Raw genomic sequence first — 54,724 nt, 5'->3', positions numbered from 1 at the left:
CGCATGACGCGCAGGTTGATGTCCTTGAGGACATTGAACTCGCCATACCATTTGTGCATGCCGACAATGTCGATCGCCACATCGGTATCGGAGATGTGCATCTTGGCCCGATCAACCTCGAGATCGTCAGCCCTCACCGTATTTTCCGCAGCCATTTAACCTCCTCGATATTCTCCAGGCTCACTCCGGCGCGGCATGGGCGCGCCGGAGTGAGCAGTCTTTCGCGAACGACGGTCCGCTGTCAGTAGGCTGGCTGTCCGGCAGCGATCCAATCGGCAGCGTCGTTCAAGGTGCGTTCGAACGCCTGCACCATGTCGTCGATCTGGCTTTCCGTGATGATCAGCGGCGGGCAGAAGGCGAGCGTGTCCACGATGTTGCGAACGATCAGGCCGTGGTGATGAGCCCTGGCGAAGACATAGGCGCCGACCTTGCCCGGCTCGGCAAAGCGAGCCTTGGTCGCCTTGTCCGCCACCAGTTCGACGCCGGCAATGAGACCGACGCCACGGACTTCACCCACCAGCGGGTGCGAGGCGAGTGCGCCAAGCCGCTTCTGCAGGATGCGGCCCATCTCGGCGGCATTCTGAACCAGCCCGCGTTCCTCAATGATCGCGAGGTTTTCCAACGCAACGGCGGTGGCGACAGGATGACCGGTGGCGGTATAGCCGTGGCCGAAGGTGCCGATCTTGCCGCTGTTGTCGGCCACCGCCTTGTAGATGGTGTCCGAGATCATGACGGCCGCCAGCGGCTGGTAGGACGAGGTGATCTGCTTGGATAGGGTCATCAGGTCCGGCTTGATGCCGTAATAGTCCGAGCCGAAGGTCGTGCCCAACCTGCCGAAGCCGGTGATCACTTCATCGGCCACCACCAAAATGTCGTTGCGGCGGCAGATTTCCTGGACCTTCTGCCAGTAACCCTCAGGAGCGGGAATGACACCGCCGGCGGCCATCAGCGGCTCACCGATGAAGGCGGCGATGGTGTCCGCACCTTCTTCCGCGATCACTGCTTCGAGCTCGGCGGCCAAGCGGTCGACGAACTGTGCCTCGCTCTCGCCCGGCTGGCCAAAGCGATAGAAATGCGGGCAGGTCAGATGACGGACCGGGATCGCCGGCAGGTCGAAATCTCGGTGATTGTTCGGCAGGCCGGTCAGGCTTGCGGCAGCGACGGTGACGCCATGGTAGCCCTGGGTGCGTGCCAGGAACTTCTTCTTGGCCGGACGGCCGAGCGCATTGTTGTAGTACCAGACCAGCTTGACGATGGTGTCGTTGGCTTCCGATCCGGAATTGGTGAAGAAGACGTGCGACAGCCCTTCAGGTGCCATCTCGGCAAGCTTCTCGGCCAGCTCGATCGAGGGCATGTGCGATTTGTGGGCGAAGGTGTGGTAGTAGGGCAGCTTGTTGAGCTGCTTGGTCGCGGCCTCGACCAGACGCTTTTCGCCGAAACCGACAGCGACGCTCCAAAGCCCGGCGAGACCTTCGAGATAGCGATTTCCCTGATCGTCGAAGACATAGACGCCCTCGCCGCGATCGATGACGATCGGGCCCGTTTCAGCGTGGCGAACCGCATTCGTATAGGGGTGCAGCTGGTGGGCAATGTCGCGGGCGGCAGTGGAATTCGGTCTCGACATGAAAAATTACCTCTGTTGTTTCGGTCGCGGCGGCTCCTTGCCGCAGGACACACGTCGGGGTCGTCGCCCGGCGTGCTGTCGGGCGATCGGGTGGTAAAGCTTTTGCGGGATCGCCCTGTGGGCGTTCAGCTGGGCGGGTGGCTCATGCGCGTTCGTCTTCGGTATGTGCCAGTATTCCAAAGCAGCCGATGATGTCCTGCAACAACGCTGCCCTTGCGGTAGCGCCATCATGCGCAGCTATCGCATGCAGTGCTGCTTCATGTGGCGGGATCGCCTCCTTGAGACGCCCCGGCTCGGCCTTTGCCATCCTGACGGACGGCCCCATGCGCAGCCACAGCGGCTCGATCATGTCGAAGAGGATAGGCGAGTTGCTCATCCGGGCGATTTCGAGATGGAACCGGGCATTGGCGCGGAGAAAATGGCTCGCGTCATTGTTGTTCGCAGCCTTGGCGAGCGCGTTGAAATGGGCCGTCAGTGGTACCATCGATTCAGGCGTCGAATGCTCGGCGGCGCGCTCTGCGGAAAGCCCCTCCAGTGCGACGCGAATATCGCGAATTTCGGCCAGTTCCGACGGCGTCAGGTTGGGAACATAAAATGTCCGCTCCAGCCGGAGCGCACCGATGCTCTCAAGCTTCTGCAAGGCGTCTCGTACCGGCACCGGGCTTGTTCCCAGCGTTGCCGACAGCTTGCGCAAGACAAGACGATCACCGGGGCGGAATTCGCCCGTGATGAGCTTTTCCTTGAGCTGTCGGTAAATCTGCTCGTTGAGCGTATCCTGAACGAGCGATTTATAGACTTGCTTGCGTTCATCAAGCATTTGGCGTTCCTGCCGAAGACATAAGCCTATTACCTGCGTTCATTGGAGAATTCCTGCTCAAGCCGGCGCGAATGCAAGGACAGAATATAGCAGAACACGAAGAAGGCGAAACCGACAGCCAGATAAGCTTCACGATAAAAGCCCATCCATGTGCCATCGGCTATGGCACCACGTGCTCCGCCCAGAACGTCGATAAGGCCGATGATGCTGATCAGCGTTGTGTCCTTGATCGATTCGATGAAGGTATTGATGATTGCCGGCAAAGCAATGCGGAACGCCTGCGGCAGGACGATGAGGCGCGAAACCAATCCATCGTGCAGGCCGAGGCTTTGGGCCGCTTCGGTCTGTCCCCTTGGGACTGCCTCGAGGCCTGAGCGGATTGCCTCGGCAAGATAGGCAGCCTGAAACATGATGAGGGCGATCTGGGCGCGCAGGATAGTGTCGATCATGTTGCCGCCGGGAAGCAGCAGCGGCAGCATTGTCGAGGCGACAAACAGCACGGCAAGCAGCGGCAGTCCGCGCACCACCTCGACATAAGCATCGCAGAAATGCTTCACCGGGGCACTTCTGGAGCGTCGACCCAGTGCAAGCAGCACCGAAAGGGGAAGTGCAAGCACAATGCCGAAGGCCGACAGGCCGACGGTCAACGGCAGGCCGCCCCAGCGACTGGTCGATACAGGTTGCAGGCCGAAGATGCCGCCGGCCATCAAGATGAGGCTGGTGACCAGGACGGCAATCCAGGCGTAGACCAGCGCCGTTCTCCACAATTGCCTGAAGCCGCTGGCAATGAGCACGGCAAGGACCAGAGCAACCGCAAGAGCGGGGCGCCAGTACTCGCCGGCCGGATAGCTGCCGAACAGGATGATGTGGTAGCGCTCGGTCAGCATCGCCCAGCAGGCACCACCTGCCGCGCGGCATTCGTCCGGTGTCGCCGTACCGAAGGTCGCGTCCAGCACCGCCCAGCGCAAGAAGCCCAAGAGCCCATAGCCAAGCAGAAGCACGCCAAGCACGGTGATGACCGCATGTGGCCAGGGCCTGAAGTACGGGCTCAGGCGCGCCTTCAAGGTGGGGCGGCGTCGGCGCGCGACGGTGGCGATGGCAATTTCACTCATAGCTTCACCAGTTGCGCGCGCTTTTCCAGCCGGCGGATCAGGACCGAGGTCACCAGGGAAAGCGACAGGTAGATCAAGAGATAGATGGTCACGGTTTCGATGGCGCGACCGGTCTGGTTGAGCGCGGTGTTGCCGACCGAAACCAGGTCCGGATAGCCGATGAGCACGGCCAGAGTCGTGTTCTTGATCAGGTTGAGATACTGGTTGGCGAGCGGCGGCAGCATCAGCCGCAGCGCCTGCGGCGCCAGCACCAGCCACAATGTCAGGAAGGCGCCGAGGCCGAGCGACGCGGCGGCTTCGGACTGGCCCTTGGGCAAGGCGGCCAAGCTGCCACGCACGATCTCGGCGATGAAGCCGGATGTGTAGAAGGCAAGGCCAAACAGCATCGCCAGATATTCCGGCGTCACGCTCCAGCCGCCACGGAAATTGAAACCGACAAGCGCTGGCCTGTCGAGCGTGACGATGCTGGTGGCCCAAAAGCACAGGCCGACAAATGCCGCCGCGCAACCAGCCAGGGCCAGCTTTCCGATACGTGGGAACAGGCCGGTCTCGCTCTTGGAGCGCAGCGAAAGCCGCCAGGCGAAATAGGTTGCTACGACAAACAGCACCGCCGCAACCAACAGCAGCAGCCCATCGGCGAAGACCGGCAGCGGCACGTAGAGACCACGGCTGGAAAGGAACAGCCCATCCAGCGGGTTCCAGGCCTGTCGCGGCCCAGGCAGGGCACGCACGACGGTAGCGCAAACCACAAGCACCAGCAGCAGCGGAACGTTGCGGGTGAATTCCACGTAGACCTTGGCAAAGCGGGTCAGCAGCGGGTGACCGATCCGCGCGACCAGGCCGATGATCAGGCCAAATATGGTTGCCAGCACGATACTTGCGAGCGCGAGCCTGATGGTGTTGAGCAGTCCGGCGACAAGTGCCCTGAGGTAGGTATCGCCGGAACTGTAGGAAATTATCGACTCACCGATGGGGAACGACGTCGCCTCGCGCAGGAAGCCGAAGTCGATGGTAATGCCTTTGGCTGCGAGATTGGCGGAGAAGTTGTATGACAGCCACGCCACGACGGCGGTGGCTGCCACAACAAACGTCACACCATGGAGACGTTCCCTTTTGATCATCTCAACGGCGCCGCAAACATAAGGCCGCCCTTGGTCCACAGGTCGTTGAGACCGCGATCGAGCTTCATCGGCGAACCCTTGCCAAGATTGCGCTCAAAGCTCTCGCCGTAATTTCCGACCGCTGAAACGATCTGTACAACCCAGTCCTCCGAGAGGCCGAGATCCTTGCCGTTACCGGGCTTGACGCCGAGCAATTGCTGGACTTCCGGATCCTTCGAGGACGAAACCAGGTCCTTCACATTGGCCTGGGTGACTTCCAGGCGCTCGCTCTCGATCAGGGCCGACATCACCCAACGGGCGGTGAGGAAGAGTTCCTGGTCGTCGCCATAGACCGAAGGGGCATAAGGCTCAAGCGTCAGGAAATTCGGGAAGATGATATAATCGTCGACACTGCCATGGGCGACGCGGGAGCCGGCGAGGTTGCCATAATTGCCGCCAAAGGCATCGCAGCGTCCACCGAAGAACGCGGCGTCAAGCTGCTCCCAGGTGCCAAGCACAAGCGGGGTGTATTTGAGGCCGCGCGACTTGAAGAAATTCTCGGTGTTCACCTCGAAGGTCGAGCCCTGAAGAATGCAGACGGTGGCATCGGCCAGTTTTTCGGGGCTGTCGACGCCCAGCGACTTGGGCACCATGAAGGTGTAGCCGTCGAAATAATTGGGGAAGGTGAAGCGAGCGTTCTGACCGCCTTCGCGGTTGAGCGTGGTCGTCGTGTCGTGGGCGAGAACGTCGATTTCGCCGGAAGCAAGCAGGACAAAACGCTCGGAGTAAGACGTCTGCCGGTAGGTAACCTTGCTGGCGTCGCCAAGAATTGCCGCAGCCATCGCCTTGCAAAAATCGATGTCGATGCCGGCGAGCTCGCCGTTGGCGCCTGGTGCCGAGAAGCCTGGAACGGCCTGGCCGACGCCGCAGGTCAGATTGCCCTTCTGCTTGATGGCGTCGAGCACCTTGCCCGCTTGCGCTTCTACTGGAGCGAGCAGCACCCCGGCCATGGCAATTGCGGCAAGACCGCCCAAGGCACCGCCTTGCATCCTCCATGTAAACGTCATCTCATTCCCTCTCTTATTGTTTGATGATGGTGATTTCTTGCGGCTGGGCGCCCATCGCCCGGCCAGAAGCCTAGGTGGCCTGACGGGGATTCTGTGTCAGGCAGATATATTTGAGGTTCAGGAACTCCTCGATTCCGTACTTTGAACCTTCGCGCCCGACGCCTGACTCCTTGATGCCGCCGAACGGGGCGACCTCATTCGAGATGAGCCCTTCATTGACGCCGACCATGCCTGTCTCAAGCGCTTCGGCCACGCGCCACATGCGATCGAGATCACGGGTGAACACATAGGCAGCGAGCCCCGCTGAAGTGGCGTTTGCCGCCGCAATGACCGCATCCTCATCGGTGAAGCGGAACACCGGAGCCACCGGACCGAAGGTCTCTTCCTGCGTGAACAGCATGGTATCGTCGACATTGGTCAGGATCGTCGGCTCGAAGAAAGTGCCGCCGAGCTTGTGCGGCTTGCCGCCGGTGACGAGCTTTCCGCCCTTGGCGAGCGCATCGGCGATATGGCTTTCGACCTTGACCAGCGCTGCGGGATTGATCAACGGGCCCTGCTCGACGTCGTCGGCAAAGCCATTGCCGACCTTCAGCGCCTCGACCGCCTTTTTGAAGCGCTCGACAAAGGCGTCATGGACGGCGTCCTCGACATAGATGCGGTTGGCGCAGATGCAGGTCTGGCCGGTGTTGCGGAACTTTGACGCCATGACATTGTGAACGGCAACATCAAGATCGGCATCGGCGAAGACAATGAAGGGCGCGTTGCCGCCGAGTTCCATCGACACCTTCTTCACTGTCGCTCCCGCCTGCCCCATCAGCAGCTTGCCGACGCGTGTCGAGCCGGTGAAGCTCAGCTTGCGGACGATCGGATTTGTCGTCATCTCGCCGCCGATCGCCTGGGCGTTGCCGGTGACGATGTTGAGGACGCCTGCCGGAATTCCCGCACGCGATGCGAGTTCGGCAAGCGCCAATGCGGAAAACGGCGTGAATTCCGAAGGCTTGACCACCACCGTGCAACCTGCTGCCAAGGCCGGCGCACATTTGCGGGTGATCATCGCACTGGGGAAATTCCATGGCGTGACCGCCGCAACAACGCCGACCGGCTGCTTCAGCACCATGATGCGCGACTGCGCCTTGGGGGCTGGAATGATATCGCCATAGACGCGCTTGGCCTCTTCTGCGAACCACTCGACGAAGGACGCGGCATAGCGGATTTCGCCACGGCTTTCGCCGAGCGGCTTGCCCTGCTCCGCAGTCATGATCCGTGCCAGGTCCTCGACATTTTCGATGATCAGTTCGAACCAGCGGCGCATGATCGCCGAACGTTCGCGTGCGGCAAGCGCCGCCCAGTCCTTGCGCACCCGGTCGGCACTCTTGATCGCTCGCGTGGTCTCTGCCGCACCCATGTCTGGGATGGTGCCCAAAGCCGCGCCGGTAGCCGGATCGGTCACAGTGATCGTGGCCTTGCTGTCGGCGTCGATCCATTGGCCGTCGACATAAGCCTGCTGCCTCAACAGCGACGGATCTGCCAGCCGTCCGATCAGGGAGTGGTTTGAACTCTGATGCAAGGTCATGCGCGAAATGGTCCCGATACTGCTAACATATGAAATCTGACGTTTGATATATCAAACTTCAAACGTCACAATGTCAAGCCGGGTTCTCGCTGGGCTAATGGTTGGTTTGAGTCTGGCTGGGAACTGTAGCTCTGCGACCGAGCCGCTACGCGGCAAGCCTGGCCGGTGCGTCGGGGCTAGCGGCGACCTGTCGACCCGCAGGCGCGCGTTCAACGCTCCAACGGTAGGTCTCGCATGAGCATGCGTGACCTCAGGTGCTGGAGGGCGCTGTTCGGACGTGCGAGCTGGCGGGTTTTGAAACGACCGCGAAACGATGCAGGAGCCGGCGAGCCATCGCTGGCTCTATCCCGCCATATCAGGCGCACGCATGGGCAGTGCGCGTGTTCACCTTTGGGGTCGTGTGCCAGGAAAGGTCACAACCTTGCACTCCTTCTCCACCATGTGTTCGGCGGTCAAGGTGGCATCAATGAGCAAGTTCAAGGCCGCAAGCAGTTTGCGCGTCAAGTCGTCGTCACCGGACAGGTATTTGCATGCCTGCTCGAGATGACGCCGCGCTGTGGCGAAGTCCGATCGCATTCGATCCTCCTAACGCCTCCTCAGCCACAGCATGCTTCACGATGATTGTGAAACCGCCAATAAAATCGCTCGGATTTTAGCAAGATGTGGGGTGGCAAGCCCGCCGAAGGCATGGCCGCCACCCCCGAGCCTGCTTATCGGTGCAAGCGGACAGCAATCACCAAGGCCACACGACGAGACACGCACCGACGCTGGACGCGGGCCTCGGAGCGCCCGAGTTACGGTCGGGCGCCATTGCAGGAGCGTCTAATCGGGCCGATCAGACGTGGCCGGCGACGTTCTTTGCGCTGTAAGGCGCCTCCATCTCGGCAACATCGGCGTCTGTCAGCTTGATATCCAGCGCGGCGAGCGCATCGTTGAACTGATGCAGCTTGGAGATGCCAACGATGGGGGCCGAGATGCCCGGCCTGGAAGCGACCCAGGCATAGGCGACCTGCGCCATCGGCTTGCCATGACGCTCGGCGACCTTGCGAACGGCATCGATCACCGCGTCGTCTTGAACGCGCGACCGATCATAGAGCGCATTGGCCGTACCGTCGGTCTTGGCACGCAGGGTTGCCGCTTCGTCTTCCTTGCGGCGGCCGGCCAAAATGCCGCGCGCCAGCGGGCTCCACGGAATGACGCCGACACCTTCGGAACGGCAGAGCGGCAGCATCTCGCGCTCTTCTTCGCGGTAGATCAGATTGTAGTGGGGCTGCATCGAGACGAACTGCGCCCAGCCATGCTGGCGCTGCAGGCCAATCGCCTTCATGAATTGCCAGGCATGCATTGACGACGCCCCTAGATAACGAACCTTGCCGGCCCGCACCACGTCGTTGAGCGCGTCGAGCGTTTCCTCGAGCGGAGTTTCATAATCGAACCTGTGCAGCTGGTAGAGGTCGATATAGTCGGTGCCCAGGCGCTTGAGGCTGCCGTCGACAGCCTCGAACACATGCTTGCGCGACAGGCCCCGGTCGTTGGGATCGGAGCTCATCGGATTGTAGAGCTTGGTTGCCAGCACCTGCTTGTGGCGTGGAACCAACGGCTTCAGCACCTTGGCCACCACCTCTTCGCTGGCGCCATTCGAATACATGTCCGCCATGTCGAAGAAGTTGATGCCGTGCTCGACGGCCTTGGTGATAACAGGGGCCGACGCTTCCTCATCGAGCACCCAAGGTGCCCATTTTGATGAGCCGAACGACATGCAGCCCAGAGCGATCCGCGAAATCTTGAGACCCGAACGGCCCAGATTGACATATTCCATTAGTACACCTCTTGCGTCTTCGATCTGGCTAATCTTCGCATTTGTTGCCACCGCGAGCCGGAAATGTCCATGAAATTTCGATACGGCGCGCTTTTCCCCCAAAGTCAAAAAATCGTACACAGCCGCAAATTGCTGTCTTGCGCAAAACGACTCTCATGTTATCGTTGAGTGTATCAATTGAGTAGCACACGTGTTTGCAATCGACGCGTCCAGTATCGACAAGTCCCTGCCCGTCCCCGTCGGGACGCAGCTGCACGGCTTGCTCAACTACTCGCTGTCGTTTGGCGACATTCCGCACGGCACGAAGCTGCAGTCCGTTCGCCAGCTCGCAGCCGAGCTCGGCATAGCGCCGATGACGGTTGCGCATGTGTATCAACAACTGCGCGACGCCGGTCTGATCGAGATGCGTCAGGGCCTCGGCGCCTTCGTCGCCCACAAGACCTACAACATCGTTGCCGACAACGCTCCGGCGGCCGCATTGCGCATCGACATTGAGGTCTTGCTGGGCAAGGCCGAGCGTCTCGGCGTACCGACCACGACGCTTGTTTCGATGATCAACGCGCAGTCGCAACTGCGCAAGCCCAAGGCAGGTCTCAATGTGGTCTTCGTGGCCATCTTCGAGGGCCCCGGATACGACTATATCGAGCAGATCCGCCCGGTCTTTGCTTCTGGCGACACCATCTCGCTGCTGACGCTTGACGGATTGCGTGCCGACGAGGCGACGCGGCAGGCCTGCCTGAGCGCCGACCTCGTCTTGACCTTCCTGAACCGCGAAGCCGAAGTGCGAGAGATCGTGCCCGACGCCAATATTCTGGCGTTGCGCTTTCTTCCCTCCGGACAAACCCGGCAGGCGCTGGCGGTGCTCGACCCGCGTTCGCGCGTGGCCGCAATCGCCCAGCTTCAGGACTACATCGCGGTCATGCGGCCAAGCGTGCGCGAATATGCGCCGCATGTCTCCGAGATCAAGGTCACATGGTCGGCGGCACCCGATATTCGCGAAATCATCGCTGGCTCAGATGCGGTCGTCTACGCCACCGGCGCCGACCACATCGCCGAAATGGTGCGGCCCGGCATCCCATGTTTCGAATACCGGCATGCGCCCGATCCGGCGTCGGTCGAAAACCTGCTCGTTCCTTATCTGAGCGAGCTCAGGCAGGCGAAAATTGCCGGAAACGAGCATGGCTCCAGCGAGCCGGCCGCAGGCAAATGAGCTGAACACAGACACTCAAAACAAGAAGGTTGGGGAATGAAAACGTTTTTATCGACTGTAAGCGCCGTCGGCCTGGCACTGGCCGTATTTTCAGCTGGCTCCATGGCGGCGCAAGCTGCGGGAACTCTTGTCGTTGGGACCGACGTCGACGCCGGCACGCTTGACCCGCGCCTCGCCCGCGATTCCACCGCCTACCGGGTCGCAGATCTGGTCTATGCAGGCCTGGTGCACATCACGCCCAAGCTGGAACCGGTGCCCGACCTGGCCGAAAGCTGGGAGACCCCGGACCCGCTGACGTTCATCTTCAAGCTGCGCCCCGGCCTGAAGTTTTCCGACGGTTCGCCGCTGACGGCCGATGACGTGGTCTTCACCTACTCGACCGTGCTCAACCCCGAATTCAGCTCGCCCATCCGCGCCCTGTTCACGCCGGTCAAGGCAGTCACGGCCGTCGACGCACAGACCGTGAAGTTCGAGCTCGCCGCCCCTTACGCGCCGCTTCTCACCTATCTCGATGTCGGTATCATCTCAAAGAAGGCCGCCGAAAGCGGTCAGGACATCTCGACCAAGCCGGTCGGTGCTGGCCCGATGAAGCTCGCCTCCTGGAACCGTGGCAGCGACATTACGCTGGAAGCCAATCCCGACTATTGGCGCGGTGCGCCAACCATCGACAAGGTCACCCTCAAGGTGATCGGCGACAATTCGGCTCGCGCCCAGGCTTTTGAAGCCGGCGACCTCGATGTCATCCAGTCGCCGCTTTCGCCGCAGGACATCACGCGCCTTGCCGGCGACGAGCGCTTTGCCAACGTCAAGATGGCCGGGCTCGGGGTCACCTATCTCAACTTCAATGCGAAGGACCCGCTGCTTGCCGATCCCAAGATGCGGCAGGCCCTGTCGATGCTTGTCGACCAGCAGACCATCGTCAACGACATCTACCAAGGCGTAGACCAGGTCGCTTCATCGCTGATCCTGCCCTCGTCCTGGGCCTATTCGGCCGATATCAAGCAGCCGACCTTCGACGTCGAAGGTGCTGTGAAGCTTCTCAACGAGCTCGGCTGGAAGGACACCAATGGCGACGGCATCCTTGACAAGGACGGCAAGCCGCTGACGATCACCCTTGCCACCCACAGCGAGGACCCCAACCGGGTACAGGCGCTCGAATTCATGCAGGCCRTGTTCCAGCAGGCAGGCGTGGAAGCAAAGGCGCAGATCTCCGACTGGCCGAGCTTTTCCACCAACTATGTGCAGCAGGGCAAGCATCAGATCGCCCTGCTCGGCTGGCTGAACATCGTCGATCCGGATCGCCTGATGTACGCCCAGTTCACCACTGGCGGCCCAACCAATTGGGGCGGCTACTCCAACGCGGAAGTCGACACCCTGCTCAACGAGGGGCGCTCGACGCTTGATCAGGCCAAGCGCACCGAAGTCTACCAGAAGGCCGCGACCATCCTGGCCAAGGACCTGCCCTACTTCGTCGTCTCCGACCAGGGCTACCAGATGTTCTACCAGAAGAACCTGCCGACCGAGGTCCAGGCGACACCGCGTGGCTATCTGCGCGGCCTGATCGGCCTCAACGACTAAGCCGATAGCGTCGGCCAACATCGCGCAAGTGCGTTGGCCGACCGCTTCTTTGGTGACTGGCAAATTCTGCGAAATCCGTGCGGCGCGCAGGCGCTGCACGGGCCGGGAAATGGCTGCCTCGCGCCTCACGCGAACACACAGCAATGGTCGTCGCCTGATGGGCGGACAAACCGCCTTCAAATGGCTTCGGACAAAGGGACCGACCACATGATCGCTTACATCATACGCCGGCTGCTACTGCTGATCCCGCTGGCCATCGGCATGGTGGTGGTCACCTTTGCGCTGCTGCTGATCATTCCTGGCGATCCAGCCTCCGTGCTGCTCGGACAGGAAGCGACGCCGGAAGCCATCGCCACGCTTCGCGCCAATCTGGGGCTGGATGATCCTTGGTACATCAGGCTGTGGGACTATTTCGCAGCCCTCTTGCATGGCGACATGGGACAATCGATTTTCCAAAACCAGCCGGTCTCCACAATCATCGCCGGACGCCTCGCCGCAACGATCGAACTGGCCGTGGTCTCGCTGGTGCTGGCGACCATCCTGGGCCTGGTGCTCGGTGTCATCTCCGCCATCTGGCAAGGATCAATCGTCGACACCGCAACAATGCTGCTCGCCCAGCTCGGCGTTTCGATGCCGGTCTACTGGCTCGGTCTGCTGCTGATGCTGCTGTTTGCCGTCAATCTCGGCTGGCTGCCCGCCATCGGCCGTGGCGAGCCGCTGCTCGATGCGCTGGGCGCGGCCCTGTCGGGACGACCGGAGGTGCTGCTTAAATCGCTCTCGCATATTGCGCTGCCGGCATTCGCGCTGGCGGTCAATTCCGCCGCTATCATCTCCAGGCTTGTCAGGGCATCGATGCTCGAAATCCTGCGCGAGGACTTCATCCGCACCGCCTATGCCAAGGGCCTTCGCCGGCCGCGCGTCATTGTCCGCCATGCGCTGCGCAATGCGCTGCTGCCGGTGCTCAGCGTCATCGGCCTGCGCTTCGGCGCGCTTTTAGGCGGTGCGGTGCTGACCGAAACGATTTTCGCCTGGCCAGGACTGGGACAGCTGACGATCGCGGCGATCTCGCAGCGCGACCTGCCGCTCATCCAGGGCATCGTGCTGACCTTCGCGATCATCTTCGCGCTGGTCAACCTGATCGTCGACCTCCTTTACGCGGCGGTCGATCCGCGCATTCGACTGGGATAATCCGATGCAGCTACCCAAAGCCCTACGCAACACATCCCTGGTCGTTGGCGCGGCAATCACACTGACGATCGTCCTACTGGCGATCTTTGCGCCGGCCATTGCAACGCATGGCGTGGAACAGATGGACATGCGCAACCGCTTCGCGGGGCCGTCGTTCCAGCATTGGCTCGGCACCGACAATTTCGGGCGCGACCTGTGGTCCCGTCTGATCTGGGGGGCGCGCGTCTCGCTCACCATCGCCATCATCGCCGTCGTATGCTCGGTCATCATCGGCACGATCGTTGGGCTGGTCGCCGGCTATTTCGGCGGCTGGGTCGATCTCGTACTGATGCGGATCACCGACATCTTCCTGGGCGTGCCGGCCATCGTTTTGGCCTTGGCCATCGTTGCCATCCTCGGGCCGGGCGTCATGAATGTTGCGCTCGCGCTGATCGTGGTTGCCTGGACCGAATATGCGCGGGTCGTTCGCGCCACGACATTGGTGCTGCGCGAACAGAACTACGTGCAGGCAGCCCGCGCGCTCGGTGCGCGGCCCTCCCGCATCCTGTTCAAGGAAATCCTGCCGAACACGCTTGGCCCGATCATCGTGCTGGCGTCGCTCGGCCTGGGCACCGCCATCATCGCGGAATCCGCTCTGAGCTTCCTCGGCTTCGGCCTGCCGCCCCCCACGCCGACCTGGGGATGGACACTCGCCTACGGCACGAAATTCATTCGTGACGAACCGTGGCTTTCCATCATTTCGGGCGCGACCATCATGATCACCGTGCTGGGGTTCAACCTTCTCGGCGACGGCCTCAGGGACGTCCTCGACCCCCGCCAGCTCTCCCGTGGCGGCGGCAAATCCTGACCCACTTACTCAAAGCCTACATGCAAGGAAAATAACAATGGTCAAACAAATCAATGTGCTGACGCCCAAGTTCACCACCCATGCGGACGGCAGCAACGCCGTGCTGTTCATGAACGAGCTGGTCGGTGAACAGGATGGCCCCACCATTGGTCTGTCCGCCTCTATCCACGGCAACGAGAATGCTGGTTCGCAGGCCATGCTCGAGCTGTTCCGGGTGCTGATGGACACGCCGCTCAAGGGCCGCATCCTGATGCTTCCGGTGGCCAACCCGCGTGCCATGGCGCTCAATCGCCGCTTCACGCCGCTTGATGAACTCAACCTCAATCGCGAATTCCCGGGCAACGCCAGCGGCACCTACTCCCAGCAGCTGGCCAAGGCGATCAGCGATCACTTCCTGGAAAAAATCGACCTTCATATCGATCTGCATTCCGGCACCGACCGCCCGACCGTCGACTATGTCTACATCCTGAATGACGAGCCGCTGTCGCGCGCCTTCGGGTCGAAGGTTCTCTATCGCCCGACGGCTTCGAAGGAAGGGACTTCCTTTGACGGCACCACCAAGGCGGTGACCGTGGACAAGCGCGGTATTTCATCGGTGGTTGTGGAGCTGGGCGGCGGCATCGTCGACCAGACGCCTTATGTCCAGCGCACCGTCGACGGCGTGCTAAACATGCTGCGTCACCGCGGCGTCATTCCAGGCGATGTCAAGCCGCAGCCCAAGCAGATCGTCGTCAATGAAATCGCTGGCATCCGACCGACCCAGGGTGGCTGGCTCGAGCCTTTGTGCCCGGCACTTGGCGAAACGATCAAGAAGGGCGATCTGCTCGGCCGCGTCGTCAGCCCCTATTCGTTCCAGACGCTGGAAGAGATCCCGACCCCTTACGACAACGGGATCATGATCCTCTCGCATCTGTCGCGCAATCTGGTCGAGTCCGGCGACTACGGCTTCATGGTCGGCAATCTGGAAAGCRCCACCGACTGACGGGTGAAAGTCCGGCAAGCGGGGAGCGCACCTCGCGCGCTTCCCGCTCACCAACAAGGAACGAAGCAAGATGAGCCACACGTCAGCCGCCAGTTCTCAGCCAGTGCCCGGCAGGTCGGATCAGCCTATCCTGACAGTCAGCGATCTGGAGATTCGCATTCGAACCGGACAGGGTTCGTTCGCGGTCGTGTCCGACATGGCCTTGTCGGTTGCGCCGGGCGAAACGGTCTGCATCGTGGGCGAGTCCGGTTGCGGCAAGTCGATGACGGCCCTGTCGCTGCTGCGCCTGCTTCCCGAAGCCGCAAGCGTCACTGGCGGCAGGATCGAGATCGACGGTGTCGACCTGCTCAAGCTTGATCAGCGAACCGTCGAGGACTATCGCGGCGAAAAGATCGCCATGATCTTCCAGGAACCGCTGACAGCACTCAACCCTGTCTTGACCATCGGCGAGCAGATCGCCGAAGCCGTGCGCCAGCATCGTAAGCTTGGCCGTCGCCCAGCGTTCGAGCGCGCGGTCGAGGCGCTGCGTCTGGTGCAGATGCCCGATCCGCAACGTCGGGCCCGGCAATATCCGCATGAGCTCTCGGGCGGCATGCGCCAGCGCGCGATGATCGCCCTTGCGCTGGTATGCGAACCGCGCATCCTCGTCGCCGACGAGCCCACCACCGCCCTCGACGTGACCATCCAGGCGCAGATACTAGGGCTCATTTCCGACCTGCAGAAACGTCTTGGCACCGCACTGGTGATGATCACCCATGACCTCGGTGTCGTCGCCGAGATCGCCGATCGCGTCGTGGTGATGTATGCCGGCCGCCGGATCGAGGAGGCGTCGGCCAACGACCTCTTCGACAATCCGATGCACCCATATACGCTGGGCCTGCTCGGCGCCATTCCGCGCTCGCACGCCGGTGCCAAGGTCGGCGAGCGGCTGGTCGATATCTCAGGCACCGTCCCCCCGCTCTGGGACCTGCCCAAGGGCTGTGCCTTTGCACCGCGTTGCCCGAAGGCTGCTCCGCGCTGTCATCAAGAACGACCGGAATTCGAAGAAAAGCAGCCTGGCCATTTTGCCGCCTGCTGGGAGGTCACTCATGCAAATGGCTGAAGCATCCGGACCGCTGTTGGCGGTCAAGGACCTGCAGGTTCACTTCGCAATTCGCAAGGGCGTGTTCAATCGTGTGGTCGGCGCCGTGCGCGCCGTCGATGGCGTAAGCTTTTCGTTGCGGCGCGGCGAAACTCTGAGCCTGGTGGGCGAATCCGGCTGCGGCAAGTCCACCACCGGGCTCGCCCTGCTCGGCTTGCTCAAGCCCAGTGGCGGCCAGGTCGAGTTCGACGGCCAGATCGTTCGTGATTTCCGTGGTTCAGCGCTCAAATCCTACCGCAAGCGCGTGCAGATCATCTTCCAGGATCCGTTCTCGTCGCTCAATCCGCGTCACCGGGTTCGCGACATCATCCGCGCACCGCTCGACATCCACCAGGTAGGCACGCGGGCCGAACGCGACACACGCGTCGCCGAGCTTATGGAGCGCGTCGGGTTGCGTCCCGATCAGGCCGGCAATTTCGCGCACCAGTTCTCCGGGGGCCAGCGCCAGCGCATCGGCATCGCGCGCGCCCTTGCGCTGAACCCGGACATCATCGTCTGCGACGAGCCGGTTTCAGCGCTCGACGTGTCGGTGCAAGCTCAGATCCTCAATTTGCTATCGGACCTGCAACGCGATCTCGGCGTCGCCTTCCTCTTCATCTCCCATGACCTTGGCGTCGTCGAATATCTCTCTCATCGCGTCGCCGTCATGTATCTCGGCAAGATCGTTGAGATCGCCGACAAGGCGGCGATCTTCGCCAACCCTTCGCACCCCTACACCGAACTTCTCATCGGCTCGGCACCGTCGCTCGATCCGCGCAACCGTCATCAGTTCAAAGCGTCCAACGACGACATTCCAAGCGCCACAAACAAGCCGTCCGGCTGCTCGTTTCACACGCGCTGCCCGCTTGCGACCGATGCCTGCCGCAAGGCCGAACCGGAACTGAGACTGCGCGACGACGGCCGCATGCTGGCCTGCCACCACCGATAGAACGCCTCAACTGCTGACCAATAACCTGCTGAAATGATCCCATGACCCAGAGCTACATATTCACCGGCGGCAAGGTTCTCGATGCCGCCAAGGGCGTCCTGCTCGACGGACTGTCCGTGCTTGTGCGCGACGGCAGAATTGTCGAGGTCGCCTCGTCCATCGCCGCCCCCGCCGACGCGGTCGAGGTAACACTTGGCGGCAAGACGCTGATGCCAGGCCTGATCGACTGTCATGTGCATGTGGTAGCGGAATCCCTCGACCTCTGGTCAAACGCCATCGCACCGTCATCTCTTGCAGCACTGCGCTCGGCGCGGGTGATGAACGAGGCGCTGATGCGCGGCTTCACCACCATGCGCGATCTTGGCGGCGCCGACCACGGACTGGTGCGCGCCGTGGAAGACGGGCTGATCGATGGCCCAAGGCTTGTGATTTGCGGCAAGGGCTTGTCGACAACCGGCGGTCACTGCGACTTGCGCCCGCGCACTGACGATCGCCCTGGCATCATGTCGGATCGCCTGGGGTCGATGGGTATTCTCGTTGACGGCGTCGACGACGTTCGCCGGGTGTCGCGCGAAATGATCAAGGGCGGCGCGCGCTTCATCAAGGTCATGGCCAATGGCGGCGTGTCCTCGCCGAACGATCCGATCCACTCGCTGCAGTTTTCAAGAGATGAACTGGCTGCGATCGTCGAGGAGGCGGAGAATGCCGGCCTCTATGTCTCGGCCCATGTCTACACCGACGCGGCGATCCGCCGTGTCGTCGAGCTCGGTGTCCATTCGCTCGAGCATTGCAACTTGATCACCGCCGAGACCGCCAGGCTTGCGGCTGACAAAGGCTGCATCGCCGTGCCAACGCTGGTTGCCTATGACGCGCTGGCGCTCGACGGCGAGGAACTCGGCCTGGGCGAGGCTGAATTCGCCAAGATCGAGGTGGTGCGCCAAGGCGGCTTGCGCTCGCTTGAGATCATGCGTGACGCCGGCCTGCCCATGGCTTTCGGCTCCGACCTGCTCGGGCAGCTGCGCAAATATCATTGCATGGAATTCGAGCTGCTCGCCAAGGTGCTGACGCCTGCCGAGATCATCCGCTCGGCGACGATCGTTGGCGCCGAGCTTTGCCAGCTGGAAGTGGGCGTGATCGCAGCGGGTGCCTTTGCCGATCTGCTCGTGGTCGACGGCGATCCGCTGACCGACATCGCGCTGCTTCAGGATGACGGCGCGCATCTGAGCGCCATCATGGCCAATGGCCGGTTCGTCAAGAACCGCCTTCTCTAGTTTCAACCCGGCCGCTGTGCCCGCCACCAGATTGTGAGACATGTCATGCAGTTGGGAAAAGAACTGGCCGCGATCACGGCGGGAATAGACCAGCTCTACCGCAACACGCCGCGAAGCGACGGCTTCCTCGATCGCGAGGGTCTTGTTCCGGTTGCTGTAGCCGATATCGAGCCGGTGACCCTTCGGAGCTATGACGAGGCGGTTCAGGCGCTTCACGACCTGAACGCCCGCTTGCCGCAGGAGGCTGAAAGTGCGCTGCGGCTGAGCTACCTCGGCGAAATGATCGACTCGCTTCAAGCGCTGCTGATCACGTTTCAGGAAAAGCAGATTTCCTTCGCCGATCGTGTCCGCCGACAGCTCGGGGTCGACACGCAGATGGTCAACCAGTCGATCCTGCATGGCTATGCGGTCACGATCCGGGAAAGGCTGGATGAGCTCGGTTATCGCGGTTCCTCGCTGACGGAAGACGTTCGACGCTGGGAACAAGACAATCGTGTCGCCCCAAGTGCTGTTCTCGACGTGCTGCGCGGTTATGGCGAGGAGGCACGCCGGCGCACCAGTGCCTTGATGTACGACATGGGCCAGGAATGGCTCGAACCGGTGGCGGTCGAGAACGTGCCGTTTTCGGCCTATTGCGATTACCCGGGACGGCAGCTTTTGCTCAATCTGGACTTTCCCTACACGCCTTACGCGCTGAAGCATCTGGCGTGCCACGAGGCGTTCCCCGGGCATCTTGTGCATCTTGCTTTGCGGCAACGCTACGTCACTGAGGGCAGCATGCCGCTCGACGGCGCGCAGGTGGTGACGAGTTCGGCAAGCAGCGCCCTGTTTGAGGGCATCGCCGACAATGGCCTGTTCTTCCTCGATTGGGTCGACACGCCAGCCGATGAGCTCGCCGTCGCCTTGCAGCGGTTGCGCAGCGCACTGCGCTGCAACGCGGCCTGGATGATGCACGACCAGAACATGAGGCTTGAGGACATCGCGCCGATCATCGCCGAAGCTGGGTTTCAGAGCCTGGAGACGGTGAAGGGCCGCCTGTCGTTCCCGAACCACAATTTGCGGGCACCTTTTGTCTATGCCTACTGGTGTGGCGAAGTGGCGGTTCACGATGTGTGGAAGACCATCGAGCACGAGCGCCGCGCCGAGTTTTGGCACTATCTCTATGCCAACATGCACACGCCGACCACGCTTCGAACCTTCTGGAATCAATAGCCGCCAACCTTGTCGTAACCTGGCTAGCGCGCTTGCTGTTTTCGCGGCCGAATCGAGCATCACCTGATACGTCAGGTGTGCCGGCGGCGCGACACCGCCAATGAGGACGTCACCTCGCGAAATTGTGCGCTGGAACTTCGACAAGCGAACTGACCCGGGCCCTTCCGATGCTCTCCACACGGGCACTGGACTGCCCGTTTCGCAAGGGCTGAGACATGTCGGTCATGTCCGCCGCCTTCGCGGCCGGCTTTTCTTGATTATAATAGTCAACAATGTTAGACGCCAGCTCACTAGGGGCAGCTGGCGCGATCTACTACGTCCATTCGTACGCGCGGCGATCCAAGGGTGCCTGCGCAGGTCAACGACGGAGAAAACAACATGGTTGAAACGACAGGACGGTTCGAGACCGAGCACGGTGCCAAATACCTTACCCAGCTGTGCAAGCATTTCGCCCATAAGATCGAGGTCACCTACGCCGAACGCCATGGCGAGTGCCACTTTCCGTTCGGCAACGCCGTACTTGACGCCGACGACACCGCCTTGACGATCCAAGTGGTCGCGCCAGACGCCGAGCAATTGGCGCGCGCGAAGTCAGTGATCGACGATCACCTCGCGCGCTTCGCTTTCCGCGAGCCCGGCCGCAGCATCGCCTGGAGCGCTTGAGGCTGCTTGTCGCAGGGTGTGGCACAGCGGCGATAAAGTCTCCGTGAATGCCTGCCCAAGTCTTGTTTTACACAGCCAGCTTCTGGTATGCGCAAAACCGGAGTATTTTACGAAGGTTTTATGAAGCCGACGCCATCAGGCAAAGACGGAGACAAAGCATGAAGTATGTTCGGGTCCTGGCCAATCTTGTGGCAGCCCTCGCGATAGCGACGGCACCAGCGGTTGCGGCTGAAATCAACACCGCGACGGGTCCGAAAACCATCGACAAGGTTCCCGCCAGGATCGCCGTCTACGACATCGCCGCCATCGACACGCTCAACCGCCTCGGCATCCAGCCTGTCGGCGTCCCCAACAAGCTGTTCGTGCCTGAACTTGCCGATGTCGCCAAGGGCGCTACGGTCGTCGGCACGCTTTTCGAGCCTGACCTCGAGGCGCTGAACGCACTTGCGCCTGACCTTGTGATCGTCGGCGGACGTTCGTCGGCAAAGGCCGAAGCGACCGCTCGCGTTGCCCCCACCATCGACATGACGATGAATGGCGACGACCTTGTTGCCCAGGCCAAAGAGCGGCTTGTGGCCTATGGGGCACTCTTCGCCAAGGCCGATGAAGCCGCCGCTGCTGGCAAGGAACTTGACGCTGCCGTTGAAGCCGCCCGGCAGGCCGTGAAAGGCAAGGGCAAGGCCCTGATCCTGATGACCAACGGCCCCAAGATCACCGCCTATGGCCCCGGCTCGCGTTTCGGCTGGCTGCATAAGACGCTCGAACTCGAGCCCGCGGTAGCCAATGTCGAGGCGGCCAACCATGGCGAGGCCATCGCGTTTGAATTCATCAGCAAGGCCAATCCTGATTGGCTTCTTGTGCTCGACCGCGCAGCGGCAATCGGTTCCGGCGAGCAAGGCGCGAAGGCGACGCTCGACAACGAGCTGGTTGCCCAGACCACCGCCTGGAAAAAGGGCCAGGTGATCTACCTGCCTTCATCCGACTTCTACATCGCTGCAGGCGGTGTTCAGTCCACCCATAGAGTCCTCAAGACAATCGAAGAAGCCTTCGCCAAGGCGCAGTGATGACACTGGCAATGCCCTATGCCAGGCTGGTGGTCGCCACCAGCCTGGTCGGGCTTTTCGCGCTGAGCCTCGGTGTCGGTGTCGATGATTTTTCACTCGGCAAGGACTTTTCCGATGCAGGGGCGCTTGAACTGCTTCTGGTCAGCCGCCTGCCCCGGACGCTGGCGGCGGTTCTCGTCGGCGCGGGGCTGGCGATTGCCGGCCTCGTCTTGCAGATCCTCGCGCGCAACCGGTTTGTCGAACCGACGATGACGGGAACTGGCCAAAGTGCAGCACTTGGCATCCTGGCGGTGACGATGCTGTTTCCGTCGGCGTCGATCGGCGTCAAGACACTTGCCGCAAGTGCCACAGCGCTCGCCGGAACCTCCGTTTTCCTGTCCATCGCCCACCGGCTGCCGCCGACGCAGCCCTTCCTCATTCCGCTATTTGGCCTTGTCTATGGCGGCGTCATAGGTGCTGCCGTGACCTTCATCGCCTGGCAGGCGGACCTGCTGCAATATGTCGATATCTGGACCAACGGCGAATTCTCCGGCGTGCTGCGCGGGCGCTACGAGCTTTTGTGGATTCTGGCGGCGATGGTCGCGCTTGCCTGGTGGATCGCCGACCGGCTGACCATCGTGTCGATGGGGCGCGAGGTCAGCGTCGGGCTTGGGCTCAACTATCAGCGCATCGTCCAGCTCGGGCTGGTCATGGTCGCAGTGATCTCGTCCTTGGCCGTGGTCGTGGTCGGCATGATTCCGTTTGTCGGCCTTGTGGTGCCTAATCTCATCTCCCGGCTGATGGGCGACAATCTGAGGAGCGCCCTGCCCTGGGTCGCGATTTCAGGCGCGGCACTGGTGCTCGCTTGCGACATCGTTGGCCGCGTCATCCGCTACCCCTACGAAATCCCTGTCGGCACGGTTCTCGGCGTGGTCGGTTCGGGGCTGTTCCTGTGGATCCTGTTTGGGCGGACTGCGCGTGCCTGACAAGCGATTGTGGATACTTGGCGCGCTGGCCCTTACTGCGGCCGTCGCCTTCATGACCGTCGGGCTGCGCGGCAACATCGCCTTCGCGCTCGAGCTACGCACATTGCGGCTGCTCACGCTGGTGCAGGTCGGCGTGGCGATCGCCGTCTCGACCGTGGTGTTCCAGACAGTGACGGCAAACCGGGTGCTGACGCCGCAGATCATGGGGCTCGATGCGCTTTACCTGTTCGGCCAGATGGTTCTGGTCGTGGCGCTTGGCAGAGTCGGATTTGTCGCGCTCGACCCACGCATGAAATTCGCCGGAGAAGCCTGCCTGATGATGGCCATGGCGTTGCTGCTGTTCATGCCCATGCTCAGGCGGCGCTTCGACGTCGGGCTGCTGCTTTTGACCGGGGTCGTGCTCGGGGTGCTGTTTCGCAGCCTCGCTTCGCTGATTGCGCGCCTCATCGACCCCAATGAATTCGCCGTGGTTCAGGGCGCGAGCTTCGCCAATTTCAACACCGTGCGCCCCGACCTGATGGTCATCAGCCTTGTCGTCACGGTGATCGCCACAGTGATCACCTGGCGAAAGCGTCATCTGCTCGATGTGCTGGCGCTTGGTTCCGACAGTGCAATCGGGCTCGGCGTCAACTGGACCCGGGCGCTGACCGGCCTCTTGATGCTTGTCGCGGCACTCGTAGCTGTATCGACGGCCCTGGTCGGCCCCGTCACCTTCTTTGGATTGCTGGTGGTTGCGCTCGCCGAGCGCATCATCAACAGCCGGCGTCATCACCTTTTGCTGCCCGCAGCGATGCTTACGGCGATCATCGTGCTGCTTGGCGGCCAGATGCTGCTTCAGCATGTGCTGGGGGGCGCCTCGACACTGGGTGTCGTCATCGAATTCGTAGGGGGACTGGTGTTCCTGGCCATGCTGATCACAACGAGCAAGCGATGATCGAGATCAAGAATGTTTCGCTTAGATATGGCGACACGCAAATCCTGAGCGATGTTTCGCTGACCATGCCCAAGGGCGGAGTGACGGCACTTGTCGGACCCAATGGTGCCGGCAAATCGAGCCTTTTGTCGCTGATCGCGCGGCTGCAGCCTCTGCAGAGCGGCGCGATATCCGTCGACGGCCTGCCGGTGGACACCACGCCAAGTCGCCGCCTCGCCCAGACGCTCGCGATCCTGCGCCAGGACCCTGCCGTGGCGAGTAGGCTCAGGGTGCGCGAACTCGTCGGCTTCGGCCGTTTCCCGCATCAAAATGGCAGCATCGACGCGCACGACAAAAGCTTGATCGACGCAGCGTTGCGGCAGTTCAACCTGGAAGAGCTGGCGGACCGCTTCCTCGACAAGCTTTCCGGTGGCCAGCGCCAGCGCGCCATGGTCGCCATGGCATTCTGCCAGGGCACCGACTACATGCTGCTCGACGAGCCGCTGAACAATCTCGACATGCTGTTTGCCCGCCAGCTGATGCGCGACCTGCGTGCGGCGGCCGACAACGACAAACGCACGGTGATCGTTGTCTTGCACGACATCAACCAGGCCGCCGTCTATGCCGACCGGATCGTCGCTATGAAGGCGGGACGGATCGTCGCTGACGGTTCACCGGCCGAGGTGCTGCAGCCCAGCGTTTTGGCCGAAGTCTTCGGCTACCACATGAATGTCATCGACGTCGAAGGCGCCCCGTTGGTTCTGCATCACCGCTAGCGATTGCCTGCGCGAAACAACTCGTCCCGTGGGCTCACCCCTTGAAGCGCGCCGCTTCTTCCGAACCGCGTGTGGCGTCGCCCGCGCTATAGGAATGGGCTCCGGCACCGGCGAGCTTGCCGCCGTCGACGATCAGATATTCCTCGCGGATCGGCCGGCCTTCGAACCAGCATTCCAGGATTTCGCGGGTGCCGGCGGCATAACGCGCCTGGGCGGAAAGCGACGATCCGGAGATGTGCGGTGTCATGCCGTGATGGGGCATCGATCGCCATGGATGGTCCTTGGGCGCTGGCTGCGGGAACCAGACGTCGCCGGCATAACCGGCGAGTTGGCCGCTCTCCAGTGCGCGGGCGACCGCGTCGCGATTGCAGATCTTGCCGCGCGCCGTGTTCACCAGATAGGCACCGCGCTTCATCCTGGCGATCATCGCCGCGTCGAAGAGATTTTCAGTCTCGGGATGCAGTGGGGCGTTGATCGTCACCACATCGCAGACAGGCACCATTTCAACCGCTGATCTGTGGAAGGTCACGCCCAGTTCCTTCTCGACCGCTTCGGGCAAGCGRTGGCGGTCGGTGTAGTGCAGCTTGACGTCGAACGGCTTCAGCCGGCGCAGCACGGCACTGCCGATCCGGCCAGCACCCACGGTTCCGATCTGCATGCCTTCGACATCGTAGGAACGCGCGACACAGTCGGCGATGTTCCAGCCGCCCTTCACGACCCATCCGTAGGAGGGGATGTAGTTGCGCACGAGCCCGAGGATCATCATCACCACATGCTCGGCGACGCTGATCGAGTTGCAATAGGTCACCTCGGCGACCGTGATTCCGCGATCCATCGCCGCCTGCAGGTCGACATGGTCGGAGCCGATGCCKGCGGTAATCGCAAGCTTCAGCCGTTTGGCCTTGGCGATCCGTTCCGCAGTCAGGTAGGCCGGCCAGAACGGCTGCGAGATGACGATCTCGGCATCGGCGAGTTCACGTTCAAAAACGCTGGCCGGGCCGTCCTTGTCCGACGTCACAATCAGACCGTGTCCAGCACCTTCGAGAAATTTCCGCAAGCCCAGTTCGCCCGACACGCTGCCGAGCAGCACGCCTGGTTCAAAGTCGATCGCCTTGGGCGTGGGCAGCGTCTGGCCGCCGGGATAGCGGTCAAGCCTGGGGAGGCCGTCCCGCGCATATCGCTTGGGATAACCGTCGACCGGATCGTCATAAAGGACGCAAACGACCTTTGCCATTTCCTATCTCCCTTCGTCTGACAGGACGAGGAAGACGCTCGATGCTCGCAAGTAGCGACGCCCGGCAGCACGAACTGGTGAAGCAAGCTATGACCCGCAGGTTGCCAGGCGCTTCCTCGTTTGGAAAGTTGCGCGGTATGGCGAATTAGATGGCGGAGCCAGACGCGGTTTCAAGGCCCGCTGGCGCGACCTCTTAGGCTACCACAAGTGCGGGATAGTTTATCAATATACCTGTTCATACGTCCCTTGCAGAACGCGCGCCATTTCCGCCTGATTGAGGCTTGCCCCGAAGATCGGCGTACCGGTGACAAAGCTACGGCTTGCGGCAAGATCGCCAGCATCGACAGGATCGAAGCCGAGACGGTCGATGAACGCCGCCACCACGTGACGGGCCTGCGCGTCGTCACCCGCAACTGCAAGCGCGCGCCGATCGGGATCTCCGAAGGCCCGCGCCTCTTCTTCGATCTCATGGTAGCCCATGTGATTGAAGCTGCGCACGATCAGCGCCTCGTCCAGGTAGTCCTGGATCACCTCGCTGCTTGAGCGATCACCTTCGAATTCGGCCATGGTTCCGTCAGTCGGCGCCCAGTAGTTCATGGCATCGACCACGATCTTGCCGGCAAACAATTGGGGGCGAAGGTTGCGGTACTTCGACAAAGGCAACGCCAGAACCACGATATCGCTGCCGGCGATCACTGCTTCCGCCGTCTCCGCCTTGGCACCGGGCACCATGATTTCGACCAGCAGTCCGATCTCGGCCGGCGGCCTGGATGTCGCGATCTTGACCTCGTAACCCGCCGCGATGGCGCGGCGGGCGAGCGCGGTGCCGACACGGCCGGCGCCGAGGATGCCGATGGTCTTCACGTCAGCGGCTTTCATGCTGTTTCTCCTAGATCTTGGCGGTGCCGAGTTCAGCATCGACAAGCGGCTTGACGCGCGTGCCCAGCAGCTCGATCGAACGCAGGAACTCTTTCTGCGGCAACTGCCCAACGTCCATCTGGAAGAACTGGCGCATGTGACCGATGCTCTTGTGCAAAGCGACGATGCGTTCGGCAATCTCTTCGGGGGCGCCGACAAACAGCGCACCACCACCACTGGCTTCCTTGTCGTAGTGATGACGCGGCGGCGGGGCAAACCCACGAATCTTGCCAAGCGACTCCATTACCGCATGCCAGTGGATCCAGAAGCGCTCCTTCGCTCCAGTGGCGTCATCGCCGACGTAGCCTGGGCTTGCGACCGAAACCTTGATCTGCGCTTCCGGAATGTTCGCCTGTGCTGCGGCACGCCGGTAGAGATCGGCGAGCGGGGCAAAACGCGATGCCTGGCCACCGATGATGGCGTAGGAAATCGGCAGGCCGAGCAGCCCCGCGCGCACCGATGAATGCGGGTTACCGCCGGTCGCCAGCCAGATTGGCAGCGAACCGCTCTCAGGGCGCGGCACGACCAGCGCATCGTTCAGCGCCGGGCGGAACTTGCCGCTCCAGGTGATGGCTTCGCTCTCGTTGATCTTCAGCAGAAGGTCGAGTTTCTCGGCATAAAGCTCGTCATAGTCATTGAGGCTGTGGCCGAAGAGCGGAAAGGATTCCGTCGACGAACCGCGCCCGGCGGTGATCTCGGCACGACCGTTCGACAGGGCGTCCAGCGTCGCGAACTGCTGATAGACGCGCACCGGATCATCTGTGCTGAGAACGGTGACCGCGCTTCCGAGCTTGATATTTTTCGTGGTCGAAGCAGCTGCGCCGAGCACCACTGTCGCAGCGGACGCCGGCATCTCATAGGTGTGGTGTTCGCCGATGCCGAAATAGTCCAGCCCGACTTCATCGGCCAGCTGAATGGCCTCCAAGAGGTTGCGCGTGGCTTGGGCCGTCGAGCCGAGCTTGCCGGTGACAGGATCCTTCTGGACATCGCCAAAGCTGTAGACGCCAAGTTCCATGTTCGTTTCTCCTTCGCTGGCGTCGCTCCTTGCGGAGCCATGTCGCCGTCAGTATATATTCGTAACCTGGCCTAATATTGTTACTGTCCGAATGGACGCAAGGAGGCACATCCATGTTACCTGAACCGAGCGGCTTGCTTGATATGTGCAGGCCCGTCCGCCAGATCCTGGCGCGGGTCGGCGACAAGTGGAGCGTGCTGATCGTCATGGCGTTGCGCGACGGCCCGCGCCGCTTCAATGAGATCAAGCGCGCCATCGGAACGATTTCGCAGCGCATGCTGACGCTGACGCTGAAAGGCATGGAACGTGACGGCCTGATCAAACGGACCGTCTTCCCGACCAAGCCGCCACGCGTCGACTATGAGCTGACCGAATTGGGGCATTCGCTGCGCCGGCCGGTGGAAGAGCTGGGCCATTGGGCGATCGCGCACGAGATGCTTATCGCCAAGGCACAACAAACGTTCGACCGCGACGCCGCCTGATCGGTCCTCAGATCAGGCCGAGATGCCCTGTCAGTTCCCGCGCAGCGGCGGCGCCGGCCCGGTTGGCGCCGATGGTCGAGGCGGAAGGACCGTAGCCGACAAGGTGGATGCGCGGGTCCTTGGCAATTTGGGTCGCCAGACGACCGGACATGAAGATGCCGCCATTGTCCTCGCGGATTTGCAGCGGCGCCAGGTGATCGAGCGAGCTGCGAAAGCCCGTGCACCACAAGATGACATCGGCCTTCTGCTCGGTACCGTCAGCCCAGCGGACGCCGTCTTCGGTGATCTCGCTGAACATCGGCAGCCTGTTGAGGATACCGCGTTCGCGCGCAGCCTTGAGCGCGGGCGTCCATGGAATGCCGGTGACCGAGACGACCGAACCAGGCACAAGCCCGCGCCGGACCCTGTCTTCGACGATGGCAACGGCGGCGCGTCCATCCTMGGGGGTGAACGGTGTCTCGCGGAATTGCGGTTCGCGGCGCGTGACCCAGGTAGTGGACGCAACGCGCGAGATTTCGTCGAGCAATTGCAGTGCCGAAATGCCGCTGCCGACAACGATGACGTGCTGGCCGGCGAATTCATCCGCGGTGCGGTAGTCGCGGGTGTGCAACTGGCGACCCTTGAACTGGTCGGCACCGGGATAGGTCGGGATATATGGTGTTTCCCAGGTGCCGGTGGCATTGATGATGCCGCGCGCCGAAAATGTTTCCCGGTCGGTCTCGATCCGGAAGCGTTCATGGCGTTCGCAAACGACCCTGACCGTCACCGGCCGGTAGACAGGCAAGTCGAATTTCTGTTCGTAGGCGGCAAAATAGCGGGGGACCGCGACGGAGGCTTTTACTTCGGTGAGGCCAGTTTCGATGACATCGGCAAACTGCATGCCCGGCAGGTCATGGACGCGGTTGACCGTGCTCAGCGTCAGCGACGGCCAGCGATATTGCCAAGCCCCGCCTGCTTCGGGCGACTTGTCGAGCACCACATAGCCCTTGCCCGGCATAATGCCGAGCCCCCTGAGATGATAGGCCGAGGAAAGCCCGGCCTGACCGGCGCCGATGACGACGATGTCGGTCTTGAGGATGGCGCGAACATCGCGCCTTTCCGAGCTTTCATCCGTCTTCATTGCAGCAGTTGCAGAATCTTCAATGGCCATTCCCGAGCCTGAGATAAGGGGCTTTGGATTTCAAGTCGGGCCGTATCTTCAAAACGTGACCCAACGGAATTGACATAGCATAGGTTACATGCAGAAATTGGTCTGACCATTGTACCAATTGGATGCCGAGTTGACCGACGCCAGCCTTCCCCCGATCCAGGCGACCGCCCGCGACGACGCGGTGCTCAATGCGCTCGCCGACTTCGTCATGCAGGAAGGCCTGCTGCCGGGCGACCGGTTGCCGACTGAGCGCGTACTGTCGGAACGGTTGAAGGTCAGCCGCACCACGGTGCGCGAGGCGCTGACGCGCTGGGAAGGTCTTGGCCTGGTCGAGCGTCTGCAAGGCAGCGGCACCTTTCTCAAGGCAGCGGTGTCGCGCGACATGCTGCATTTGCCGCTGACATTCGCCTCGGGCAACGACTTTGAAAGCCTGATGCACACGCTTGAAATTCGTCGCGGGCTGGAGGCGGAGGCGGCAGCTTTATGCGCCTCGCGTGCCGGCACAGTCGAACTTGCCCTCATCAGGCAGAAGCTCGAGACGATGGAAGAAGCCTTTCACAGCCGCGCCGGCATGTCCTCGGACGAGGACTGGGATTTCCACCAGGCGATCTACCGGGTTTCGGGCAATCCGCTGTTCGAACAGATCATCTCGGCCATGCACGAACTGTTCCACCGCTTCTGGGAACATCCGCTTGGCGTGCGCGATTTCGGCCATGCCAGCTTTCCCTATCACCGTACGATCTACGAGCGCATTGCTGCTGGAGATGCCGAGGGCGCTCGCACCGAGGCCCTGAAACTGATCGCCACCGTGGAGGCCGACCTCAGGCGCGGTGCCGCCAACCTCAAACTTGCGGACAACAAATGAGCAGCAATTTCGAGCGGGATTTCATTGCCGAGGCAGCGACATTGCTTGCCCATGACGAGCCCTTTCCCGGTGGCGCCGTCGTGCCGCCGATCTACCAGACCTCGCTGTTCACCTTCGATAGCTATGCCGAGATGGCCGATGTTTTTGCCGGCCGTAGCACCAAGCCGATCTATTCGCGCGGCAACAATCCCACTGTGATGGAGTTCGAAAGCAAGATCGCGGCCCTTGAAGGGGCTGAAGCCGCGCGCGGCTTTTCGAGCGGGATGGCGGCGATCAGCTCTACCGTGCTCGCCTTCGTCGGCGCGGGCCAACGCATCGTTGCTGTCCGCAACTGTTACGGCGATGCCTATCGCCTGTTCGAGAGGCTCTTGCCGCATCTTGGCATCAAGGTCGACTATGTCGATGGCTCGGACCCCGACGCGGTTGCTGCAGCGCTTCCAGGTGCTGCGATGCTTTATCTGGAAAGCCCGACCTCGATGATGTTCGAGCTCCAGGACCTCGAAGTGCTGACTGGCATAGCGCGCGCGCACGGCATCGTTAGCGTCATCGACAATTCCTGGGCGACGCCACTGTTTCAGAAGCCGATCCTGCATGGCGTCGACCTCGTCATGCATTCGGCGTCAAAATATCTCGGTGGCCACAGCGACACAGTCGCCGGCGTTGTTGCCGGATCAGTCGAACATATCCGCCGCATCAATGAGCGTACCTATCCCTATCTCGGCGCCAAGCTGTCACCCTTTGAGGCGTGGCTTCTGCTGCGCGGTCTGCGCACCCTGCCGCTGCGCCTGCCCCACCACATGAAGAGCGGGCTGACCATCGCCGAGCGACTGAAGGGCCACGCCCACGTCGAGCGGGTCAACCATCCCGCCTTCTCCAACCATCCGGGCAAGGCGACGCTGTCAGGCTATTCCGGCCTGTTTTCCTTCGAGGTGACCGACGACATCGACGTGCCGGCCTTTACCGATGCACTGAAATTATTCCGCATCGGCGTCAGTTGGGGTGGTCATGAGAGCCTTGTGGTGCCGGCGCTCGCCTCGCTGCAGCAGACGCCGGATGCCAATTCCATCGGCCGGTTCGGGGTCAGCCCGCGAACCATCAGGCTGAATGTCGGGCTGGAAAATGTGGAGGATCTCTGGGCCGACGTCAGTCGCGCCTTTGAGGGTGCAAAAAGAAAATAGCTTCAAAACCAAGAATGGGAGTGATTGGAATGAAGAAATACAGCCTGTTGTTGGCGACGGCCTTGGGCCTCGCTCTTTCTGCCGGATCGGCACTGGCCGACTCGACCATCAAGATGGTGGAGGTCATCACCAGCCCGCCGCGTACCGAGTTCATCAAGAAGCAGATCGCCGAATTCGAAGCTGCCAATCCGGGCATCAAGGTCGAGCTCGTCTCACTACCCTGGGGCCAGGCCTTCGAAAAATTTCTGACCATGGTGCAGGCCGGGGACACACCTGATGTGGTCGAGATGCCCGAGCGCTGGCTCGGCCTCTACGGCACCAACGGCCAGCTCGAGGATCTCGCGCCCTACATGGCCAAGTGGGGTGACGCCGCGACGCTCGGCGACCGCGCCAAGCAGTTCGGCTCGGTGGTCGACGGCAAGCAGTACATGCTGCCCTACGGCTACTATCTGCGCGCCATGTTCTGGAACAAGAAGCTGTTCAAGGAAGCCGGCCTCGACCACGCGCCGACGACGCTCGACGAGTTCATGGACGCCAACAAGAAGATCTCGGCGATTAACGGCAAGTACGGCTACTGCATGCGCGGCGGCCCCGGCGGCTTCAACGGCGTGCAGATGCTCATGAACATCGCCAACGGCAAGGGCGGCTACTTCAACGAAGACGGCACCTCGACGATCAATGAGGAAGGCTCCGTCAAGGGCCTGCAGATGCTGGCTGACATCTACAAGGCAGGCTATGCGCCCAAGGACAGCGTCAGCTGGGGCTTCAACGAGATCGTCACCGGCTTCTATTCCGGCACCTGCGCCATGCTCGATCAGGATCCGGACGCGCTGATCGGTATCGCCGAGAAGATGAAGGCGGAAGACTTCGCGGTGGCGCCGATGCCGGCGGGACCGTCGGGCAAGTCCTATCCGACGCTCGGCTATGCCGGTTGGTCGATGTTTGCCAACTCCAAGGTCAAGGACGACGCCTGGAAGCTGATGTCGACACTGCTTTCGCCGGCAAACAACATCGCCTGGGCCAAGGAAGTGGGCGTACTGCCGATCCACAACAGCGCCGCCGATGATCCGCACTTCAAGACCGAGCAGTTCAAGGGCTGGTTCGAGGAGTTGAGCAACCCGGACAAATTCGAGTTCGTCACGCCTCCGGTCCATCTCGAAAACCTCGGCAATTTCTACGACCAGGTCTCGATCAAGAACTTCCAGGAAGTGCTTCTCGGCCAGCGTACGGCCAAGGACATCGCCGACGAGTGGTCTGCCTTCCTGACCAAGGAACAGCAGGACTGGATGGCCAAGAACAAGAAGTAAGCGGCCTCGGCGGAGCAGCGATGCTCCGCCGACCCGACAAGGGCTCCCTTGCTGCCCCCTCGCTCGGCCGCATAGCGGTCGTGTCGGCATCGCTGCCAAGCCTTTTCTCCCCTTGGGACGAGGCCGAGCAAGCGAGGGGGCGATTTTTTTCGCCATGACGAAAGCAATCGCCATGACCACTGCAGTCACCGGATTGAGAGCACCCGAAAAGGTGAGGCGCGGGCGTTCATCGCTGCCCGGTCTCGAACCCTGGCTCTATCTCAGCCCGGCGCTCATCCTGCTTGTCACGGTGTTGCTTGTGCCGCTGATCGTCGGCATCAGCTATTCGTTCCGCAAGTTCTCCGCCTTCAAGTCCGAATATGTCGGCCTTGGCCAATATCAGGTGATGTTGTCGGACCCGCTTCTCGGCCAGGCGTTGTTCAACACGCTGTGGTGGACAGCAGGCAGCCTGTTTTTCCAGTTTTTCCTCGGGCTCGGGCTGGCATTGCTGCTCGACCGGCCCTTTGTCGGCCGCAAGCTCGTCCAGGCCGTGGTGTTCCTGCCCTGGGCGGTGCCATCGTTCCTGTCTGGCCTGACCTGGGCCTGGTTGTTCAACCCCATCGTCGGACCGTTGCCGCACTGGCTTTACGCACTTGGCCTGCAGGCGGAACCGACCAGCATCCTGTCCGACCCCGCGACCGCCATGTGGGGACCGATCATCGCCAATGTCTGGTTCGGTGTGCCGTTCTTCGCCATCACGCTGCTCGCCGCGCTGAAGTCGATACCTTCAGAACTGCATGAGGCGGCGGCCATAGACGGCGCCTCGCCATGGCAGCGCTTTTCCAAAGTGACGCTGCCGTTCCTCGCGCCGACAATCGCCATCACCGTCATGCTGCGCACGATCTGGATCGCGACCTTCGCCGACCTGATCTTTGTCATGACAGCAGGTGGTCCGGCTGGCGCCACCAATACGGTCGCCACCTACATCTATGTCAGCGCCTTCAAATCGCTCGACAAGGGCTACGCCTCGGCAGTCGCGGTGCTCCTGCTTGTGCTGCTCATTTTCTATGCGGTCGTGCTCATCGGCATCCGCCGCTCGCTTGCGAGGAATTCGTGATGATTGCCGGACGCTCGACTTCCTCGCGTATCCTCGGTGGCATTGGGCTCTATTCGGCCGTCGGCGCCTATGTGATCTTCGCGCTGTTCCCGATCTACTGGACGCTGAAGATCTCGGTCACGCCGCAGTCGCTGCTCTATTCCGAGGGCATCACGCTGTGGCCCTCGGCAACGACGTTCGAGAACTACGCCACCGTGCTCAAGGCAACCGATTTCCCGCTCTATTTCTTCAACTCAGTAGTGGTCTCGGTGACCACCGCACTCGTCGTTACCGTCATCGCCTCGGCCGCCGGCTACGCCATGTCGCGCTTCTCGTTTCGCGGCAAGACGACGGTTGCGATCGCGCTGTTGCTGACGCAGACCTTCCCGCTGGTGATGGTCATCCCGCCGATCTACCGCATCATGGGTGAGATCGGTCTGACCAACAGCCTGACGGGGCTCATCATCATCTACACCGCCTTCAACACAGCCTTCGCCACCTTCCTGATGCAATCCTTCTTCGACGGTATCCCGAAGGACCTTGAGGAGGCGGCGATGATCGACGGCTGCACGCGCCTGCAGGCACTGCGCCGCATCATCATTCCGCTGACACTGCCCGGCATGGGCGCCACCTTGGGTTTTGTCTTCACCGCCGCCTGGAGCGAGCTTTTGTTTGCGCTGATGCTGATCTCCAGCGAGGGCCAGAAGACCTTTGCCGTTGGCCTGCTCACCTTCATCGGCAAGTTCGCCGTCGACTGGGGGCAAATGATGGCGGCCTCGATCCTGGCTCTCATTCCCGTCTGCATCTTCTTCGCATTCCTGCAACGCTATCTCGTGACCGGCCTGACCGCCGGCGCCGTCAAAGGATAGGACCATGGCCTCCGTAACACTCGACAAGGTCCAGAAGAACTACGGCACCCTCAACGTGCTTGAGGCGGTCGACCTGGAGATCGCGGATGGCGAGTTCGTGGTTCTGGTCGGACCCTCCGGTTGCGGCAAGTCCACGCTGCTCAGGATGATCGCCGGGCTGGAAGAGATCTCCGCTGGCGAAATCCGCATCGGCGAACGCGTCGTCAACGACGTGGCGCCCAAGGATCGGGACATCGCCATGGTGTTCCAATCCTATGCGCTTTATCCGCACATGAACGTCGCGGCCAACATGGGCTTCAGCCTGACGCTCAGAAAAACCGAAAAGCAGGCGATCGATACTCGCGTGGGCGGAGCAGCCAACCGCCTCGGCCTCAACACGCTGCTCGCGCGCCTGCCGCGCCAGCTTTCTGGCGGCCAGCGCCAGCGTGTCGCCATGGGCCGTGCCATCGTGCGCGATCCCAAGGTGTTTTTGTTCGACGAACCCTTGTCCAATCTCGACGCCAAGCTGCGCGTGCATATGCGCACCGAGATCAAAGCGCTGCACCAGCAGCTCAAGACCACGTCGGTCTATGTCACCCACGACCAGACCGAAGCCATGACCATGGCCGACCGCATCGTCGTCATGCATGACGGTGTCGTCCAGCAGGTTGGCGCGCCGCTCGATCTCTACGACCATCCGGTCAACACCTTCGTCGCCGGCTTCATCGGCTCGCCCGGCATGAACTTCCTGCCGGCGACGATCAAACGAACCGGCGAAGACGCCGGCGCAATCCTGGCCAATGGGCAGAAGCTGCCTGTGCTTGCCAGCCTGCCAGTGAGCGACGGCGACAAGGTGACTGTCGGTCTGCGGCCCGAGCATTTGCATCTTGCTTCCGATGGCGACATTTCAGCCGAAGTCGAAGTCGTCGAACCGCTTGGGCTGTCGACGCAGTTCTACGCCAAGCTTGCCGGCCAGCAGGTTTGCGTCTTTGCCATGGGGCGTGTCGCGGTCAAGCCGGGCGATGCGGTTCGCCTGTCTGCAACCGCTTCCGACCTGCATCTGTTCGACCCCGAGACCGGGCGGCGGATCAACTAGCCAGGCCCGGTTCAGAGTTCTCTAACACCTCTGCGGTATGCGTCTGATCGAGTGCAACCTGTGTTGCGTAGAGCAGATCGACAAACAGAGATGAGCGAAGTCCGTCCCTTTACAGCTCCGGATGTTCCGGTGGTCGCGGAGATGTTTCAGCGCATCCTTCGCAAGACCAGGCAACCGGCGACAAGCTCTCTCGAGGCCTATCTGCAAGAACTCTTCCTCGATGCCCCCGACGCCCAGCCGGATATCACATCGCTGATCCACAAGCGCGATGATGGAAGTGTCTCGGGCTTTCTCGGCGTCCTGCCGCTCGCGCTCGAATTCGAGGGCAGGCCACTGCGCGGTGCCCTGTGCGGAACGATGATGGTTGACCGGCACAAGGAGGATCCTTTTGCCGGCGCGCGCCTGGTGCGCGCCTTTTTTGCCGGCCCGCAGGATATTTCGCTGACCGAAACGGCCAACGATGTCTCGACGGCGATGTGGCGCAAGATGCGCGCAACCGTGCTGCCAGACTACAGCCTAGAATGGATCCGCGTCATTCGACCGGCCGGCTTCATGGTCGAACTCGCCGCGGCCGGCATAAGTGCTGCGCGCCTCTTTTCACCGCTGGCACGGCCTATCGATGCCCTGATCCGCCGGCGCTCAACGGATAACGATGCGCATTGGTCGCATTTCACGCCGCCTCAAAAGGCCAGCCTCGTGGATGCTGACGTGGATGAAGACGAGTTGCTGGACCTTATCCCCAAACTCGCCGCGCATTACCCGATGCGCCCAACCTGGCAGCGTGACACGCTCGCCCGCACCATCGTTCATGCGCGACGCAAGGCAAACTACGGCCAAGGCGTGCGCCGTGTCGTGCGCACTGGCAGCGGCCATCCGGTCGGCCTCTACATCTACTACGGCGATAGCGGGCGCATCGGCCGTGCCATCCAGGTGATGTCCATGCCCGGCCAGGAGGGTGCGGTCATAGACAACATGATCGCCCACGCCGCATCGAACGGGCTGGTGGCCCTGCGCGGGCGTACGCAGCCGGCTTTGCTCAATGCCATGCTGGGACGACGGTTTGCCTTCGTCCACGCCTCGTCAAGCATCGTGCATGCGCGCGATCCCGCACTGGTCCAGCCATTTCTCGACGCAAAGGCATTCTTCAACGGATTTGCCGGCGAGTCATGGTGCAGGTTGATGGGGGATGGGTTTGATTGACGATCCAACCAGGATTGCAACCTGATGTGCGGGATAGCGGGCTATTGCGGGCACGCGGTCGGCGCGGACGACGCGCGTGCGCTGCTTCAGGACATGACGGGCGCATTGCGGCATCGCGGCCCTGACAATGCGGGCCTCCATGTCGGCAAGGCCGCCGGCTTGGGACATCGGCGACTTTCGGTCGTCGGCATCGCCGATGGGCACCAGCCCATGGTGAGTGCCGATGGCCGCGTTCATATCAGCTACAATGGCGAGATCTTCAACTACGTCGAACTGCGCGATGCGATGAAGCAGCGCGGACGCGTTTTCAAAACGTCGTCCGACACCGAGGTCATTCTCCATCTCTATGACGAGATGGGACCGGATTGTGTCTCGCTCCTCAATGGCGATTTCGCCTTCGCGATCTGGGACGAGCGCCGCAATCGCATGATGCTGGCCCGCGACCGAATGGGTGTGCGGCCACTCTTCCACACATGGCACAACGGCACCTTGTTCTACGCCTCCGAGGTAAAGGCGTTGCTGCAGGTGCCAGGCATCGTCGCGCGGATCGATCCCGTTGCGCTGGACCAGATTTTCACCTTATGGGCGCCGATCGCGCCCCGCACTGCGTTCGCAGGCATATCGCAATTGCCGCCCGCCCATATAATGCTGATCGAGGGCGGCCAGGCGACGAGCAGGCCCTATTGGCATCTTGCGTTTCCTGAGCAAGACGACCCTGGCGACAATCGATCGGAAACTGTGCTCGCGGAAGAACTGCTTATCCTTCTCGAGGACGCCACACGAATCCGGTTGCGCGCCGATGTTCCGGTCGGCTCATACCTGTCGGGCGGCATAGACTCATCGATGATCGCTGCTTTGGCGGCAAGGAAGGTTCCGCAAGGCTTGCGCACCTTCTCCGTCACCTTCACCGATGCCGACTACGACGAGAGTGCCTATCAGGCTGAAATGGTCGAGAGGCTCGGCACTGCGCACAGTTCGGTCGCCTACCGTGCCAGCGACACCGCGAGCCTGTTTCCTGAGATCGTAAACGGCACCGAGCAGCCTATCTTGCGCACCGCGCCCGCGCCGCTGCATCGCCTCGCCCGTCACGTTCGTGAGCAGGGCATAAAGGTGGTGCTGACGGGGGAAGGCGCGGACGAGATTCTTGCCGGCTACGATCTTTTCGCGGAGGCGCGGGTGCGGCGCTTCTGCGGCCGTCAGCCCCACTCGCGCATCAGGCCGCACCTGTTTCGCAAGCTCTATCCCTACTTGCCAGCCCTTCAGCAACAGACGCCGGAATATCTCGCCGCATTCTTCGGTGCCGGCATCGACGCCACGGAAGACCCCTTGTTTTCGCACCGGCCCAGGCTGCGCAGCACCGCGGCGACCAAGATGTTCTTTTCCGATGATCTGCGCGCAACCCTGGGCGGCTATGATTCCGCCGAAGAGCTCGCTTCAACGCTGCCGGCTGACTTTAACAGGTGGCACCCGCTGCATCAGGCGCAATATATCGAAACGACGACGCTCCTGCCCGGCTACATCCTCTCCAGCCAGGGCGACCGGATGGCTATGGCGCATGGCATCGAGACCCGCTTTCCGTTCCTCGACCCTAGGCTTGTGGAGTTCTCCGCACGCATTCCGCCAAGGTTCAAGCTAAGAGGCCTTTCGGGCAAACACTTGCTGAAGATGGCGGCCCAGGGTCTTGTGCCCGAGACGATCATCAAGCGCCCAAAGCAACCTTACCGGGCGCCCGAGAGCGTGTCTTTTGCCGGGACCGGCGGCTACGTCAGCGAGCGGCTATCGTCCGCAGCACTTGCCGATGCCGGCCTGTTCAATCCGCGCACGACCGGCAAGCTGGTCGAGAAATGCCTGAACAAGCAAGCCGCCGGCTTTCGCGACAACGCGGCATTCGTGGGTGTCTTGTCGACACAGCTCTGGGTCGACCGCTTTGCCGGCAAGCAGCCTGCCGTTTCCGAAGAAACGGCCATCCTGACGTGAACCCCTGGAACAATGCCATGACCGAAACCACCAATGCCGAAATCCGCAGCTTCATCATCGAGAATTTTCTGTTTGGCGACGAGAGCACCCCACTCACCGACGACATGTCGCTCATAGAAAACGATCTGATCGACTCGACCGGCATCCTCGAACTCGTCGCATTCCTGGAGCAGCGTTTCGCAGTCACAGTCGCCGATGCCGATATTGTTCCGGCCAACCTCGACTCCATAGCCAAGATCAGCGCCTTCGTCGGCGGCCGCCTCGCCGCCCAGTCGGCCTAGCCCGTCGTTATGCGCGTTGAGGAGTTCCTGCGCGAAAGCGCGTGCAAACATCCCGCCAAGACCGCACTGGTCGCTGGCGCGCGCAGGTTGAGCTACGCCCAGCTCGACGACCTGTCGGATCGTTTGGCCTCAGCGCTGCACATCAAGGGCGTCGCGCGCGACGACCGCGTTCTGGTCTTCATGGACAACTGTCCCGAGGCAGTGATCTCGATCTTTGCGGTGCTCAAGGCCGGCGCGGTGGTGGTACCCATCAATGCCTCGGTGAAGGCCGATCGCCTTGGCTTTTTGATGCGCGACTGCCGCGCAAGTGCGGTTCTGACGCTGGCCCGGCTCCACGCCGTCGCATCCGACGCCGCGCGCGACGCACCGGATCTCCGTCTGATCGTGGTGTCTGGGGATACCGCCTTGGGAGAAGCCGTCTCCTTTGAGGCCTGCCTTGAAAAAGCACCCACACTGCCCGCGCATGGTGGCATCGATATCGATCTGGCGATGCTGATCTACACGTCCGGCTCCACGGGAGAACCCAAGGGCGTCATGATGAGCCATCGCAATGTCGAGGCAGCGGCTTCGTCGATCGCGACCTATCTGGTTGCCAGCGCTGACGACATCGTTCTCAGCGCGTTGCCGCTGGCTTTCAGCTACGGGTTCTACCAGCTGATCGTGACAGTCCGCAGCGGCGGAACGCTTATTCTCGAAAAGTCATTCGCCTATCCCTATGCGGTGCTCGAAGTGATGCGTACCGAACGCGCGACAACGCTGCCGCTGGTGCCGACCATGGCCGCGATGCTGTTGCAGATGAAGGGTCTTGGCCCAGAAACGCTGCCTGACCTCCGCACCATTACAAATGCTGCTGCTTCCTTGCCACCCGACCACATCGGCAAGCTGCAGGTGCTGTTTCCGGCGGCGCGAATTTATTCGATGTACGGCCAGACCGAATGTGCCCGCTGCACCTACCTGCCGCCTGAGGCGCTTTCCAAGCGGCCTGAATCGGTCGGCGTCGCCATTCCGGGCACYGAATTGTTCATCGTGAATGAGGACGATGTCGAGGTCGGGCCTGATATGCCAGGGGAGCTCGTGGTTCGCGGGCCGCATGTGATGCAGGGCTACTGGGAGAATGACCAAGAAACCGCTCGCGCGCTTCGGCCTGGCCGTCGCCCCTGGGAGAAGGTGCTGTTCACCGGCGACCTCTTCAGCCGCGACGAGGATGGGTTTTTCTATTTCGTTGCCCGCAAGGACGACATCATCAAGTCGCGCGGCGAGAAAGTGGCTCCAAGGCGGGTGGAGGCGGTGCTCCATGATTGCCCCGGTATCGCCGAGGCTCTGGTTGTCGGTATCGCCGATCCGGTCTTGGGCCAGGCGATTCATGCCATTGTGGTGCCCTCCGACCCTGACCTGACGCAGCGCGACGTGCTGCGCTTTTGCGCCCGGCGGCTCGAAGATTTCATGGTCCCCAAGACAGTGGAATTCCGCGACAGCCTGCCTAAGACCGATAGTGGAAAGCCCAGCCGGCGTCTGGCGGCGGCGATGATGGAGACCAAATGATGCGCGCGACGAGTGATCAAGAGACGAGCGGACTGTTCTCGGTGGCCGCGCTCGATATCGATTGCGCAGCTGAAGCCGACAGAATCGCCACAACCATGCGCGCACAAGTGCGCGGCTTGAAGCGGCGCGGATATGTGCTTGGCCTGTCGGGCGGCATCGATTCCAGTGTCTGCGCGGCCCTCGCTGTTCGGGCGTTTGGCGCAGCAAATGTCTTCTGCATCTTCATGCCGGAGCACGATTCCGATCCGGAAAGCCTGCGGCTCGGACGTGCGGTCGCAGCCACATATGGCATCGAGGCCGTGATCGAGGATATCGGCCCGATGCTTGAAGCCATGCGCTGCTACGAGCGCCGCGATGCCTGCATCCGCGAGGTGGTGCCGGACTTCGGCCCCGGCTGGACGTCGAAGATCGTCTTCGCCAACGCGCTGACGACCGGTGGCTACAACATCTCCTCGCTGGTCGTTCGCGCGCCCGAMGGCAAGACCGAAAAACACCGCCTGCCAGCACCGACCTATCTGGGTATCGTCGCGGCCACGAACATGAAGCAGCGCACGCGCAAACAGATGGAATATTACCACGCCGACCGCCTGAACTACGCGGTGATCGGGACGCCCAACCGGCTGGAATATGATCAGGGCTTCTTCGTCAAGAATGGCGATGGCGCTGCCGACATCAAGCCGATCGCACATCTCTACAAGTCGCAGGTTTATCAGTTGGCTGCCTATCTCGGCGTGCCCGAGGAAATTCGGCAAAGACCGCCGACGACCGATACCTATTCGCTGCCCCAGACGCAGGAAGAGTTCTACTTCGCCGTGCCTTATGCCCAGATGGACCTGTGCCTCTATGGCCTCAACAACGGCTGGAGTGCCACCGACACGGCGAAGGCGGTCTCGCTGACCGATGAACAGGTTGCCTCAATCTGGCAGGACATCGCGGCCAAGCGAAAAGCTGCGCGCTATCTTCATCAGCAACCACTGCTGGTCGAAGCATGATGCAAGCGTAGCAACATTGGCGGCTCTGTGGCCTCTTCTGCCGGGATGCGCAAAGCACTCGATTTCGATGGAGTGCGCCTGGAAGGTCGATATCAGGCTCGCCCGAACGGGGTAATCGCCGAGTAGGCCGCGCGGCTGCTACATCACTGCCCGTGGCGTTGGCAGCCGGTGAGGCCGCATGCTTTTCAATATTCAGGTTTTGCGCGGCCTCGCGGCCATTCTTGTCGTTTGGATCCACGCCCAGTGGTTCATCCCGGTGGATTACGTGCCGGTGACGATCAGCCATTTCGGCTATGGCGGTGTCGATCTTTTCTTCGTCATCAGTGGATTCATCATGGTCCATACGACGCAAGACAAGCAGGTGAATCCATATAAATTCATCAAGAATAGGCTAACTAGGATTTGCCCTCTATATTATGGAGTTACCCTTTTTGTATTCATTTTGAGTTTCCTTGTGCCGAGCGCTTTTAACAGCACATTACCCGAAATACATCATCTTCTGAAGTCGTTATTTTTCATTCMTTTTGAAAAGACGGACGGCAGAATTTATCCGACATATTATCTGGGGTGGACCCTCAATTTCGAAATATTCTTCTATTTCATTTTCGCCTTTTCGCTGCTCCTGGGGAAAAGGATCAGGTTTTACGCAGTCGCTGCGATCCTCGTGGGCCTAGCGATTGCAGGGGTGTTGATCGACAGCCCGGCCAATCAAGGCGTGGCAGCCTTCTTTTATACAAGGCCGATCATACTCAACTTCGCCTTTGGCATGGCGATCGCCTTTTTTTTGGTATCCGCGAGACGGGTTCCCCCTGCGCTGTGCTGGATCTTGCTGGTGTTGGGAACATGTTGGTTTTTGCTGGGCGGTGCATTCACGACCTTTGGCGATGGCCCGGTTTTGCCGCCGACCGACACCGTTCTCAGGTTCGGCATTCCATCCGCACTTGTGGTGGCTGCAGCGGCGGGGCTCGACCGATCCGGTGTGAGGTTGGGCACAAAATTGATGCGCCGTGCGGGCGATGCCAGTTATTCGATCTACCTGTCCCACTATCTCTTTGTGGCAGTCGTCATTGCCAGCGTCGATCGTTTCGACCTGAGTACATTCGCAAGGGCGCTGATGGCTCCGCTTACGATCGTTGCTGCGGTTTTTGTCGGCTTCCTCACACATCAGCTCATCGAGCGGCCACTGGGCGGAAATTGGTCTGCCTACGCCCGAATTTTGGGATACCGTCGCAGTTTGCGAATGCGCACAAAGCCAGGATTACACGCCGTCCCTGACACTGCCGCCATAAAGACCGCCGAAAGAACTACCGACATCTAGCGTAAGGAGGTTCACCTACTTCCTCTGACTTACGCGGGATATTGCTGCGGCGTAATCACGACGGCTCCCAACAAAGCGCGCAAGCACCGCAGCCCATGTAAAAAGGACAAAGGCGATGGCGTTGCGACCGCGCCGAGCGGTTACACCTCCACGTTGCTTACATATTGTGCAACGATCTGCTAGCGTTGTGGTTCAAGGGGCATCGTGGCGCCGGGCGGATGCGTGGTGCCCCCGCGTAAGGAGGATAACACATGTGCGACTTGGTCGATCACGATGTGCTGGGCCCCAAGCAATACGCAATTCTTTTGGAAGTTTATGAATCCGCTCGCCGGATAGAAGCCAAGCTGCCGCGCACGCACATTGCGAGCATTGCCGCGCGGCGCCTGATTGCAGCCTTCGACGGCAATGCGGACAATTCAGGCTTCGACTTGCGGCGCGCCAGGCCGCAGGGCACCGCATAGCGGCGTTCTCTTTGCAGCTCTGACCTGCCCGGGCTCGGCGATACTCATGATGGCTGAGTGAAGTGGCTTGTCGCGCCTTGCTGCTGGCAACTGCCATGCGCAAAGGCGACGATAGGAGAGCCGCTGGGCGGTGGGGCTGGGTTAACGGCTCCCCTATCCTGTCGCGTGCAAGACCACGAGCAGACCGCGTGTTGTTGTTGTGTGTCGCCACGCAGGCCAGGTGAGTTTCCAGCTTGTGGGCCTAGACGGTCAATTGCGCATTGGAGGTAGACGGGGGGCCATCCATAAGACCCATGGACATCTTCTAGCGTATGATATCAGATGCGCCTCTGGGCACTAAGCATCTAAAAGGTCAATTTGCGGGACAGATGCCAAATACGCCACAAGCATGCTGTGAACTTTGGGGACTCAAGTCGCGACGCTTATAGACGTCGGAGAACATCAGCATCCATGTCATACATTCATAGCAACTACGATGTTTGACCATACGCTACTCAATTTCATACAGTCGCCTCCAATAGGGGTGACAATCAATACAGAAGACAGGAAAGCGGATTTCCTGGAAGCGACTCCGAAAACATACCCTGCAGGCGCCGTTGTTAGCCGTCAGGGGGACGCCAATACACGGATTTTCATCGTCGCTTCCGGTTGGCCTTGCGTTTCCCGCCACCTTTCCAACGGCAGCCGGCAGATCATCGACACTCCGCTCAAAGGTGACATCCTTGGCTTCCCTTCATTTGATGGCGGAGGCATCAATTCCGTTGTTTGCGTCTCCGAAGTTGAGTTGTTTGAGATTCCGGGACAAGCGTTCAGGAGAGCACTCGACCAGAACGCGACGCTGGGGTCGCTGTTTGCGCGGATCGCCGCACGCCAGCATGCGATCGCTGTCGAACGATTGACCAGCGTCTGCCGGCGCAGCGCCCTGGAACGGACAGCTCACTACCTCCTTGAATTGGGCATAAGGCTTGGCGCAGGAGACCATGGTTACGATTGCCCTCTGACGCAACACGACCTGGCCGATGTACTCGGACTGACGCAGATTCATGTCAATCGGACGTTGCGTGAGTTGCGCGAAAGAGAACTGGTTTCGTTCCGGGCAGGCGCCGTCGAGTTCCTCAATCGCGCCAAGCTGTCCAAGTTGGCCAGTTTCGACAGCGCCTACCTGCAATACAACTGGCCTGCCGCGCCGCAGAAAACCACCACACGGCGACCGCTGTCGACGCTGCGACCTACTGCCCTTTGAAGGCTCCACCATTCAAGCGAACCAGGTTGCCGAGCCTCGCCGCCGGGCACACGCAAATGCGTCAATTGGATGAGGCAACACCACCTTAGGTTATATTAACCTATGTTAATGAAAAAAGAATTAGTTGAGTTATCGTAACACATTGCTCGCTCATATGGGTGAAAGTGAGCAATCAAAAGGCGCGATGCGTAAATGTAAGCGCCTGAAGTTACACCAGAAATGAAAGGCGTAGTGGAAGCAGTTTCAAATGGGGTGTGCAGATCGCTAACAATTGCGATCATTGTACGGAAAGGGCGGGTACTTCTATGGAATCCTATTACGGAGAGCATGGGAAGAGTTCAACTTTACCCACTGCTAGAAGCAATGCGGACGTTTCGCGGCCATTAGTTGATGTCGATCAACATCCCCTCGATCGTCTTCTTATCATCGACAACAGAGCGCTTGATCGCGAATGTCTCGCCAGGGCCTTGGTCTATCATGACCTTGGCTTGGAAGTTTCCGCGCTGGCGTCGATCGAAGAGTGGCGAAAGCAAAAGGATCTACATCCTTCGCTGGCAGCTATCCTTCTCAATCTTGGCGGGAAGAGAATAACAGACGCCGATGTCGCCGCTGGGATTTCGCGGCTCACCGCCGAATTCAAGTCGGTTCCGGTCGTTATTCTGGCCGACAACGACGAGCTCAAGCAGATCATGAAAGCGCTGGAGTGCGGCGCGCGCGGCTACATCCCGACCACCGTCGGGGTCGACATCTGCGTGGAAGCGATCGGCCTTGCGATTGCGGGGGGGATCTTCGTCCCTGCAAGCAGCCTGCTTGCCATCCGCCACCTTATCGACTCGAGCGGCCAGGAGGCGCGTCCGCTAGCCGGAATGTTCACACTTCGCCAGGTCGAAGTKGTTCAGGCGTTGCGCCGCGGCAAAGCCAACAAGATCATCGCCTATGAACTCAAGCTGCGCGAAAGCACGGTGAAGGTGCATATTCGCAACATCATGAAAAAGCTGAAGGCGACCAACCGTACCGAAGTTGCCTACAAGCTCAACGACCTGTTTCCCGGCGACGTATAGCTCTCGGCGAGCAGCCGACATGATCGCCCCGCAAGGCACGACAGCCTTGCGGGCGGCTTTTCTTAGAACGCGGATCGACAGCGCTGCCTTTTGGCTGCGATTGCCCATGCCAGTCCACGATTGGCGTGGCCATGTGGCTGCGCCCCTCATACCCGTCTGAGCAGCCTACCCCCAATGGACGATAAGCGGTCGTCTTATTGGGAACGCTCGGTCTGCTGGCGAAAATGTACACTTCCAGGCATCGACGCATGCAACCGGATGGCCGTTATGACCGAGCATTTCCGACGCTTCGAAAAATCAGGCAGGCTGCGGCAACGCGCCCACCAGCTGATACCGGGCGGCAGCCACACCTATGCCAAGGGCGACGACCAGTATCCGCTCCTGGCACCCGGCTTCATTGAACGCGGCTCCGGCTGCCATGTCTGGGATGTCGACGGCAACAAGTACATTGAATACGGCATGGGCAACCGCGCGGTAGGGCTTGGCCACGCCTATCCTACCGTGCTGCACGCCGTCGAAAGAGCGTTGCGCGACGGTAGTAATTATACCCGCCCCGCACGGATCGAGGTTGAATGCGCAGAAGCATTCCTCGATCTCTTTCCAGCAGCCGAAATGGTGAAATTCTGCAAGGACGGATCGGACGCAACCTCTGGCGCCGTCCGCCTGGCGCGCGCCTACACCGGCCGCGATCTGGTCGCCTGCTGCGCCGACCAACCGTTCTTTTCGACTGACGACTGGTTCATCGGCACAACCCCGATGAATGCCGGCATACCGAAAGCCGTGCGGCAGCTCACTGTCACCTTCCGCTACAACGACGTCGCAAGCGTCAAGCGATTGTTCGCGAACAACAAGGGCAAGATCGCGGCGGTCATACTCGAAGCTGCCCGCACGGAAGAGCCACAGAGCAACTACCTGCACGAGGTCCACCGGCTTTGCCGCGAAAACGGCGCGCTGCTCATCCTTGACGAGATGATCACCGGCTTCCGCTGGAATGCTGGTGGCGCGCAGGCCGAATATGGCATCGAGCCTGACCTGTCATGTTTCGGCAAGGCCATGGCAAACGGGTTCTCAGTCTCGGCACTCGCGGGAAAACGCGAATATATGCGCCTCGGTGGGCTGGACCACACCGACCGTCCGCGCGTCTTCCTGCTGTCGACCACGCACGGTGCTGAAACGCACGCGCTTGCCGCGGCAATCGCGACGCTGAGGATCTACCAAAATGAACCGGTGATCGAGCACCTGTACCGGCAGGGCCGGATACTCAGGGACGGCTTCGAGCAAGCCGCGAAGCGGTATGGCCTGAGCGATTTCGTCAAGGCCGTCGGCCGTCCGAGCTGCCTTGCCTACCAGACGCTCGACCAGCAAAGGCAGCCATCGCAGGCGTTTCGCTCGCTGTTTCTGCAAGAGACGATCAAGCGCGGCGTACTCATGCCATCGCTGGTGCTCGGCTACATGCATGATGATGCGGCAATCGCCGAGACCATTGAGGCAATGGATGGCGCTTTGGCGGTCTACGCCCGGGCCATGGAAGACGGCGTCGAAAGGCATCTTGTTGGGCGGCCCTCGCAGCAGGTGTTCAGGGCCTTCAACCAGCCGCAGGAAAACGATCTCAACCGCGTCATTGCCCGCCTGGCGTAACCAACGCCTGGGCCGGTGCATTGGCGCAAGCATTTTCGACAACAAAGACGAGGGACGTGATGAAAGTTCTGGTAACAGGCCATCAAGGCTACATCGGCTCGGTCATGGTGCCGATGCTGCTTGAGGCAGGCCACACCGTCACCGGCTATGACAGCGATCTTTACCAGCGCTGCACTTATGCCCCAGGTGGCACCCCTGCCCCCGTGCCGTCGATCGCCAAGGATATTCGTGACGTCGAAGCCGACGATCTCGAGGACTTTGATGCGGTCATCCACCTCGCGGCACTTTCAAACGATCCGCTGGGCAATCTCGATCCCGACCTGACCTACGACATCAACCACAGGGCCAGCGTTAGGTTCGCGCACGCGGCCAAGGCCGCCGGCGTCAGCCGCTTTCTCTATGCCTCGTCATGCAGCAATTACGGCTTGGCTGGCGATGGCCTTGTCGATGAAACCGGCGAGCTCAATCCGGTAACGCCTTATGGCTGGTCGAAGGTCATGTCGGAGCGCGATATTTCCAAACTGGCGGACGCCAGCTTCTCGCCGACCTACTTCCGTCCAGCGACAGCCTACGGACTCTCGCCGCGGCTACGCTTCGACATCGTGCTCAACAATCTGGTCGCCTGGGCGGTCACCGAGGGCGTCATCCTGCTCAAATCCGACGGCAGCCCGTGGCGGCCGATCGTGCATATCGAGGATATTTCCCGCGCCTTCATCGCAGGCCTCGAAGCCCCGCGCGAGATCGTCCACAACGAAGCGTTCAATGTCGGCCAGACCAGGCACAATTACCGCATCCGCGACATCGCAGCGATTGTCGCCGAAGTGGTGCCCGGTTGCCGACTGGAGTTCGCGGCAGACGCCGGGCCGGACAAGCGTTCCTACCAGGTCAGCTTCGAAAAGATCGCCCGTGTGCTGCCGGCCTTCAAGCCGCAGTGGGACGCGCGAGCGGGAGCTGAGCAGCTCTTTGCCGCCTACTCTAGCGCTCATTTGACACTCGAAGAGTTCGAGGGCCCGCGTTTCCAGCGCATCGGCCACATCAAGCACCTCATCGCCAACGGGCTGATCGACAACAATATGCGGCTGCTGACCGCCGCGAAAACGCCGGCCGGGTCGATAGCAGCCGAGTAGGTCCGTCCAACCATGGAACATTCCAGTTCCGCCGTCTCCGGCTTGCCCACCGACAAGGTTGGCGAGGCAATCTACGCGCTGGCCGAAAGGCTCTATCCGTTTTGCCGAAGCATTACCGGAGACGGCGTGCGTGAAACCCTGGCGATCCTGGATGAAACCGTGCCGCTTGACGTGCACGAGGTCGCGACCGGCACGCAGGCGTTCGACTGGACCATCCCTAGGGAATGGAACATTCGCAGCGCGACGATCAAGGGCATGGATGGCGCCACCATCGTCGACTTCGCCGATCACAACCTGCACGTGTTGAACTACAGCATGCCGTTTCGCGGAACGGTCTCGCTGGAGGAGCTGAAGCGTCACGTCCATACGCTTCCCGACCAGCCAGAGCTGATCCCCTACCGCACCTCCTACTATGCCGAGAACTGGGGGTTTTGCATGCCCCACAACCGTCTGGTCGAACTGCCCGACGGAGACTACCAGGTGGAGATCGATACCGAGTTCAAAGACGGCAGCCTCACCTATGGCGAATATCTGCATCGTGGAGAAAGTGACCGGGAATTCCTGCTGTCCGCCCATATATGCCATCCGTCGCTCGCCAACGACAATTGTTCCGGCCTGGCACTGCTTGCCTGCCTCGCTAGCCAGCTTCGCTCGCGCAAGACGCGCTACAGCTACCGGTTCCTGTTTGCGCCGGGCACTATCGGTTCGCTTGCCTGGCTGTCGCGCAACGAGGACGTGACGCAGCACATCGACCATGGCCTGGTCGTGTCCTGCGTCGGTGACGGCGGCGGCCCAACCTACAAGCGCAGCCGCCGTGGCAACGCCTTCATTGATCGGGCCATGGCGCATGTGCTCGGCCATCGCCACGAGAAGGCAACGCTGCTCGACTTTTCACCTTACGGTTATGACGAGCGGCAGTTCTGCTCTCCCGGCTTCAACCTGCCCGTAGGCTTGTTCCAGCGCAGTGCCTTTGGCACATTCCCCGAATATCACACCTCGGCCGACAATCTCGACTTCATCAAGCCCGCCCATCTGGCGGAATCCTGGCGCATCATCATGGACGTCATAGAGATCGTCGAAGGTGACTGGACGCCGGTCAGTCTGAATCCGAAGGGAGAGCCCCAGCTCGGGCGCCGAGGCCTTTACGCGGCACTTGGCGGCGACAAGTCGACCGGGCTGAGTTCGATGAGCCTGCTTTGGGTGCTGAACCTTGCCGACGGCCAGCAGTCGTTGCTCGGCATGGCTGAGCGGTCAGGATTGTCGTTCAAGGAAATAGCGGGCGCCGCTGAGTTGCTGCGCGTTCACGGCCTTCTGGCTGAAGTCTAGCCATATAGACGCCCTGTCAGCAGTGGCCAGTTGCAATCCCTCTCGGACATCGCGGTAGGAGCTGAAGGCCATTGGATGCCAAAGGCTGGGTCGTCATATCTGACGCCCACCGAAGCCAGCGGCATATAGAACTCGGAAATCATGTAGGACACCACCGCATCGTCGCTCAGCGTCTGAAAGCCGTGGGCGAACCCGGCCGGAACATAGACCTGCCGCCGGTTTGCGGGCGTCAGCTCGTAGCCTACCCATTTGAAGTGGGTGGACGAGGTGGGTCGCATGTCGATGATGACATCGTAGATAGCCCCCTGGATGCAGGAAACCAGCTTCACCTCGGCGTGCGGCGCAATCTGGAAATGCATGCCGCGCAGCGTGCCTTTTTGCACCGAATGCGAATGGCTGTTTTGAACGAAGCGCGTGGCGAGGCCCCGTTCACCGAACTCCTTCTCGCAAAAGGTCCGCATGAAGCTGCCGCGCTCGTCGGTGATGGGGTCTGGCTCGACGAGCCATGCACCATGCAGTTCCGTTTCGACAAATCGCACGGCTTTCCTTGCCTTTCGCCGGAGTTCTGAGACGGGATTCTTTTCTTCGGCGGCCGAACACGGAAGCGCCGCCTAAGAGGTATGCCCCATTACCCGATAGGTCGATGTCATGAGGCGTATCGTACCCATTCGGGACGAGGCTTAGCCCTTCCTGCTCCAGGCACAGCCTTTTGATGTCATGCCCTAAGGCTGGACCGCCCGATCGGATGACACCTCCAATCGTAAGGGCAAATCGAAGCAACCACGCAGTGCCCGTATTCTCTCAATGGGCAATTCTGAAAGTGCAGCTCCAGATGAGGTGGCTGGCACGATCGTGGGGAGCGTACTCATGAACATGCAAAAACTTGACGCCGTCAGGGATGTAACGGCGAGACATCCTTACCTGGCACCGGGCTGCCGGCTTTGTGGCGCCCGCCTCAGCCACACCTTCGTCGACCTTGGAATGTCGCCGCCCTGCGAGAGCTTTCTCCGGGCGGACGAGGTCGACCAGATGGAAGCCTATTTCCCGCTCAAGGTCCTGGTCTGCGACACCTGCTATCTGGTGCAGCTCAAGGAATATATGAGCCCCGAGTCCATCTTCAGCGAATACGCCTACTTCTCGTCCTACTCGACCAGTTGGGTCGCCCACGCCAAGCTATATTGCGAGGCGATCACGGCGCGTCTCAAGCTTGGAAACGACAGCCTTGCGGTCGAGCTTGCCAGCAATGACGGCTATCTGCTGCAGCACTTCCTGCCGCTGGGCGTGCCAGTCCTTGGCGTGGAGCCGGCAGCTAACGTGGCGCGGGCAGCGGTTGAAAAAGGCATCCCGACCCAGGTCGACTTTTTCGGCGAACGCCTGGCCACCAAAATGGTCGCCGAGGGTGCTGCAGCCGACCTGATCATCGGCAACAACGTCCTGGCCCAGGTGCCCGACCTCAACGACTTCGTCGCCGGCATGAGGATCCTGCTCAAGCCGGAAGGCACCATCACGCTCGAGTTTCCGCATGTCGAGCGGCTGATCGCGGAAAACCAGTTCGACACGATCTACCACGAGCATTTTTCCTACTTCTCGGCTGTGACTATCGACATGATGGCCCAACGCCACGGGCTCAAGCTRGTCGATGTCGAAGAGCTTTCAACTCACGGCGGGTCGCTGCGCGTCTATCTCGCGCATGAAGACAGCGCCCAGCCGATATCGGTTCGCGTTGGCGAAATCATGGCTCGCGAGCGGCTGCACGGGCTGACCAACATGTCGACATACGCCTCTTTCGGGCACAAGGCCGCCATGGCCAAGCGGGACCTGCTGGCATTCCTGATCTCGGCCAAGAATGAAGGCAAGCGCATCTGCGGCTACGGCGCGCCCGGCAAGGGTAACACATTGCTCAATTACTGCGCCATCGGGCCGGATTTCCTCGACTTCACCGTCGACCGCAATCCTTACAAGCATGGGCGCTTCACGCCGGGCATGCATATTCCGATCCGCCCGGTCGCGGCTATCGACGACGCCAAGCCCGATTACATCCTGATCCTGCCCTGGAACCTCCAGGACGAGATCATCCGGCAGATGTCCCACGTCTCAGGCTGGGGCGYGAAATTCGTTGTTCCCATCCCCTATGTCACCATCATCGATCCCGCGGAGCTATGAAGATGAAGGTCGTCCTGTTTTGTGGCGGGCGCGGCACCCGCATCCGGGAATATTCCGAGGCTATTCCAAAGCCGATGATCCCGCTCGGCCAGCAGCCGATCATGCGGCACGTCATGCAATGGTACAGCGACTATGGGCACGACGATTTCGTCCTGTGCCTGGGCTACAAGGCCAATGTCATCAAGGACTTCTTCCTAAACTCGCGCCCCCAGACATTTTCCGACTGCGTCGTGTCGGGCGGCGGCAAGGACATCCAGCTCCTTGACGAGAGCACCAAGGACTGGCGCGTTACGCTGCTCGATACCGGCATTTGGCGTAACATCGGCGAGCGCCTGTGGGCGGCAAAGGACCAGGTGAAGAACGAAAAGATGTTTCTCGCCAACTACTCCGACGGGCTGACCGATGTCGATCTCAACGACATGATCGCCAAGTTCGAAGCCAGCGACATGTATGGCTGCTTCCTCGCCGTGCGTGCGCCCCTCACCTACCATCTCGCCGATATCGACGACACCGGCCGCGTGCGCTCGTTTAAGACGACCGATACGTCCGAGATCTGGATTAATGGAGGCTACTTCATCTTCCGCCCCGAGATCTTCGACTACATGGAGGAAGGCGAGGAATTGGTGCTTGAGCCCTTTAGCCGGCTGATCGCCGACAACAAGCTGATGGCCTACAAGCACCAGGGCTTCTGGCGCTCGATGGATACCTTGCGTGATTGGCAATCCTTGGAAGACATGGTCGAGCATGGCGACATGCCGTGGAACGCGGCCATTCGAGCCGAGCGGGCAAGGCGGAACGTCATCAAGGCCGCCTCATGAAGAGCCTGAGCCTCGCACGAAGCGGCGAGCAGCTTTCGGTTCTGTGCCTTGGCGCGCATGCCGACGATATCGAAATCGGCGCTGGCGGCACGCTCTTGAGCCTGATCGCCGCCGGCGTGCAGCTCAGTGTCCACTGGTGCGTGTTGAGCGCTACTGGCCAGCGGGCCCAGGAGGCGGAACGGTCGGCCCGCGCTTTCCTGCGGGAAACGAGGGACCAGCGGATCGAGCTTGCCGGGTTTGAAGACAGCTATTTCCCCGAGCAGCGGCGCGCAATCAAGCAATGGCTGATCGASCTGAGGGCACGCACTGCGCCTGATGTCGTGTTTACCCACACCCGCAAGGATGCCCACCAAGACCACCGCGAGGTCAACCAGCTGACCTGGAACATCTTTCGCGATCACCTTTTGCTCGAATATGAAATTCCGAAATGGGACGGAGATCTTGGCCAGCCCAATTTCTACGTGCCGCTGACAAGCGCTGTGATGGATCGAAAGATCTTGCTGCTGCACGAGCACTTTGGAACGCAGCGCTCGAAGGACTGGTTCGACAAAGAGACCTTTCAAGGGTTGGCGCGCCTACGTGGCATGGAGTGCCGCGCACCAGAGTTCTATGCCGAGGGCTTTGTCTTGAGGAAGGCACGCCTGCTGTAGTGTTCAGTCGCGTGCGACCAGACTTCTGTTCAACAAAGAACAATTCAATACCACGAGTTTCCACAGAAAACCGACACGGTTTATTGTGCTGTGTCTAGATTCTATGGTCTACTTGCAACAGTTTCTGTAATCGTCTAACAATTGCCATTGTGTGTATGAGTGCGTTTTCTGAACTGTGCGCTTTTATGAGCACGGCATGTATTTTTAGGTCAAGTTTTTGTCTGCTTGGGGAATGAGGGGCTGCTCGAATGAGCAATGTAACGTCGCCTCACGGCGAAGAACTGCAAGATTTTGCCTTTTTGAATGTTAAGTTAGGAACAGTCGACGGAGGGGAACACGGGCTTCTGGTGATGAAATCGGACCAGCTTGTAGCTGTCCTGACGCAGGTCGATGAAGAACAATACGCGGTAAAGAGCGGCTGGTTTCTGGAAACGGGTTACGGCCGTCTGGGTGGTTGCCATCGGATGTTTGAAACGCTGCAGGAAGCAACAAGCTGGATCGCCGGACACTTCCCCGCAGAACAGCGAATTGCGATAGAAAACTGAGAGGCATTCCGTCTGGCAGGAGCATGCCCCCGAACCGAAGATCCGCTTTGCGAAAAGTGGGCATCGTGTCCGGAAAAAGGTCGCGCTCCAGCATGAAGGTAGATAGCCGATTCCCAATTCTACTGGGCCTTCTACTGGAATGGAGCAGGCTCCAGGACGTTTGGTTCTAGGCGCCAAATGGGCTTGGCGAAGCCGGCGTTCAGCCGGCGTGGTTCGAGACGCCTCGGCGCTCCCAAGGGCAACGGTTCACTGGCTTTGACGCTGCTCGCCCTCGGACGTCAGCTCCAAAACCCAATCCGTAAATCCCCCCTGATTGAGTCTCATCGGCCGAAACTTTTGCCTCCCAGGCGCGAAGGGCGAGCCTTCGACGGGCAGCAGATCCCCGCTCGTCGGGTCGCGCCAGCGTGCGGTGATCAGAGGTCCGGAAAGCCTGGAAAGATCAAGGGTAACGTCCTTGCTCGTCGGCAGGTAGACAAGGGCAAAGGAACGATCGCTCGCAGTCGCGGCGACCACATGCGCTTTATCTCCGCCCTTCCCGCCAACAAGAAATGTACCGTCGGCGTCGGGCTTCAGGAGCCACCATTTCACAGACAAAATGACATCGCGAAGCAGGGACATGCTGCGCGCGCCGGGGCTATCCAGGGCCTCTTTCCAACTCATCGGTGCGGGAAAGAGGCCGGGTCCGTCAAAATGCCATATCGGATTGTTGCCAAACACATGGCCTGAGGCGCCGGAAAGTATGGCCTGGTAGGCCTGCATGCGCACTCGCTGCCCATCCGCTTCGTATTCGTTCTCATAGGCGGTTTCCATCAGGAAGAATGGCATGTCGCCACCGCGCGCATATTGGCCAATCGCTGCCTTGTCGACCGGCCCGTAGGTAAAGACGTTGTTTACGTTCAGCCAAGGTTCGCCGGGCCAATAATCCAATGCCGCCGTTTCGGATGAATTGTGGGCCGTCTGAAGCGCATCGGGATCGGCCTCCCGGATTCCGTTGGCGATCGCGCGAACCAGATCCTTGTCTGGCGCGCTGTAGTCGCCGCCCTGCACCCACATGATATTTTTCAAATTTGCGTAGCGCCGGCCAACGAAGCGGCCGTAGTCCGCAAGCTTCTGCGTACCGTTTTGTGTCATCTCCTGATACCAGCCGTCGATGCCGCCACCAGCCCCCAGATATGAGGGCACGAGCAGCACCAAAAAACCCAGGTCGCAGGCACGCTGCAAAACCCAATCGGCATGCTGGAAATAGGCCTCATTGGGTGTGCTGTAGTCGCTGCCGACAAGAAACGGCTTGTTGCCATAAATATTGGCGGGCGCATTCTCGGCAAAGCGGTGCTCAAGCAGGTTCACGAGCAGCGTATTGAACC

51 protein-coding genes and 1 pseudogene are annotated in these 54,724 nt (G+C 60.9%); 37 read left to right on the top strand and 15 right to left on the bottom strand.

All coding sequences use genetic code 11. The features are described 5' to 3' along the window. The 9 genes and pseudogenes from AC1DWF_RS06220 to AC1DWF_RS06180 all read right to left on the bottom strand — a co-directional run. Positions 1 to 155, bottom strand: a pseudogene (locus AC1DWF_RS06220) (amino acid ABC transporter ATP-binding protein); the annotation flags it as partial. Between the two features lie 86 nt (positions 156 to 241). Further along, entirely contained in the window at positions 242 to 1,624 is a 1,383-nt protein-coding gene (locus AC1DWF_RS06215; RefSeq protein ID WP_476789320.1) for an aspartate aminotransferase family protein, read from the bottom strand. A gap of 142 nt (positions 1,625 to 1,766) precedes the next feature. Beyond that, the gene (locus AC1DWF_RS06210; protein ID WP_476784427.1) at positions 1,767 to 2,441 is read right to left on the bottom strand and encodes a GntR family transcriptional regulator; all 675 of its coding nucleotides are present in this window, start codon (positions 2,439 to 2,441) and stop codon (positions 1,767 to 1,769) included. A gap of 29 nt (positions 2,442 to 2,470) precedes the next feature. Next, entirely contained in the window at positions 2,471 to 3,553 is a 1,083-nt protein-coding gene (locus AC1DWF_RS06205) for an amino acid ABC transporter permease (RefSeq protein ID WP_476784428.1), read from the bottom strand. Next, positions 3,550 to 4,674 (bottom strand): ABC transporter permease subunit, encoded by a 1,125-nt coding sequence (locus AC1DWF_RS06200; protein ID WP_476789319.1) that lies wholly within the window; start codon positions 4,672 to 4,674, stop codon positions 3,550 to 3,552. Before AC1DWF_RS06200 ends, AC1DWF_RS06205 begins: the two co-directional genes overlap by 4 nt. Beyond that, positions 4,671 to 5,720, bottom strand: a complete 1,050-nt coding sequence (locus AC1DWF_RS06195; protein ID WP_476789318.1) for a transporter substrate-binding domain-containing protein — start codon at positions 5,718 to 5,720, stop codon at positions 4,671 to 4,673. Before AC1DWF_RS06195 ends, AC1DWF_RS06200 begins: the two co-directional genes overlap by 4 nt. A 70-nt stretch (positions 5,721 to 5,790) precedes the next feature. After that, on the bottom strand, positions 5,791 to 7,293 hold the full coding sequence (locus AC1DWF_RS06190; RefSeq protein WP_476786520.1) for an NAD-dependent succinate-semialdehyde dehydrogenase: 1,503 nt from the start codon (positions 7,291 to 7,293) through the stop codon (positions 5,791 to 5,793). Between the two features lie 384 nt (positions 7,294 to 7,677). Further along, positions 7,678 to 7,869, bottom strand: a complete 192-nt coding sequence (locus AC1DWF_RS06185; RefSeq protein WP_476789317.1) for a hypothetical protein — start codon at positions 7,867 to 7,869, stop codon at positions 7,678 to 7,680. Between the two features lie 259 nt (positions 7,870 to 8,128). Continuing rightward, entirely contained in the window at positions 8,129 to 9,112 is a 984-nt protein-coding gene (locus AC1DWF_RS06180; RefSeq protein WP_476789316.1) for an aldo/keto reductase, read from the bottom strand. A gap of 190 nt (positions 9,113 to 9,302) precedes the next feature. Between AC1DWF_RS06180 and AC1DWF_RS06175 the strand changes: the two genes are divergently transcribed. The 14 genes from AC1DWF_RS06175 (at position 9,303) to AC1DWF_RS06110 (ending at position 23,850) form a co-directional block, all read left to right on the top strand. After that, complete coding sequence (locus tag AC1DWF_RS06175; protein WP_476789315.1) at positions 9,303 to 10,322, top strand: GntR family transcriptional regulator; 1,020 nt, start codon at positions 9,303 to 9,305, stop codon at positions 10,320 to 10,322. Between the two features lie 36 nt (positions 10,323 to 10,358). Beyond that, on the top strand, positions 10,359 to 11,900 hold the full coding sequence (locus AC1DWF_RS06170; protein WP_476841520.1) for an ABC transporter substrate-binding protein: 1,542 nt from the start codon (positions 10,359 to 10,361) through the stop codon (positions 11,898 to 11,900). A gap of 207 nt (positions 11,901 to 12,107) precedes the next feature. Then, on the top strand, positions 12,108 to 13,088 hold the full coding sequence (locus AC1DWF_RS06165) for an ABC transporter permease (protein ID WP_476786181.1): 981 nt from the start codon (positions 12,108 to 12,110) through the stop codon (positions 13,086 to 13,088). A 4-nt stretch (positions 13,089 to 13,092) separates the two neighbouring features. Continuing rightward, positions 13,093 to 13,935 carry an ABC transporter permease gene (locus AC1DWF_RS06160; protein ID WP_476789313.1) on the top strand — a complete coding sequence of 281 codons (843 nt, stop codon included), beginning with the start codon at positions 13,093 to 13,095 and terminating at the stop codon, positions 13,933 to 13,935. A 37-nt stretch (positions 13,936 to 13,972) separates the two neighbouring features. Beyond that, positions 13,973 to 14,917: a succinylglutamate desuccinylase/aspartoacylase family protein gene (locus AC1DWF_RS06155; protein WP_476841519.1), complete on the top strand. Its 945-nt coding sequence runs from the start codon at positions 13,973 to 13,975 to the stop codon at positions 14,915 to 14,917. 70 nt (positions 14,918 to 14,987) lie between these two features. Then, positions 14,988 to 16,019 (top strand): ABC transporter ATP-binding protein, encoded by a 1,032-nt coding sequence (locus AC1DWF_RS06150; RefSeq protein ID WP_476789311.1) that lies wholly within the window; start codon positions 14,988 to 14,990, stop codon positions 16,017 to 16,019. After that, entirely contained in the window at positions 16,012 to 16,986 is a 975-nt protein-coding gene (locus AC1DWF_RS06145) for an ABC transporter ATP-binding protein (RefSeq protein ID WP_476786827.1), read from the top strand. Before AC1DWF_RS06150 ends, AC1DWF_RS06145 begins: the two co-directional genes overlap by 8 nt. Positions 16,987 to 17,027: 41 nt before the next feature. Further along, positions 17,028 to 18,257, top strand: coding sequence for a metal-dependent hydrolase family protein (locus AC1DWF_RS06140; RefSeq protein WP_476789310.1), 1,230 nt, complete (start codon positions 17,028 to 17,030; stop codon positions 18,255 to 18,257). A 45-nt stretch (positions 18,258 to 18,302) separates the two neighbouring features. Then, a complete protein-coding gene (locus tag AC1DWF_RS06135) occupies positions 18,303 to 19,469 on the top strand; it encodes a hypothetical protein (protein WP_476786758.1) in 1,167 nt (388 codons plus the stop codon). A 378-nt stretch (positions 19,470 to 19,847) separates the two neighbouring features. Beyond that, positions 19,848 to 20,132 (top strand): DUF2218 domain-containing protein, encoded by a 285-nt coding sequence (locus tag AC1DWF_RS06130; RefSeq protein WP_476786759.1) that lies wholly within the window; start codon positions 19,848 to 19,850, stop codon positions 20,130 to 20,132. A 158-nt stretch (positions 20,133 to 20,290) separates the two neighbouring features. After that, the gene (locus tag AC1DWF_RS06125) at positions 20,291 to 21,196 is read left to right on the top strand and encodes a siderophore ABC transporter substrate-binding protein (protein ID WP_476789309.1); all 906 of its coding nucleotides are present in this window, start codon (positions 20,291 to 20,293) and stop codon (positions 21,194 to 21,196) included. Continuing rightward, entirely contained in the window at positions 21,196 to 22,161 is a 966-nt protein-coding gene (locus tag AC1DWF_RS06120) for an ABC transporter permease (RefSeq protein ID WP_476786593.1), read from the top strand. Before AC1DWF_RS06125 ends, AC1DWF_RS06120 begins: the two co-directional genes overlap by 1 nt. Next, positions 22,154 to 23,095: an iron chelate uptake ABC transporter family permease subunit gene (locus tag AC1DWF_RS06115; RefSeq protein WP_476786594.1), complete on the top strand. Its 942-nt coding sequence runs from the start codon at positions 22,154 to 22,156 to the stop codon at positions 23,093 to 23,095. Before AC1DWF_RS06120 ends, AC1DWF_RS06115 begins: the two co-directional genes overlap by 8 nt. Continuing rightward, a complete protein-coding gene (locus tag AC1DWF_RS06110; RefSeq protein ID WP_476789307.1) occupies positions 23,092 to 23,850 on the top strand; it encodes an iron ABC transporter ATP-binding protein in 759 nt (252 codons plus the stop codon). The genes AC1DWF_RS06115 and AC1DWF_RS06110 overlap by 4 nt, the downstream gene beginning before the upstream one ends. 34 nt (positions 23,851 to 23,884) lie before the next feature. On the opposite strand, the gene AC1DWF_RS06105 is transcribed toward AC1DWF_RS06110, so the two are convergent. From AC1DWF_RS06105 to AC1DWF_RS06095, 3 genes are all read right to left on the bottom strand, one after another. Continuing rightward, the gene (locus AC1DWF_RS06105) at positions 23,885 to 25,084 is read right to left on the bottom strand and encodes an NAD-dependent formate dehydrogenase (protein WP_476804432.1); all 1,200 of its coding nucleotides are present in this window, start codon (positions 25,082 to 25,084) and stop codon (positions 23,885 to 23,887) included. Positions 25,085 to 25,306: 222 nt separating this feature from the next. Next, positions 25,307 to 25,963 (bottom strand): NADPH-dependent F420 reductase, encoded by a 657-nt coding sequence (locus AC1DWF_RS06100; protein WP_476789292.1) that lies wholly within the window; start codon positions 25,961 to 25,963, stop codon positions 25,307 to 25,309. A gap of 10 nt (positions 25,964 to 25,973) precedes the next feature. After that, positions 25,974 to 27,017 carry an LLM class flavin-dependent oxidoreductase gene (locus tag AC1DWF_RS06095; protein ID WP_476786125.1) on the bottom strand — a complete coding sequence of 348 codons (1,044 nt, stop codon included), beginning with the start codon at positions 27,015 to 27,017 and terminating at the stop codon, positions 25,974 to 25,976. 113 nt (positions 27,018 to 27,130) lie between these two features. Here AC1DWF_RS06095 and AC1DWF_RS06090 point away from each other — a divergent pair, with 113 nt between their 5' ends. Beyond that, positions 27,131 to 27,499, top strand: coding sequence for a winged helix-turn-helix transcriptional regulator (locus tag AC1DWF_RS06090; RefSeq protein WP_476786126.1), 369 nt, complete (start codon positions 27,131 to 27,133; stop codon positions 27,497 to 27,499). Positions 27,500 to 27,506: 7 nt separating this feature from the next. On the opposite strand, the gene AC1DWF_RS06085 is transcribed toward AC1DWF_RS06090, so the two are convergent. Beyond that, positions 27,507 to 28,619, bottom strand: coding sequence for an NAD(P)-binding domain-containing protein (locus AC1DWF_RS06085; protein WP_476841518.1), 1,113 nt, complete (start codon positions 28,617 to 28,619; stop codon positions 27,507 to 27,509). Between the two features lie 160 nt (positions 28,620 to 28,779). On the opposite strand from AC1DWF_RS06085, the gene AC1DWF_RS06080 reads away from it, so the two are divergent. The 18 genes from AC1DWF_RS06080 (at position 28,780) to AC1DWF_RS05995 (ending at position 49,184) form a co-directional block, all read left to right on the top strand. Then, positions 28,780 to 29,514 (top strand): FadR/GntR family transcriptional regulator, encoded by a 735-nt coding sequence (locus AC1DWF_RS06080; protein ID WP_476786128.1) that lies wholly within the window; start codon positions 28,780 to 28,782, stop codon positions 29,512 to 29,514. Next, complete coding sequence (locus AC1DWF_RS06075; RefSeq protein ID WP_476789290.1) at positions 29,511 to 30,692, top strand: PLP-dependent transferase; 1,182 nt, start codon at positions 29,511 to 29,513, stop codon at positions 30,690 to 30,692. Before AC1DWF_RS06080 ends, AC1DWF_RS06075 begins: the two co-directional genes overlap by 4 nt. 29 nt (positions 30,693 to 30,721) lie before the next feature. Further along, on the top strand, positions 30,722 to 31,999 hold the full coding sequence (locus AC1DWF_RS06070) for an ABC transporter substrate-binding protein (protein WP_476784539.1): 1,278 nt from the start codon (positions 30,722 to 30,724) through the stop codon (positions 31,997 to 31,999). A 172-nt stretch (positions 32,000 to 32,171) separates the two neighbouring features. Further along, entirely contained in the window at positions 32,172 to 33,095 is a 924-nt protein-coding gene (locus tag AC1DWF_RS06065) for a carbohydrate ABC transporter permease (protein ID WP_476789294.1), read from the top strand. Further along, positions 33,095 to 33,943, top strand: a complete 849-nt coding sequence (locus tag AC1DWF_RS06060) for a carbohydrate ABC transporter permease (RefSeq protein ID WP_476784540.1) — start codon at positions 33,095 to 33,097, stop codon at positions 33,941 to 33,943. Before AC1DWF_RS06065 ends, AC1DWF_RS06060 begins: the two co-directional genes overlap by 1 nt. A gap of 4 nt (positions 33,944 to 33,947) precedes the next feature. Continuing rightward, positions 33,948 to 35,018 carry an ABC transporter ATP-binding protein gene (locus tag AC1DWF_RS06055; protein WP_476784541.1) on the top strand — a complete coding sequence of 357 codons (1,071 nt, stop codon included), beginning with the start codon at positions 33,948 to 33,950 and terminating at the stop codon, positions 35,016 to 35,018. A 90-nt stretch (positions 35,019 to 35,108) separates the two neighbouring features. Next, positions 35,109 to 36,218 carry a hypothetical protein gene (locus tag AC1DWF_RS06050; RefSeq protein ID WP_476784542.1) on the top strand — a complete coding sequence of 370 codons (1,110 nt, stop codon included), beginning with the start codon at positions 35,109 to 35,111 and terminating at the stop codon, positions 36,216 to 36,218. A gap of 24 nt (positions 36,219 to 36,242) precedes the next feature. Then, positions 36,243 to 38,195, top strand: coding sequence for an asparagine synthase (glutamine-hydrolyzing) (gene asnB, locus AC1DWF_RS06045; protein WP_476789289.1), 1,953 nt, complete (start codon positions 36,243 to 36,245; stop codon positions 38,193 to 38,195). 17 nt (positions 38,196 to 38,212) lie between these two features. Further along, on the top strand, positions 38,213 to 38,476 hold the full coding sequence (locus AC1DWF_RS06040; RefSeq protein WP_476786292.1) for an acyl carrier protein: 264 nt from the start codon (positions 38,213 to 38,215) through the stop codon (positions 38,474 to 38,476). Between the two features lie 9 nt (positions 38,477 to 38,485). Beyond that, positions 38,486 to 40,018, top strand: coding sequence for a class I adenylate-forming enzyme family protein (locus AC1DWF_RS06035; RefSeq protein WP_476786291.1), 1,533 nt, complete (start codon positions 38,486 to 38,488; stop codon positions 40,016 to 40,018). Then, positions 40,018 to 41,010: an NAD(+) synthase gene (gene nadE / locus AC1DWF_RS06030; RefSeq protein ID WP_476841521.1), complete on the top strand. Its 993-nt coding sequence runs from the start codon at positions 40,018 to 40,020 to the stop codon at positions 41,008 to 41,010. Before AC1DWF_RS06035 ends, nadE begins: the two co-directional genes overlap by 1 nt. 178 nt (positions 41,011 to 41,188) lie before the next feature. Beyond that, positions 41,189 to 42,328, top strand: coding sequence for an acyltransferase family protein (locus AC1DWF_RS06025; protein ID WP_476841517.1), 1,140 nt, complete (start codon positions 41,189 to 41,191; stop codon positions 42,326 to 42,328). Between the two features lie 251 nt (positions 42,329 to 42,579). After that, positions 42,580 to 42,789, top strand: coding sequence for a hypothetical protein (locus AC1DWF_RS06020; RefSeq protein ID WP_476789287.1), 210 nt, complete (start codon positions 42,580 to 42,582; stop codon positions 42,787 to 42,789). A 475-nt stretch (positions 42,790 to 43,264) separates the two neighbouring features. Next, a complete protein-coding gene (locus tag AC1DWF_RS06015; RefSeq protein WP_476784412.1) occupies positions 43,265 to 44,032 on the top strand; it encodes a Crp/Fnr family transcriptional regulator in 768 nt (255 codons plus the stop codon). Between the two features lie 305 nt (positions 44,033 to 44,337). Further along, the gene (locus AC1DWF_RS06010) at positions 44,338 to 45,093 is read left to right on the top strand and encodes a response regulator transcription factor (RefSeq protein WP_476784413.1); all 756 of its coding nucleotides are present in this window, start codon (positions 44,338 to 44,340) and stop codon (positions 45,091 to 45,093) included. 267 nt (positions 45,094 to 45,360) lie between these two features. Beyond that, the gene (locus AC1DWF_RS06005) at positions 45,361 to 46,731 is read left to right on the top strand and encodes a glutamate-1-semialdehyde 2,1-aminomutase (RefSeq protein WP_476784414.1); all 1,371 of its coding nucleotides are present in this window, start codon (positions 45,361 to 45,363) and stop codon (positions 46,729 to 46,731) included. Between the two features lie 59 nt (positions 46,732 to 46,790). Next, positions 46,791 to 47,858 carry an NAD-dependent epimerase/dehydratase family protein gene (locus AC1DWF_RS06000; RefSeq protein WP_476789285.1) on the top strand — a complete coding sequence of 356 codons (1,068 nt, stop codon included), beginning with the start codon at positions 46,791 to 46,793 and terminating at the stop codon, positions 47,856 to 47,858. 12 nt (positions 47,859 to 47,870) lie between these two features. Further along, a complete protein-coding gene (locus tag AC1DWF_RS05995; RefSeq protein ID WP_476789284.1) occupies positions 47,871 to 49,184 on the top strand; it encodes a DUF4910 domain-containing protein in 1,314 nt (437 codons plus the stop codon). Here the strand turns inward: AC1DWF_RS05995 and rfbC are convergent. Continuing rightward, complete coding sequence (rfbC, locus tag AC1DWF_RS05990) at positions 49,181 to 49,723, bottom strand: dTDP-4-dehydrorhamnose 3,5-epimerase (RefSeq protein WP_476789283.1); 543 nt, start codon at positions 49,721 to 49,723, stop codon at positions 49,181 to 49,183. The two genes, AC1DWF_RS05995 and rfbC, sit on opposite strands and share 4 nt — an antisense overlap. 328 nt (positions 49,724 to 50,051) lie before the next feature. On the opposite strand from rfbC, the gene AC1DWF_RS05985 reads away from it, so the two are divergent. From AC1DWF_RS05985 to AC1DWF_RS05970, 4 genes are all read left to right on the top strand, one after another. Next, positions 50,052 to 51,347: a methyltransferase domain-containing protein gene (locus tag AC1DWF_RS05985; RefSeq protein WP_476841516.1), complete on the top strand. Its 1,296-nt coding sequence runs from the start codon at positions 50,052 to 50,054 to the stop codon at positions 51,345 to 51,347. A gap of 2 nt (positions 51,348 to 51,349) precedes the next feature. After that, the gene (locus AC1DWF_RS05980; RefSeq protein ID WP_476786640.1) at positions 51,350 to 52,165 is read left to right on the top strand and encodes a sugar phosphate nucleotidyltransferase; all 816 of its coding nucleotides are present in this window, start codon (positions 51,350 to 51,352) and stop codon (positions 52,163 to 52,165) included. Beyond that, on the top strand, positions 52,162 to 52,815 hold the full coding sequence (locus AC1DWF_RS05975) for a PIG-L deacetylase family protein (protein WP_476841515.1): 654 nt from the start codon (positions 52,162 to 52,164) through the stop codon (positions 52,813 to 52,815). The genes AC1DWF_RS05980 and AC1DWF_RS05975 overlap by 4 nt, the downstream gene beginning before the upstream one ends. Positions 52,816 to 53,063: 248 nt before the next feature. Continuing rightward, positions 53,064 to 53,360, top strand: a complete 297-nt coding sequence (locus tag AC1DWF_RS05970; protein WP_476789530.1) for a hypothetical protein — start codon at positions 53,064 to 53,066, stop codon at positions 53,358 to 53,360. Positions 53,361 to 53,606: 246 nt separating this feature from the next. Here the strand turns inward: AC1DWF_RS05970 and AC1DWF_RS05965 are convergent. Further along, the coding region (locus AC1DWF_RS05965) for a glycoside hydrolase family 140 protein (protein ID WP_476841514.1) at positions 53,607 to 54,724 on the bottom strand (1,118 nt) is incomplete at its 5' end.

This window comes from Aminobacter sp. P4_D5, from assembly GCF_056401815.1.
Note: the sequence above shows the minus strand (reverse complement) of the source record. Positions and strands in the feature narration are given on the sequence as shown.

Bases quoted from the DNA above. Each gene is read 5' to 3' on its own strand.
- AC1DWF_RS06165 (WP_476786181.1), top strand. From the start codon at position 12,108: ATGATCGCTTACATCATACGCCGGCTGCTACTGCTGATCCCGCTGGCC.
- AC1DWF_RS06160 (WP_476789313.1), top strand. From the start codon at position 13,093: ATGCAGCTACCCAAAGCCCTACGCAACACATCCCTGGTCGTTGGCGCG.
- AC1DWF_RS06005 (WP_476784414.1), top strand. From the start codon at position 45,361: ATGACCGAGCATTTCCGACGCTTCGAAAAATCAGGCAGGCTGCGGCAA.
- AC1DWF_RS06210 (WP_476784427.1), bottom strand. From the start codon at position 2,441: ATGCTTGATGAACGCAAGCAAGTCTATAAATCGCTCGTTCAGGATACG.
- AC1DWF_RS06215 (WP_476789320.1), bottom strand. From the start codon at position 1,624: ATGTCGAGACCGAATTCCACTGCCGCCCGCGACATTGCCCACCAGCTG.
- AC1DWF_RS06065 (WP_476789294.1), top strand. From the start codon at position 32,172: ATGACCACTGCAGTCACCGGATTGAGAGCACCCGAAAAGGTGAGGCGC.
- AC1DWF_RS06075 (WP_476789290.1), top strand. From the start codon at position 29,511: ATGAGCAGCAATTTCGAGCGGGATTTCATTGCCGAGGCAGCGACATTG.
- AC1DWF_RS05970 (WP_476789530.1), top strand. From the start codon at position 53,064: ATGAGCAATGTAACGTCGCCTCACGGCGAAGAACTGCAAGATTTTGCC.
- AC1DWF_RS06180 (WP_476789316.1), bottom strand. From the start codon at position 9,112: ATGGAATATGTCAATCTGGGCCGTTCGGGTCTCAAGATTTCGCGGATC.
- AC1DWF_RS06070 (WP_476784539.1), top strand. From the start codon at position 30,722: ATGAAGAAATACAGCCTGTTGTTGGCGACGGCCTTGGGCCTCGCTCTT.
- AC1DWF_RS06190 (WP_476786520.1), bottom strand. From the start codon at position 7,293: ATGACCTTGCATCAGAGTTCAAACCACTCCCTGATCGGACGGCTGGCA.
- AC1DWF_RS06095 (WP_476786125.1), bottom strand. From the start codon at position 27,017: ATGGAACTTGGCGTCTACAGCTTTGGCGATGTCCAGAAGGATCCTGTC.
- AC1DWF_RS06050 (WP_476784542.1), top strand. From the start codon at position 35,109: ATGAGCGAAGTCCGTCCCTTTACAGCTCCGGATGTTCCGGTGGTCGCG.
- AC1DWF_RS05980 (WP_476786640.1), top strand. From the start codon at position 51,350: ATGAAGGTCGTCCTGTTTTGTGGCGGGCGCGGCACCCGCATCCGGGAA.
- AC1DWF_RS06100 (WP_476789292.1), bottom strand. From the start codon at position 25,963: ATGAAAGCCGCTGACGTGAAGACCATCGGCATCCTCGGCGCCGGCCGT.
- AC1DWF_RS06125 (WP_476789309.1), top strand. From the start codon at position 20,291: ATGAAGTATGTTCGGGTCCTGGCCAATCTTGTGGCAGCCCTCGCGATA.
- AC1DWF_RS06150 (WP_476789311.1), top strand. From the start codon at position 14,988: ATGAGCCACACGTCAGCCGCCAGTTCTCAGCCAGTGCCCGGCAGGTCG.
- AC1DWF_RS05995 (WP_476789284.1), top strand. From the start codon at position 47,871: ATGGAACATTCCAGTTCCGCCGTCTCCGGCTTGCCCACCGACAAGGTT.
- AC1DWF_RS06090 (WP_476786126.1), top strand. From the start codon at position 27,131: ATGTTACCTGAACCGAGCGGCTTGCTTGATATGTGCAGGCCCGTCCGC.
- AC1DWF_RS06015 (WP_476784412.1), top strand. From the start codon at position 43,265: ATGTTTGACCATACGCTACTCAATTTCATACAGTCGCCTCCAATAGGG.
- AC1DWF_RS06145 (WP_476786827.1), top strand. From the start codon at position 16,012: ATGGCTGAAGCATCCGGACCGCTGTTGGCGGTCAAGGACCTGCAGGTT.
- AC1DWF_RS06040 (WP_476786292.1), top strand. From the start codon at position 38,213: ATGACCGAAACCACCAATGCCGAAATCCGCAGCTTCATCATCGAGAAT.
- AC1DWF_RS06060 (WP_476784540.1), top strand. From the start codon at position 33,095: ATGATTGCCGGACGCTCGACTTCCTCGCGTATCCTCGGTGGCATTGGG.
- AC1DWF_RS06205 (WP_476784428.1), bottom strand. From the start codon at position 3,553: ATGAGTGAAATTGCCATCGCCACCGTCGCGCGCCGACGCCGCCCCACC.
- AC1DWF_RS06000 (WP_476789285.1), top strand. From the start codon at position 46,791: ATGAAAGTTCTGGTAACAGGCCATCAAGGCTACATCGGCTCGGTCATG.
- AC1DWF_RS06135 (WP_476786758.1), top strand. From the start codon at position 18,303: ATGCAGTTGGGAAAAGAACTGGCCGCGATCACGGCGGGAATAGACCAG.
- AC1DWF_RS06020 (WP_476789287.1), top strand. From the start codon at position 42,580: ATGTGCGACTTGGTCGATCACGATGTGCTGGGCCCCAAGCAATACGCA.
- AC1DWF_RS06055 (WP_476784541.1), top strand. From the start codon at position 33,948: ATGGCCTCCGTAACACTCGACAAGGTCCAGAAGAACTACGGCACCCTC.
- AC1DWF_RS06120 (WP_476786593.1), top strand. From the start codon at position 21,196: ATGACACTGGCAATGCCCTATGCCAGGCTGGTGGTCGCCACCAGCCTG.
- AC1DWF_RS06140 (WP_476789310.1), top strand. From the start codon at position 17,028: ATGACCCAGAGCTACATATTCACCGGCGGCAAGGTTCTCGATGCCGCC.
- AC1DWF_RS06185 (WP_476789317.1), bottom strand. From the start codon at position 7,869: ATGCGATCGGACTTCGCCACAGCGCGGCGTCATCTCGAGCAGGCATGC.
- AC1DWF_RS06195 (WP_476789318.1), bottom strand. From the start codon at position 5,720: ATGACGTTTACATGGAGGATGCAAGGCGGTGCCTTGGGCGGTCTTGCC.
- AC1DWF_RS06200 (WP_476789319.1), bottom strand. From the start codon at position 4,674: ATGATCAAAAGGGAACGTCTCCATGGTGTGACGTTTGTTGTGGCAGCC.
- AC1DWF_RS06110 (WP_476789307.1), top strand. From the start codon at position 23,092: ATGATCGAGATCAAGAATGTTTCGCTTAGATATGGCGACACGCAAATC.
- asnB (WP_476789289.1), top strand. From the start codon at position 36,243: ATGTGCGGGATAGCGGGCTATTGCGGGCACGCGGTCGGCGCGGACGAC.
- AC1DWF_RS06130 (WP_476786759.1), top strand. From the start codon at position 19,848: ATGGTTGAAACGACAGGACGGTTCGAGACCGAGCACGGTGCCAAATAC.